This is a genomic window from Lacimicrobium sp. SS2-24, from assembly GCF_002201535.1.
GTDB lineage: Bacteria > Pseudomonadota > Gammaproteobacteria > Enterobacterales > Alteromonadaceae > Lacimicrobium.
Window position 1 is genome coordinate 460,603 of record NZ_NIWW01000001.1, and the last position, 57,671, is coordinate 518,273.

General features: G+C 50.6%; 51 protein-coding genes and 1 pseudogene (2 of these 52 only partly in view). 31 read left to right on the plus strand and 21 right to left on the minus strand.

Annotation, left to right across the window (positions count from 1 at the left end; all coding sequences use genetic code 11):
• The 12 genes from CCY32_RS02060 to CCY32_RS02115 form a co-directional block, all read left to right on the plus strand.
• A protein-coding gene (locus tag CCY32_RS02060; RefSeq protein ID WP_088328864.1) for a glycosyltransferase crosses the window boundary here: on the plus strand, positions 1 to 248 show its end. It extends 850 nt beyond the left edge of the window; 248 of the gene's 1,098 nt are visible here — the last part of the coding sequence; its start codon lies beyond the left edge, outside the window; its stop codon occupies positions 246 to 248.
• On the plus strand, positions 229 to 1,590 hold the full coding sequence (wzy, locus tag CCY32_RS02065; protein WP_246840499.1) for an O-antigen polysaccharide polymerase Wzy: 1,362 nt from the start codon (positions 229 to 231) through the stop codon (positions 1,588 to 1,590). The genes CCY32_RS02060 and wzy overlap by 20 nt, the downstream gene beginning before the upstream one ends.
• On the plus strand, positions 1,587 to 2,759 hold the full coding sequence (locus CCY32_RS02070; protein ID WP_088328866.1) for a glycosyltransferase: 1,173 nt from the start codon (positions 1,587 to 1,589) through the stop codon (positions 2,757 to 2,759). Before wzy ends, CCY32_RS02070 begins: the two co-directional genes overlap by 4 nt.
• On the plus strand, positions 2,756 to 3,913 hold the full coding sequence (locus tag CCY32_RS02075) for a glycosyltransferase family 4 protein (RefSeq protein ID WP_088328868.1): 1,158 nt from the start codon (positions 2,756 to 2,758) through the stop codon (positions 3,911 to 3,913). Before CCY32_RS02070 ends, CCY32_RS02075 begins: the two co-directional genes overlap by 4 nt.
• Positions 3,910 to 4,518, plus strand: coding sequence for a sugar transferase (locus tag CCY32_RS02080; protein ID WP_088328870.1), 609 nt, complete (start codon positions 3,910 to 3,912; stop codon positions 4,516 to 4,518). Before CCY32_RS02075 ends, CCY32_RS02080 begins: the two co-directional genes overlap by 4 nt.
• The gene (locus tag CCY32_RS02085; protein ID WP_088328872.1) at positions 4,509 to 5,138 is read left to right on the plus strand and encodes an acetyltransferase; all 630 of its coding nucleotides are present in this window, start codon (positions 4,509 to 4,511) and stop codon (positions 5,136 to 5,138) included. Before CCY32_RS02080 ends, CCY32_RS02085 begins: the two co-directional genes overlap by 10 nt.
• A gap of 79 nt (positions 5,139 to 5,217) precedes the next feature.
• Complete coding sequence (locus CCY32_RS02090; protein ID WP_088328874.1) at positions 5,218 to 6,393, plus strand: DegT/DnrJ/EryC1/StrS aminotransferase family protein; 1,176 nt, start codon at positions 5,218 to 5,220, stop codon at positions 6,391 to 6,393.
• Entirely contained in the window at positions 6,390 to 8,333 is a 1,944-nt protein-coding gene (locus CCY32_RS02095; protein WP_246840500.1) for a nucleoside-diphosphate sugar epimerase/dehydratase, read from the plus strand. The genes CCY32_RS02090 and CCY32_RS02095 overlap by 4 nt, the downstream gene beginning before the upstream one ends.
• Positions 8,334 to 8,351: 18 nt before the next feature.
• Complete coding sequence (locus CCY32_RS02100) at positions 8,352 to 9,527, plus strand: hypothetical protein (protein ID WP_088328876.1); 1,176 nt, start codon at positions 8,352 to 8,354, stop codon at positions 9,525 to 9,527.
• On the plus strand, positions 9,509 to 10,030 hold the full coding sequence (locus CCY32_RS02105; RefSeq protein ID WP_088328878.1) for a polysaccharide biosynthesis/export family protein: 522 nt from the start codon (positions 9,509 to 9,511) through the stop codon (positions 10,028 to 10,030). Before CCY32_RS02100 ends, CCY32_RS02105 begins: the two co-directional genes overlap by 19 nt.
• Positions 10,030 to 12,075, plus strand: coding sequence for a tyrosine-protein kinase domain-containing protein (locus CCY32_RS02110; RefSeq protein WP_088328880.1), 2,046 nt, complete (start codon positions 10,030 to 10,032; stop codon positions 12,073 to 12,075). Before CCY32_RS02105 ends, CCY32_RS02110 begins: the two co-directional genes overlap by 1 nt.
• Positions 12,076 to 12,215: 140 nt before the next feature.
• On the plus strand, positions 12,216 to 13,760 hold the full coding sequence (locus CCY32_RS02115; RefSeq protein ID WP_088328882.1) for a glutamate synthase-related protein: 1,545 nt from the start codon (positions 12,216 to 12,218) through the stop codon (positions 13,758 to 13,760).
• A gap of 26 nt (positions 13,761 to 13,786) precedes the next feature.
• Here CCY32_RS02115 and CCY32_RS02120 read toward each other — a convergent pair whose 3' ends face one another.
• Positions 13,787 to 14,644: a carboxylate/amino acid/amine transporter gene (locus CCY32_RS02120; RefSeq protein WP_088328884.1), complete on the minus strand. Its 858-nt coding sequence runs from the start codon at positions 14,642 to 14,644 to the stop codon at positions 13,787 to 13,789.
• A gap of 113 nt (positions 14,645 to 14,757) precedes the next feature.
• On the opposite strand from CCY32_RS02120, the gene CCY32_RS02125 reads away from it, so the two are divergent.
• On the plus strand, positions 14,758 to 16,101 hold the full coding sequence (locus CCY32_RS02125) for a DEAD/DEAH box helicase (RefSeq protein WP_088329231.1): 1,344 nt from the start codon (positions 14,758 to 14,760) through the stop codon (positions 16,099 to 16,101).
• A 27-nt stretch (positions 16,102 to 16,128) separates the two neighbouring features.
• On the opposite strand, the gene CCY32_RS02130 is transcribed toward CCY32_RS02125, so the two are convergent.
• Positions 16,129 to 16,728 (minus strand): VTT domain-containing protein, encoded by a 600-nt coding sequence (locus CCY32_RS02130; RefSeq protein ID WP_246840501.1) that lies wholly within the window; start codon positions 16,726 to 16,728, stop codon positions 16,129 to 16,131.
• A 21-nt stretch (positions 16,729 to 16,749) separates the two neighbouring features.
• Positions 16,750 to 17,769, minus strand: coding sequence for a 2-dehydropantoate 2-reductase (locus CCY32_RS02135; protein ID WP_088328888.1), 1,020 nt, complete (start codon positions 17,767 to 17,769; stop codon positions 16,750 to 16,752).
• 245 nt (positions 17,770 to 18,014) lie between these two features.
• Here CCY32_RS02135 and ushA point away from each other — a divergent pair, with 245 nt between their 5' ends.
• The gene (gene ushA / locus CCY32_RS02140; protein ID WP_088328890.1) at positions 18,015 to 19,643 is read left to right on the plus strand and encodes a bifunctional UDP-sugar hydrolase/5'-nucleotidase UshA; all 1,629 of its coding nucleotides are present in this window, start codon (positions 18,015 to 18,017) and stop codon (positions 19,641 to 19,643) included.
• Positions 19,644 to 19,710: 67 nt separating this feature from the next.
• Positions 19,711 to 20,739 carry a patatin-like phospholipase family protein gene (locus tag CCY32_RS02145; RefSeq protein WP_088328892.1) on the plus strand — a complete coding sequence of 343 codons (1,029 nt, stop codon included), beginning with the start codon at positions 19,711 to 19,713 and terminating at the stop codon, positions 20,737 to 20,739.
• 18 nt (positions 20,740 to 20,757) lie between these two features.
• Here CCY32_RS02145 and CCY32_RS02150 read toward each other — a convergent pair whose 3' ends face one another.
• Entirely contained in the window at positions 20,758 to 21,321 is a 564-nt protein-coding gene (locus CCY32_RS02150) for an alkylphosphonate utilization protein (RefSeq protein WP_088328894.1), read from the minus strand.
• A 163-nt stretch (positions 21,322 to 21,484) separates the two neighbouring features.
• On the opposite strand from CCY32_RS02150, the gene CCY32_RS02155 reads away from it, so the two are divergent.
• Complete coding sequence (locus CCY32_RS02155) at positions 21,485 to 22,069, plus strand: nucleoside deaminase (protein WP_088328896.1); 585 nt, start codon at positions 21,485 to 21,487, stop codon at positions 22,067 to 22,069.
• A gap of 67 nt (positions 22,070 to 22,136) precedes the next feature.
• Here CCY32_RS02155 and CCY32_RS02160 read toward each other — a convergent pair whose 3' ends face one another.
• The 5 genes from CCY32_RS02160 to CCY32_RS02180 all read right to left on the minus strand — a co-directional run bounded on the left by CCY32_RS02160 (position 22,137) and on the right by CCY32_RS02180 (position 27,123).
• The gene (locus tag CCY32_RS02160; RefSeq protein ID WP_088328898.1) at positions 22,137 to 22,904 is read right to left on the minus strand and encodes a PEP-CTERM sorting domain-containing protein; all 768 of its coding nucleotides are present in this window, start codon (positions 22,902 to 22,904) and stop codon (positions 22,137 to 22,139) included.
• 287 nt (positions 22,905 to 23,191) lie between these two features.
• The gene (gene ahpF, locus CCY32_RS02165) at positions 23,192 to 24,769 is read right to left on the minus strand and encodes an alkyl hydroperoxide reductase subunit F (RefSeq protein ID WP_088328900.1); all 1,578 of its coding nucleotides are present in this window, start codon (positions 24,767 to 24,769) and stop codon (positions 23,192 to 23,194) included.
• Positions 24,770 to 24,916: 147 nt separating this feature from the next.
• Positions 24,917 to 25,486, minus strand: coding sequence for an alkyl hydroperoxide reductase subunit C (gene ahpC, locus CCY32_RS02170; RefSeq protein WP_088328902.1), 570 nt, complete (start codon positions 25,484 to 25,486; stop codon positions 24,917 to 24,919).
• Between the two features lie 585 nt (positions 25,487 to 26,071).
• The gene (locus tag CCY32_RS02175; protein WP_088328904.1) at positions 26,072 to 26,680 is read right to left on the minus strand and encodes a glutathione S-transferase; all 609 of its coding nucleotides are present in this window, start codon (positions 26,678 to 26,680) and stop codon (positions 26,072 to 26,074) included.
• A complete protein-coding gene (locus CCY32_RS02180; RefSeq protein WP_088328906.1) occupies positions 26,677 to 27,123 on the minus strand; it encodes a hypothetical protein in 447 nt (148 codons plus the stop codon). The genes CCY32_RS02175 and CCY32_RS02180 overlap by 4 nt, the downstream gene beginning before the upstream one ends.
• Before the next feature lie 251 nt (positions 27,124 to 27,374).
• Here CCY32_RS02180 and CCY32_RS02185 point away from each other — a divergent pair, with 251 nt between their 5' ends.
• From CCY32_RS02185 to CCY32_RS02195, 3 genes are all read left to right on the plus strand, one after another.
• Complete coding sequence (locus CCY32_RS02185) at positions 27,375 to 28,301, plus strand: LysR family transcriptional regulator (RefSeq protein WP_088328908.1); 927 nt, start codon at positions 27,375 to 27,377, stop codon at positions 28,299 to 28,301.
• Positions 28,292 to 28,705, plus strand: a complete 414-nt coding sequence (locus CCY32_RS02190; RefSeq protein ID WP_088328910.1) for a hypothetical protein — start codon at positions 28,292 to 28,294, stop codon at positions 28,703 to 28,705. Before CCY32_RS02185 ends, CCY32_RS02190 begins: the two co-directional genes overlap by 10 nt.
• Before the next feature lie 203 nt (positions 28,706 to 28,908).
• The gene (locus CCY32_RS02195; RefSeq protein ID WP_141096159.1) at positions 28,909 to 29,751 is read left to right on the plus strand and encodes a hypothetical protein; all 843 of its coding nucleotides are present in this window, start codon (positions 28,909 to 28,911) and stop codon (positions 29,749 to 29,751) included.
• 133 nt (positions 29,752 to 29,884) lie between these two features.
• Here CCY32_RS02195 and CCY32_RS02200 read toward each other — a convergent pair whose 3' ends face one another.
• From CCY32_RS02200 to CCY32_RS02220, 5 genes are all read right to left on the minus strand, one after another.
• Positions 29,885 to 30,370 (minus strand): DUF2919 family protein, encoded by a 486-nt coding sequence (locus tag CCY32_RS02200; protein ID WP_088328914.1) that lies wholly within the window; start codon positions 30,368 to 30,370, stop codon positions 29,885 to 29,887.
• 15 nt (positions 30,371 to 30,385) lie between these two features.
• A complete protein-coding gene (locus tag CCY32_RS02205; protein WP_088328916.1) occupies positions 30,386 to 30,709 on the minus strand; it encodes a DUF3392 domain-containing protein in 324 nt (107 codons plus the stop codon).
• Positions 30,710 to 30,816: 107 nt separating this feature from the next.
• The gene (gene ligA, locus CCY32_RS02210; protein ID WP_088328918.1) at positions 30,817 to 32,838 is read right to left on the minus strand and encodes an NAD-dependent DNA ligase LigA; all 2,022 of its coding nucleotides are present in this window, start codon (positions 32,836 to 32,838) and stop codon (positions 30,817 to 30,819) included.
• A gap of 127 nt (positions 32,839 to 32,965) precedes the next feature.
• The gene (zipA, locus tag CCY32_RS02215) at positions 32,966 to 34,297 is read right to left on the minus strand and encodes a cell division protein ZipA (RefSeq protein WP_088328920.1); all 1,332 of its coding nucleotides are present in this window, start codon (positions 34,295 to 34,297) and stop codon (positions 32,966 to 32,968) included.
• A 19-nt stretch (positions 34,298 to 34,316) separates the two neighbouring features.
• Positions 34,317 to 37,784 (minus strand): chromosome segregation protein SMC, encoded by a 3,468-nt coding sequence (locus CCY32_RS02220; protein ID WP_088328922.1) that lies wholly within the window; start codon positions 37,782 to 37,784, stop codon positions 34,317 to 34,319.
• 287 nt (positions 37,785 to 38,071) lie between these two features.
• On the opposite strand from CCY32_RS02220, the gene cysZ reads away from it, so the two are divergent.
• Together cysZ and CCY32_RS02230 are read left to right on the plus strand one after the other, a co-directional pair.
• Positions 38,072 to 38,824 (plus strand): sulfate transporter CysZ, encoded by a 753-nt coding sequence (gene cysZ / locus CCY32_RS02225; RefSeq protein WP_088328924.1) that lies wholly within the window; start codon positions 38,072 to 38,074, stop codon positions 38,822 to 38,824.
• Between the two features lie 328 nt (positions 38,825 to 39,152).
• Positions 39,153 to 39,686, plus strand: a complete 534-nt coding sequence (locus CCY32_RS02230; RefSeq protein WP_088328925.1) for a PRC-barrel domain-containing protein — start codon at positions 39,153 to 39,155, stop codon at positions 39,684 to 39,686.
• A gap of 155 nt (positions 39,687 to 39,841) precedes the next feature.
• On the opposite strand, the gene CCY32_RS02235 is transcribed toward CCY32_RS02230, so the two are convergent.
• Positions 39,842 to 40,681, minus strand: coding sequence for a matrixin family metalloprotease (locus CCY32_RS02235; protein ID WP_088328926.1), 840 nt, complete (start codon positions 40,679 to 40,681; stop codon positions 39,842 to 39,844).
• A 382-nt stretch (positions 40,682 to 41,063) separates the two neighbouring features.
• A complete protein-coding gene (locus CCY32_RS02240; protein WP_088328927.1) occupies positions 41,064 to 42,386 on the minus strand; it encodes a cation:proton antiporter in 1,323 nt (440 codons plus the stop codon).
• Between the two features lie 347 nt (positions 42,387 to 42,733).
• Between CCY32_RS02240 and CCY32_RS02245 the strand changes: the two genes are divergently transcribed.
• The 5 genes from CCY32_RS02245 to CCY32_RS02265 all read left to right on the plus strand — a co-directional run bounded on the left by CCY32_RS02245 (position 42,734) and on the right by CCY32_RS02265 (position 45,941).
• Complete coding sequence (locus tag CCY32_RS02245) at positions 42,734 to 43,573, plus strand: transglutaminase family protein (RefSeq protein ID WP_088328928.1); 840 nt, start codon at positions 42,734 to 42,736, stop codon at positions 43,571 to 43,573.
• A gap of 119 nt (positions 43,574 to 43,692) precedes the next feature.
• Positions 43,693 to 43,875 carry a general stress protein CsbD gene (locus CCY32_RS02250; protein ID WP_088328929.1) on the plus strand — a complete coding sequence of 61 codons (183 nt, stop codon included), beginning with the start codon at positions 43,693 to 43,695 and terminating at the stop codon, positions 43,873 to 43,875.
• 16 nt (positions 43,876 to 43,891) lie between these two features.
• Complete coding sequence (locus CCY32_RS02255) at positions 43,892 to 44,284, plus strand: PRC-barrel domain-containing protein (RefSeq protein WP_088328930.1); 393 nt, start codon at positions 43,892 to 43,894, stop codon at positions 44,282 to 44,284.
• 177 nt (positions 44,285 to 44,461) lie between these two features.
• Positions 44,462 to 44,665 carry a DUF3185 family protein gene (locus CCY32_RS02260; protein ID WP_088328931.1) on the plus strand — a complete coding sequence of 68 codons (204 nt, stop codon included), beginning with the start codon at positions 44,462 to 44,464 and terminating at the stop codon, positions 44,663 to 44,665.
• An 88-nt stretch (positions 44,666 to 44,753) separates the two neighbouring features.
• Positions 44,754 to 45,941 (plus strand): AI-2E family transporter, encoded by a 1,188-nt coding sequence (locus CCY32_RS02265; RefSeq protein ID WP_088329232.1) that lies wholly within the window; start codon positions 44,754 to 44,756, stop codon positions 45,939 to 45,941.
• 78 nt (positions 45,942 to 46,019) lie between these two features.
• Here the strand turns inward: CCY32_RS02265 and CCY32_RS02270 are convergent, their stop codons facing one another.
• Both CCY32_RS02270 and CCY32_RS02275 read right to left on the minus strand, forming a co-directional pair.
• Positions 46,020 to 48,581, minus strand: coding sequence for a chemotaxis protein CheB (locus CCY32_RS02270; protein ID WP_246840502.1), 2,562 nt, complete (start codon positions 48,579 to 48,581; stop codon positions 46,020 to 46,022).
• Positions 48,582 to 48,644: 63 nt separating this feature from the next.
• Positions 48,645 to 49,247, minus strand: coding sequence for a PAS domain-containing protein (locus CCY32_RS02275; RefSeq protein ID WP_088328932.1), 603 nt, complete (start codon positions 49,245 to 49,247; stop codon positions 48,645 to 48,647).
• 169 nt (positions 49,248 to 49,416) lie between these two features.
• Here CCY32_RS02275 and CCY32_RS17070 point away from each other — a divergent pair.
• Both CCY32_RS17070 and CCY32_RS17420 read left to right on the plus strand, forming a co-directional pair.
• Positions 49,417 to 49,545, plus strand: a pseudogene (locus CCY32_RS17070) (sulfate transporter CysZ); the annotation flags it as partial.
• A 239-nt stretch (positions 49,546 to 49,784) separates the two neighbouring features.
• The gene (locus tag CCY32_RS17420) at positions 49,785 to 51,545 is read left to right on the plus strand and encodes a PAS domain S-box protein (protein WP_088328934.1); all 1,761 of its coding nucleotides are present in this window, start codon (positions 49,785 to 49,787) and stop codon (positions 51,543 to 51,545) included.
• A 205-nt stretch (positions 51,546 to 51,750) separates the two neighbouring features.
• On the opposite strand, the gene CCY32_RS02290 is transcribed toward CCY32_RS17420, so the two are convergent.
• Together CCY32_RS02290 and CCY32_RS17155 are read right to left on the minus strand one after the other, a co-directional pair.
• Entirely contained in the window at positions 51,751 to 52,515 is a 765-nt protein-coding gene (locus CCY32_RS02290) for a hypothetical protein (RefSeq protein WP_141096160.1), read from the minus strand.
• 10 nt (positions 52,516 to 52,525) lie between these two features.
• Positions 52,526 to 52,675, minus strand: coding sequence for a hypothetical protein (locus CCY32_RS17155; protein WP_168171409.1), 150 nt, complete (start codon positions 52,673 to 52,675; stop codon positions 52,526 to 52,528).
• Between the two features lie 246 nt (positions 52,676 to 52,921).
• Between CCY32_RS17155 and CCY32_RS02295 the strand changes: the two genes are divergently transcribed.
• The 3 genes from CCY32_RS02295 to CCY32_RS02305 all read left to right on the plus strand — a co-directional run bounded on the left by CCY32_RS02295 (position 52,922) and on the right by CCY32_RS02305 (position 56,903).
• Complete coding sequence (locus CCY32_RS02295; protein WP_088328936.1) at positions 52,922 to 54,193, plus strand: aminotransferase class I/II-fold pyridoxal phosphate-dependent enzyme; 1,272 nt, start codon at positions 52,922 to 52,924, stop codon at positions 54,191 to 54,193.
• A 141-nt stretch (positions 54,194 to 54,334) separates the two neighbouring features.
• Positions 54,335 to 55,414, plus strand: a complete 1,080-nt coding sequence (locus CCY32_RS02300; RefSeq protein ID WP_088328937.1) for a helix-turn-helix transcriptional regulator — start codon at positions 54,335 to 54,337, stop codon at positions 55,412 to 55,414.
• A gap of 55 nt (positions 55,415 to 55,469) precedes the next feature.
• Positions 55,470 to 56,903 (plus strand): amidohydrolase family protein, encoded by a 1,434-nt coding sequence (locus CCY32_RS02305; protein ID WP_088328938.1) that lies wholly within the window; start codon positions 55,470 to 55,472, stop codon positions 56,901 to 56,903.
• Between the two features lie 75 nt (positions 56,904 to 56,978).
• On the opposite strand, the gene CCY32_RS02310 is transcribed toward CCY32_RS02305, so the two are convergent.
• Positions 56,979 to 57,671, minus strand: partial view of an EAL domain-containing protein gene (locus CCY32_RS02310; protein ID WP_088328939.1) — the final stretch only. 1,362 nt of this gene lie beyond the right edge of the window; the window shows 693 of its 2,055 coding nt (coding positions 1,363–2,055); its start codon lies beyond the right edge, outside the window — the gene reads right to left on this strand; its stop codon occupies positions 56,979 to 56,981.

Sequence of the window (57,671 nt, forward strand, 5' to 3'; positions counted from 1 at the left end):
TGCTCGAATCTGCCAGCGTCGGCACTCCTGTTCTAGCATCAGCTATCCCCGGTTGCCAGGAAATTGCAAAGCAGCTTAAGGCGGTAGAGACCGCTGAGCTCAAGCAAAGCCCGCATGAATGGGCAGAACACCTGGCTATGCTGCTGAAAAAAGGTAATGGCCGGGCATCGCTTATAGAAGACTTTAAGCACAGTGACTTTTTACTCGATAAAAATATACGGGCGCTGAATGCAGTTTACGCAAACTAATCCACTCATGGGCAAAACGCTGGCCATCTGGTTTTTACTGATGGCTATCACCCTTTACTTAGGTGTCTCTGCCAAGGCGCTTGAGCTGAGCCGCCTGCAGCTTGAATGGGTTGCCAGTGCCAGCTGGTTAATACTGTTGCTGATACTGGCCAATACTCTGCCCCGTGGAATCTGGTCTATCAGCTTCATCTTTTTTGCCTCCCTGGGTGTTTTCCATGTCGGCCTCATTCTCACCAGCAGCCTGGGCGCGATCACCGATGAAGATATTCTTTATCATATTGCCTACTGGTTTTATCGCGATGAGACGACGCTAGCCATTGAAATGGTCAACCTGGCATTGCTCAGTTTTGCGTTAGGGGCCTTACTGACCTCTAAAGCCTATCTTCCGACCTATAAAGCCCGGGGCGGCAGTTTTAATCAGCGCGTATACCATTTTGGTGGGGTATTGCTGATTACCAGCATGCTAGGCTTTTTCGCCTTATCCACCTTTACCGGCGTATTAAGCTCTTATGGCGCGTATCTGAACCTGCTGTCTCAGGTTCCGTTGCTGGGTGTCGTTTATGCTTATCTTTACTTTTTTATCGGACTGGGTCTGGTGATGGTCAGTGCAACCTATCGCCGCGGTTTTACCCTGTTTTATTTTGCGCTGTTTGGTTTATGGGCGCTGGTGGCATTCAGGCTCGGATTACGGGGCGAGGTAATGTTTCCTCTGATGGTATCCGGAGCCATGTTTGGGCGCCGCAACCTGACCCTTGGCCTGCCTCTTATTCTGCTTTTACTGGTCTTGTTTCTCACCGTCACGACCATCGTTAAAAATGCCCGGGTCAGTGGTGACTACACCGACATCCCAACCGTCAATCCATTAAATGGTGTCGCTGAAATGGGCGCCAGTTTGCGTCCGGTGCAGGAAGTCATCAAATGGCGGGCGCAAGGGGACTCGATGTTATATGGCGGCAGTTACTGGGCGCCATTCGAACGGCAAATAGCCTTGTTAGTTCCGGGCATGCAACGGGTACCAGCCGCCAGTGACCCAAGAATGTTAAATGTCGTGGTGGCAGACCGGGCCGGACCCATCGGGTTTTCCCCTGTTGCGGAGGCTTATGCCAATTTTGGTAAAGGCGGGGTGGTGCTGATCATGATGCTGCTCGGCGCTGTTATGGGGAAACTGGACAACGTGCCCCCTTCAACCCGCAAAGACATTGTTATCGGAGCCGCACTGCTCCCGGTTTTTATCATGATCCGTAACAGCTTCACCCATGTTCCGGTGCAGGTTATTCTGGGTATCACCATCAGCCTGCTTGTCATTTTCCTCGCATCCACAAAGGGCAACGCTGAATCATGAGAGTGATCGTTTGTTGTGAGTACCGGTTTATGCAAACTCCAGACGGCCAGGTCTGGACAAGCAGTGCCTTTTCCCGCGCCTTCTGGCAGCGTTACCTGCAGGTATTCAGTGAAGTGACGATCCTGGCCAGGGTCACACCGGTTGACGTAAGTGAATCTAACTGGCACCCGGTGACCGGTTCTGGTGTGAATCTGAGTCCACTGCCCTACTACCTGGGACTGGCAGGACTTATCAGAAAACTTCCGGCGCTGATAAAAACACTTTACCGTGCTTTAGACAATCACGACGCCGTGATTTTCAGAGTGCCGTCCCAAACCGCGATGCTAGCCCGACTCCTGCACCCCCGCCGCCCTTTTGCTCTGGAGGTGGTTGGCGATCCTGCCGATGTATTTGCCGCGGGAATCACGAGGCCTTTGCTGGATAAACTATTGGGACGGTTCAGTGCCTGGCAGTTGAGACGCATGACAAAAAAAGCCGTGGCGGTCAGTTATGTTACCCGCGGGTATCTGCAACAGCGTTACCCGCCTCACCCAGACCGTCCCGCGATAGCCTGTTCCAGTATTGCATTAAGCGATGAGTGGTTTGTATCAGCGCCACGTCATTACGAAAAACGCGCTTCCAGCTTGCTTTTCGTGGGCTCATTTGCCCAGCTTTACAAGGGCCAGGACGTGTTATTACAGGCACTGCACCTGCTCAAACGACAAGGCCATCACTATCAGTTAACCATGGTTGGTGATGGCAAACATCTTAAGGATATGCAAACCCTGGCTAACGAGCTTGAATTGTCCGACTCCGTGGTATTTACCGGCGAACAACCTCATCAGAAAATACTCAGTTGCATGCAGCGCAATGACGTATTTGTCCTACCCTCAAGAACCGAAGGACTACCCCGGGTTATGATTGAAGCCATGGCAACGGGGATGCCTGCAATAGGCAGTGATGCAGGCGGCATTCCAGAGTTGCTGCCTGAGGAGTGCCTGGCAAAAGCCGGAAGCACTGCGCTACTAGCACAGCGTATCCATCAGTTGTGTTCCCATGAAGACATGCTGAACCAATGCTCTGCCCGTAATCTGAAGGTCGCTGGCGACTACCACCAGGACAAGCTGAATGCGCTTCGCCAATCCTTTTATCAGTCCGTGTATCAACAGTTTCGTAAGGAAACCTCATGACCGTATTACATTTGCTCAAGACAGCCATCGGCGCGAAATGGGCACTGAACCAGATCAAGGAACTGATAAAACGTGGCGTTGATGTCCATGTCGCCATGCCTGATGGTCCGATGAACGCCGGTTACGAGGCCCTTGGAGTAACCGTACATAAGATGCAGCCCGAGTTCAGTTTTTCTCATCCGCTTAAGACAATGACTCGCGCCAGAGCGCTTCATCAACTGGTGGATGAACTCAAACCCGATCTGATACACAGTCATTTTGTCAGTACCACCTTATTGATGCGTCTGGCGCTAAGAAAAACCCGGATTCCCCGAATATTCCAGGTGCCGGGGCCATTGCATCTCGAACATGCCCTGCTGCGTGGACTGGAAATTGCCAGCAGTAATAAAGAAGACTACTGGCTGGCCTCCTGCAAATGGACGCAGCAACGCTATATAAAAAGTGGCGTGGCGGCCAAACGCACCGGTCTTGCTTACTATGGTGTTCCCCCGGGTGTATTCACTGCCCCTGAGCCGGGTAGTTTTCGGCTAAAGCAACAGTTAAAGATGCAGGAGGAGGATCTGCTGATTGGCATGGTGGCGTATTTTTATGCGCCCAAGCGCTTTTTGGGACAAACACGCGGTCTTAAAGGCCATGAAGACCTTATTGATGCACTCGCGCTGGTCCTAAAACAGTATCCCACGGCGCGCTGTGTTTTTGTTGGGGGCCCCTGGGACAACGCGTTGTCTTACTACGACCAGGTACAAGCCTACGCCAGTGAAAAAGTAGGCGATGCCGCTGTTTTCCTGGGTACCCGTACCGATGTGCCACAGCTATATCCGCAGTTTGATTTAGCGGTTCACCCGTCACACTCGGAAAATGTGGGCGGCGCGGTTGAATCATTATTTGCCGGCGTGAGTACCATTACCAGTGATGTGGGAGGCTTTCCGGATTTGATTATCGAAGGAGAAACAGGGTATCTCTGCCCGCCAAAAGATCCCCAGGCGCTGGCCGCCGCCATTTGCCGGGCGTGGCAAAACCCTGCTGAGCGCCAGAAACGGATAGTTGCCGGTCTCAAACAGGTAACCGAGCTTATGGACATTGAGCATAATGCCAGGCAGGTCATGACATTCTACGAGCATGTCCTCAACACCTATAGCGGGAGTCTGAAATGATGAAACGTCTGCTTGATATCCTGGCTTCTTTGCTGGGGTTGATTATTCTGAGCCCTTTATTGCTGGTACTCGCAATATTAGTCAGAATGCGTCTTGGCGCACCGGTCTTGTTCAGGCAACAGCGTCCGGGACGTAATGGTAAACCCTTCAATATGATTAAGTTTCGCAGCATGACGGATAAGAAAGACGCTCAGGGACAGCTATTGCCCGATAACCAGCGTCTGACTCGCTTTGGCCGATTATTGCGCGCGAGCAGCCTGGATGAATTGCCAGAGCTGTGGAATGTCCTTAAAGGTGATATGAGCCTGGTAGGCCCGCGTCCGTTGTTGATGGAATATCTGCCCCGTTATTCGGCCTTTCAGTATCGGCGCCACGAGGTACGTCCGGGCATTACCGGGTGGGCACAGGTAAACGGTCGCAACACCCTCAGTTGGGAAGAAAAGTTTAAGCTGGACGTCTGGTATGTAGATCATCACAATTTGCTACTTGATCTGAGAATTATATTCATGACCCTGTATAAAGTGTTACAGCGAAAAGACATCAACCAGCAACAGCGTGCCACCATGGAAAAATTTACCGGTAACAAGGAAAAGTCATGCGACTAGTGATTCTTGGCGCCGGCGGTCATGGAAAAGTGGTCGCAGAGTGCGCCAGTTTAAGTCAGGCCTATACCGAAATCCTGTTTCTCGACGATGCCTGTAACCACATGGAAGACTATCCCTGGCCTGTGGTTAACAAGCTCAGCAGCTTTGGACAATATCAAACTCAGCAGACCCAATTTTTTGTGGCAATGGGCAACAACCAGCTCCGTGCTGACTGGCAAAAGTCACTCATTGAAAATGGGGGCAGACTGACCACTCTGGTTCACCCCAGTGCCATCATTAGTGTACACAGCACGCTGGGTGCGGGCACACTCATCAGTGCCGGCGCCATTGTTAATCCATTTACCTCGATCGGAAATGGTTGTATTGTTAACACTGGTGCGATAATTGAACATGATTGTACGGTGAACGACTTTGTTCACGTCGCACCCGGTAGTGTTGTTGCAGGAAATGTCAGACTGGGAGAAGGAAGTTTCCTGGGTGCCGGAACCAAAATTATTCCGGGTATCAGCCTGGGTGCATGGAGTCAGACCGGGGCCGGTGCCACTGTCACCCGAGATATTGCTGCAAACAACCTTGCTGTGGGAGTTCCGGCGGTAGTGATCAAATCCACAGGGGCGTGAGCAGAACACAACGTAGCGGTTTTTTCACAAGCATAATCATCAGCTGATAAAAACAACAATAATAACGAAGGATGCCACTATGCTTAACGGGCCTTTCTCGCCCTGGCCTTGCTATACCCAAGAGGAAAAGCAGGCCGTACTTGCGGTAATGGATTCAAACCAGGTCAATTACTGGACAGGCACCCAAGCGCGGGAATTTGAAAAAGAATTTGCACGCTTTTGTGAAACAGACCACGCCATTGCCCTGGCAAATGGTACGGTGGCTCTGGATCTGTGTTTCAGGGTGCTGGAGCTGCCAGCAGGCAGCGAGGTAATTGTTACATCCCGTACCTTTATTGCATCGGTATCCTCCATTGTACTGGCTGGTCTGGTGCCCGTTTTTGCCGATGTGGATGCCGACTCACAAAATATCACTGCTCACACCATTGCCCCGCTGATTAATGAAAAAACCGCAGCCATTGTTTGTGTGCACCTTGCTGGCTGGCCCTGTGACATGGACCCAATAAATGAACTGGCAAAAGAGCACGATTTAGCGGTGATTGAAGACTGCGCCCAGGCTCATGGTGCTCAATACAAAGGCAAGCCGGTTGGCGGACTGGGTGATATGGCTGCCTGGTCATTTTGCCAGGACAAAATCATGACCACTGCTGGTGAGGGCGGTATGTTGACCACCTCAAATACCCGCTTATGGGAAAAAGCCTGGGCCTTTAAGGATCATGGAAAATCCTATTCAGCTGTATATGAAAAATCTCATCCTCCGGGCTTTCGCTGGCTGCATGAGTCTTTTGGCACCAATTGGCGTATGACTGAAATTCAGGCTGCTGTCGGACGTATCCAACTGAGTCGTATGACACAATGGCAGCAACAACGCCAACAGAACAGTCAGCGTTTATTAAAAACCGCATCCACTTTGCCTGCTCTGAGGGTACCTGACATACCGGAGTTTATTCGCCATGCCTGGTACAAATGCTATGTTTTTATTGAGCCTGCTCAGCTTGCCGAGGGCTGGAATCGCGATCGCATTATGGCCTGCCTGAACGAAGCAGGTGTACCCTGTTTCAGTGGCAGCTGCTCTGAAGTGTATAAAGAAAAAGCCTTCGATGGCACCCACTGGCGACCGGAACATGCCCTTAACACCGCCAAAGAGCTGGGGGAGACCAGTCTCATGTTTCTTGTACACCCGGGTATCACTGTTTCAGAAATGGATAAAGCCTGCGAAAGTTTGCGTCTGGTGATGCAAGAGGCAAGCGCATGAAGTATCTGCTGTTTCTCAACCGTATGTTTGCTCTGCACAACCGCACCAAAATGGTTATTACCATGAGTTGGGACAGCTTATGCCTGCTTTTTGCATTTCTGGGAAGTTACTGGATACGCCTTGGCATTGGAACCGATGTACTGGGATTCAAAGAGATCTCTTTAGGCGCAACGGTGCTGATATTTCACCTTTCAATGCTGATTTTTGTGGGAAATTATCGCCACATGGTCAGGCATTTGAGTCAAGAAGCGGTATTAATGTCGCTGTTGGTCAGTATGCTGGCCAGTTGTTATCTGTATTTTGCGCGTTGGCCCCTGGATGCCTTTGTACCCAACAGCATGCCTATCATTTATTTTGTATTAAGCAGTATTGGCATATTAGGCCCCAGAATTCTGGTCATGCTGAGTGTACAGAGTCAGAGTTTCAGACTCAGAGAAAAGTGCCTGATTTATGGCGCAGGGGAAACCGGTCGTGCGCTGGCGCTGTCGCTGCGTCAAAGCTCAGATATGGTTCCGGTAGCCTTTATTGATGATAAGCGCAGCTTTCAGGGAAAGACCATTCTCGGACTGGACGTGTATTCACGAGCCTCCATTCCGCAACTGGTTGAGCGTTACAGCATCAGTAAACTGTTATTAGCAGTCAGCGACTCAGGGCCCGAACGCCATCGCGAATTACTTAGCGAACTGGAACCCTATGCCATAGAACTGCTCAGTGTTCCCGACGTTAAAGACGTGCTGTATGGACGCAAAAAAATCAATGAACTGCGGGAAGTCAGTATCGAGGAATTACTGGGTCGGGACCCGGTACCTCCCAAACCCAAACTGATGCGCCCGGATATCCGTGATAAAAATGTGCTGGTCACCGGTGCCGGAGGCTCTATTGGCAGTGAGCTGTGCCGTCAGATTGCTGTTGAGCGACCCGCCATGCTGGTGCTACTGGAACTGTCTGAGTACAACCTCTATCAGATTGAAGCGGAGCTCAGTGCCGCCCACCCTACCCTGAAGATTGAAACCCGCCTTGGGGACGTTAAGGATGAACGTCAGATAAGACATCTGCTGTCATCGCACCAGATCAATACCATTTATCATGCTGCCGCCTACAAACATGTCCCCATTGTCGAGCACAATCTGTTAGCCGGGGTGCAAAACAATGTTCTGGGAACCGCCATATTGGCGCGACTGGCCGCTGAATCCGGGGTTGAAAAGTTTCTACTGATTTCTACCGATAAAGCGGTACGGCCCACCAATATTATGGGTGCTTCCAAACGTATGGCTGAACTCTGTGTGCAGGCTATGCAGGATATGTCCTCAAAAACCCATTTTGCCATTGTCCGCTTTGGCAATGTATTGGGCTCTTCCGGTTCTGTTGTGCCACTGTTTAAAAAGCAGATTGCTGCAGGAGGGCCTATTACGGTCACTCATCCTGACATTATTCGCTATTTCATGACCATTCCCGAAGCCGCTCAGCTGGTTATCCAGGCTGGCGCGATGGGTAAACAGGGCGAGGTCTTTGTGTTGGATATGGGCGAACCGGTGAAAATAGCGGATATGGCCCACAAAATGGCGCACCTGATGGGACGTAGTATTCGCAACGAGGCGAATCCCGATGGCGATATTGAACTGCATTTTACGGGTCTCAGACCAGGCGAGAAGCTCTACGAAGAGTTACTCACCGGAGACACCAGCAGCAAAACCCCGCATCCGCGCATTATGAGTGAAGCAGAGCCTCGTCTCTCTTTACCCGAGGTTCATCAGTTACTCGATAAACTGACGATCGCAATTCATAACAATGACGAGCACACCGCTACCCAGCTTTTACTGAGCGCCCCTTTGGCCTATAAGCCAGCTGAACATGCCACTGACGAAAAAAAAACAGTGGCGAATACCCCAGGTGATGCCGATAACAAGGCTGTCATGTCAAAACTGGCGTTTAACAGATAACAATAACAAGGCAATCTGATGCATAAATCTTTGATAGCAGCTGCTGCATGGCTGCTGCCGTTCACTTGTTCGGCACAGAGCTACACAGAATATGACAAGAACACCGATAAACTGGTGCTGAGCAATGCCCTGCTGGCAACCGATAATATCAACCCGCTGAAAAGCGAGGATAAATCGGCCCTGGGATGGCAGTTAGATGCCCATGGCGCACTGGTGGCGCTGGGCGAAGGGCAGCAATACAAGCTGCTTTACGGCGCCACGCTCAATCAATGGCAACAACAGCCAGCATCCCTGCTGCAGGATAATAGCTTTTTTCAGGGCGAGATTGCCGCCCATGGCAGATGGCACCTGAGTCAGGCATGGCAACTTAATGGTTCAGCAGGTTATCAGCATACCGATCAAATGCCAGGCACCGGCCTTTCCAGGCTAAGAGAAGACATTGTTGCAACGGATAGCCGAAAGTACAGCGACGCGCAATTGGGATTATCTTATGGGCACGATGCCAGCGCCCGACGCCTGTCACTCAACTACCACCACGGGGCGGTACGTTACTCTGGTGATAATGCTTACCTGGACGAGTTCGAACTGGACCAGACCACGCTTACTGGCACCATTGCGTTTCGTTTATCTGCTGCCACGCGTTTTATTCTGGAATTGGAAAATCAACAGGACGACTACCTGGCTGTGACCCGTTTTGACAGCGACAAAAACAAAGTACTTGCAGGGATTGAATGGGATTATTCCGGCCTGACCCGCATAAAAGCACTGGTGGGTGCATACAAGCGGGAAACCGAACAAAGACCGGATACCGACGGCAGTGCCTGGCAATTATCACTGAATTATCGTCCCAGGGAAGATACCGGTATCCGCATAGAATCTTCCCAGGACTCTGTTGCCGGTGATAGTGAACTGGCCAGCGACAGTCGCATGCGTAGCCTGTTGTTGGAATTGACCTATCGTTACAGTCAGCTATGGCAATGGGGATTACTGCTAAACACATCAGAAACGCGCTTTGAGGAGGCCGTACAGGTAAGATTTCTCGATGAGAAACTGGCGCGCGTTTGGGTAGCCCTGGCGCTACAGCAACAACATCAGTTCCGTTTATCCCTGCAATATAAGGACAATCAGTTAAGCGATAACACCGTCGACTATCAGCAGTCGCAGATAATGGCATCATGGCAATACAGATTCTGATTCGCGCCTGTCTGCTTAGCAGCGTTTTCGTCACATGGTTAGCGATTGCCAATGATGACCGTTACCAGATCGGTGCCGGTGACACGCTGGCGATCAGTGTGTTTGATGAGCCTGAATTAGCGGTGCGCACCAAAGTACCACAATCCGGCTACATTCAGTTCCCGCTGATCGGCCAGGTTGCAGTTTTGAATAAAACACCGGGTGCCATTGCCACTGAAGTTGAACATGCCCTACTGGACGGCTACCTGGTTCATCCGGAAGTGACGGTAACCATAGAGGCCTACCGGCCCATTTTTATTAAAGGGGCCGTCAATCGCTCAGGCCGTCACGAGTTTTTATTTGATCTGGATGTGGAACAAGCCATCGCCATTGCTGGCGGCTTAACAGACAGAGCCTCACGTAAAGCGTGGTTTATTGTGCGAGACAGCGAAAAGATCCCGGCCACCGCAAGTACCCCCGTGATGCCCGGTGATGTGATCATTGTGGAAGAGAGTATCTTCTGATGCTAGCCCTTGAAAAGCCACAGGAACAGCAGCTCTACCAATCCAGCAGTTTCAGTGCTGGTCAGCTGCTGTTGTTTATGTGGAACCAGAAGTGGCGCATTATTATCATGACCATCGCTATCACGGTGTTGCTTGGCTACTTTATTCTGCAATTACCCAAGGTCTATCAGGCCTCCAGCACCTTACTTTTGGGTGGCGCCGATAAAGGCATGCCTCTGAGCAACCTTAACCTGTTGCCCAACGCCAAAGACGCCAAAATGGAGACCTACATAGAGTTTATGCACTCCAGGGCCTTCGCACAGATCCTGATTGATGAGCTCACCCTGCGTCAAAAGCCTGAGTATGGCGGTAGCGATGCAGATGTTCTGCGCCGCTTTCAGGCAAACCTGAGTATCAATCAGGTTCGCAATACTGATATGCTCAAAGTCAGTTTTTCTTCCTATTCCCCCAAATTAGCACAGCGGGTCGCAAATAGTATCGGCCCCGCATTTTTTGCCTTTCATGCCAGATTGCAGCAACAGAAAGTGCTCAACAGTTCAGAGCGCTTAAACATACAGCTGGTAGAGATACAGGCACGTCTGTCTGAGACAGAACAGAACTTTCAGCAATACCTGGATAACAACAACATTGTCGATTTACGTGCACAAATGGGCATGCTGCAAGATCAGGTCAGTGAACTGGTCAAAGAGCAGCTAAAACAGCAGCAACAGCTGTCAGAAGCGCGTATTCATCTGAGTCAAATTAAGGCCTCAGGCGATGATTATCGCGCTATTCTGAGCCACCCCTGGGTCATTAAAAGTCCCCAGGTAGAGCAATCCAGACGACATTACATCACCCAAAGTAATCTCATGGCTCAGGTCACACAGCGTTACAAACACAAACACCCGAAATACCAGCGGGCGGCGCGCAATCTGGCCGAAGCCGAACAGGAGTTACACAAACGGGTCGACGAGCAGGTCATTGCATTGAGTCAGTTTATTCAGGCACTGGAATCGCGCAATCAGGAGCTGTCGGCGGCCATCGCACAAAATAAAAAGGAGATACGTGAACTGGGAGAGCATCAATTGACCATGGCCAGATTAGAGCAGGAAATGACTGGCACACAGAAGATCCATGAAGCCTTTATGGCCAAGCTTCAGGAAATGGAGATGCTCAAGGATATGGGAGACAACAAAGAATTCGCCGTGGTTGATAAAGCGCCGCTTCCTGATGTTCCCAGCAAACCCAACACCCGCGGCCTGATATTCTTTGCCGCTTGTTTTGCCTGCGTGTTTAGTACTGGTTTTTGGTTCGTGGTGTCTTTGATTGGCGATCAGCATGCCCGCCTTTTACACGAGGTAAAGCTCCTGGATCTACCGGTACTGGCCATGCTACCAAAGATTGGCAAAGTACACCGCAAGCGTAAAAACAGTCCACTTAGGGCCAGACTGGGCGAAACCGATTATCATTACTCTGAAGGCATAAGGGCGCTGCGTACTGCCATTTTGATTAATCACAACCTGCCCAAGAAAAGCATTATTGCCATCACATCCGTCAAACCTCGCCAGGGTAAAGCCAGCATCGTCAGCAATCTTGCCGACTCATTGAGTAACATCGAACCCGTACTCCTTGCCGATATAGATTTACGCGCCCCATCTATGGCCAAAGCCTACAACCTTGAGCCTCATCAACCCGGCTTAACTGAGCTGTTAGATGGCAAAGCCAGGATCAACCGTTGCTTATACCGTCGTAATAATAACCGTCTGACGCTCCTACCCTCAGGTGCCATCCCTGCGGATCCACTCGCTTTAATTTCCACCAACCGTTTCCGGGATTTTCTGCGACGATTAAACGACACCTTCCCCAGGATATTGATGGAAGCCCCACCTGTACAATCCGTCAGCGATGCCCTGATGCTGTCGCGACTGGCCAACGGCGTTATCGTGGTATGCGACATGGAAAATACCCAGAGCGGAGAGCTCACACAGATGGTGCAGAACCTGCGTGAAACCAACACCCTCTTGCTGGGTGTGGTATTAAACAAAGTGAAAAAGGTCACCTCCTGATACCAATCCTTTTAGTGTGTTCAGCACTTTTCCTGCATGCGAATTACGTTTAATCAGAGCCTAATAGCCTGCTTTTTCAGCGTCACGGCATTCTCTACAATTCCCGCTATGCTTAAGGGGTTGAAATCAGGAGCCAAAACATGACAAAGCCCATCGTAGCGGACAATAAACCTGTTAAGGTCAGCGTAGAGCAAGATAAAGAATATCATTTTTGCGCCTGTGGGCGTTCGTCTAAACAGCCTTTTTGTGACGGCTCCCATACCGGTACGCCCTTTAAACCCAAGTCCTTTGTGGCAGAGAAAAGTGAGGACGTGTATCTGTGTCAGTGTAAACACACCGCCAATCCCCCCTTTTGTGACGGTACCCATAAACAGTTTCAACAGGATGATGTGGGCAAACCCGGACCCGGTGTCAAGGATAATGATGAGAAGGCACCAACTGCCAGGGCCACTGTGGAAGAGCCTACCGTTGAGCTGATTCATCAACTCGCCCGTGAGGGACTGAGCAAGATGGGACATCATGGACCCATGACATCCATGGGTGTGCCCCGTCATACTCTGCCTCACTGGGATGATATTCAGATCATGGTGGCGCAGATGGCCACCAAACCCTTAATGGAACAAGACGATGTGGAAACCGAATTGGTCGTCGGGCCACAAGCCCAAAAGCCCCTCACACTAAAAATTCCCCTGCTGGTGTCAGACATGAGCTTTGGCGCCCTCTCAGAAGAGGCAAAGGTTGCGCTGGCAAGGGGGGCTGAGAAAGCCGGCACCGGTATCTGTTCCGGTGAAGGTGGTATGCTTGCAGAAGAGCAGGCTGAAAACAGCCGCTACTTCTATGAATTGGCCAGCGCACAGTTTGGCTACCAGGAAGCCTTGTTAGAACAGGTTCAGTGTTTCCATTTCAAAGGGGGACAGGGAGCCAAAACCGGTACCGGTGGCCACCTGCCCGGCAACAAAAATACGGCGAAGATCGCCAGTGTCAGGGGGATTCCCGAAGGCCAGCCTGCCATTTCTCCCCCCACCTTTAAGGACCTGTATAGCGCTAAGGACTTTAAACGCTTTGCCGATCGCGTCAGAGAGATCACCGGCGGCATTCCTGTCGGGTTCAAGCTCAGTGCCAATCATATTGAACGGGATATTCAGTTTGCCCTCGATGCCAGTGCCGATTACATCATTCTGGATGGTCGCGGCGGTGGCACCGGTGCTGCCCCCAGCCTGTTTCGGGACCACATCAGCGTACCCACACTACCAGCCCTGGCCAGAGCCCGTCATTATCTGGATCAGCAAGGTGCCAGTGGCAGAGTGACGCTTATCATCACAGGAGGCCTGCGGGTACCGGCTGATTTTATCAAAGCCCTGGCACTGGGTGCAGACGGCATCGCGATATCCAATAGCGCCATGCAAGCCATAGGATGTGTGGCTGCCAGAATGTGTAATACCAACAATTGCCCCGCCGGCATTGCGACTCAAAAAGCAGACCTGCGCCAACGCATCAATATCGACAAATCGGCTGAGCAGTTGTACAACTTTTTTTGTGCCTCTACAGAATTGATGAAAGTCATGGCTCGGGCCTGCGGCCATGATGCGCTGAGTAAATTTAATCAGCACGATCTGGCTACCTGGAATCGCGATATCGCCCTTTTGACCGGCGTCAGTTATGCTGGATTACTGCCACCCCATTAATCCTCAAAAAGCGAGGGGGGAGTTCGTCACGCTTCAGCGCTATGCTTCGGGGGGCCGTTAAGCAATAGCGCCAGAATGATAATGCCGCCCCCCAGGGCCAGTCGGAACAAATCCGCATCACGATTCCAGATCAGCACATTGACCAGGATCCCGGCTGGGATAAGAAGGTTATTCATCACTGCCAGAGTACCCACATTGACCATTGTGGCCCCTTTGTTCCATGCAAAATACCCCAGCCCGGACGCGATAAGCCCCAGATACACCAATATCCCCCATTGCATCGAGGTTTGGGGCAAAGCGGCACGGTCACCAAAGAGCCCATAACAGATCACCGCGACCAACAGCGCCCCGATAAAAAACCAGCCAAACACCTGATGCTGCGACTGTATCTGGTTATCTTTAATCAACCTTTTATAAAAGACCTGTCCACTGGCAAAGCAAAGGTTCGCCCCCTGCACAATGACAAAGCCCTGAATAAAACCGGCATCGATGCCATCATAACGGATGGCTGCCGCGCCGATGATGGCCAGCAGGGCTGCGGCCAGAAAACGGGGGTGAAAACGGTGACTCAATCCATCGTTCAACAGCGTAATGTACAATGGCGTCATCACCGTGAATAACAGCACCTCCGGTACGCTAAGGTACAAAAAGCTGTGATAATAAAAGCTGTACATCAAGCCCAGCTGCACAGCGCCGATGGCCATAAGTTGTCCTGCCAGCCTCAATGGCATTCCCCGCAGGCGCAAAAACGGCAGAAACAGGCACGTGGCCAGCGCAATCCGGGTCAGCACTGAGAACCATGCATCTACCTGGCCGGCCAGATACACGCCAATCAAGCTAAAGGAAAATGCCCACAGCAACGTGGTGGCAAGCAAGTAGATCATACTGAAATGTTAGTCAGGTGATGTAAAAAATACGCTGAGGTTACCGTTGTGAAGAACACTTTGCCAGTGGCTTTAGTGTATACTTGCCACAAATCATTATGCCGGGTTATATCTTGCTATTTACCGATCTTCCCATTGATCAGCGATTGCTGCACAAACTTGAACAAAAAGGCTTTACTCAGACTACGGATATCCAGGCCCAGGCCCTACCCCATGGTCTGTTAGGTAAAGATCTCATTGCCTCCTCCAAAACCGGCTCCGGGAAAACCCTAGCCTACCTTGTCCCGGCCATTAACCGGGTATTACGTACAAAAGCACTGAGCAAAAAAGACCCTCGCGTGCTGATCCTAGCCCCCACCCGGGAACTGGCAAAACAGGTATTCCTGCAGCTTAAAGCGTTGTTGGAGGGCACCCCCAATAAATCGGTGCTGATTCTTGGCGGTGAGAACTTCAATGATCAGGTCAAAGCACTCAGACGTTACCCACAGTTTGTAGTGGGTACGGCCGGGCGTATTGCAGACCACCTGATGGATAAATCGCTGTTTCTGGATGGACTGGAAATGCTGATCCTGGACGAAGCCGATCGCATGCTTGATCTGGGTTTTGCCGCACAACTCAAGCAAATTGATGCCGCTGCCAGCCACCGTAAGCGCCAGAGTATGATGTTTTCCGCCACGCTGGATAATGCAGAGTTGCATTATCTTACCGCCACACTGCTAAAAGATCCCAAGCGCATCAGTATCGGCAGTGCCGGTGAAGAGCATGTGGACATTAGTCAGCGTTTTATTCTAGCGGATCACATTGAGCATAAAGAAGCACTCCTTAAACACCTCCTTGCCCAGCAGGATTATCAGCAGGTCATTCTGTTTACCGCCACCCGTGATGATACTGATCGTCTTGCCCGTCTGATGACTGACTGGGGGCTGAGCAGTGTTGCCCTCTCAGGAGAACTGAGCCAGTCGCAACGAAGCAATATCATGAATGCATTTGGCCGAGGCCAGCATCAGATTCTGGTGACAACCGACGTCGCTTCCAGAGGGCTCGATTTACTCAAGGTGTCGCTGGTCATCAACTTTGACCTGCCCAAGCAGGCAGAGGAATATGTGCATCGAATTGGCAGAACGGGACGAGCCGGTAATCAGGGACATGCCATTTCGCTGGTAGGACCGAAAGACTGGAACAGTTTTGTCGCCATTAAAGCGCTGCTCGAACAAGAAATCGAATTTACAAGCCTGGCCGGCCTGGAAGGTAAATTTAAAGGTTTTCGCAAGCAAACGGGTAAGCCACATCAATCCCGACACCAGCAAGATGATGCCAAAGCAACGGACAAACCCCTGAAGCCACGCAAAAAACGGGTCAACACCATGGCCGGTGAAGAGGTGGGCGATAAGGTGCTGGTGCGTAAAAAGCCCAGACCAAAGGCTTCTGAAGCGTCCCCTGACGTTGAAGAAGAATAAAAAGGGGCTCTTCACCACCTTGGTGTGTTAAAGGAAGTACATCGCAAAGCCGATCACAAATACCATCAGCAGTGAAACCCCCACTGCTCTGGCGTGCTTTTTCCACAGTTCGGCAGCGGTGTCGCCGAATAACAAAACCAATAGCGCCAGGCCGTAGTAGCGGATCCCGCGGGACAGTGCCGATGCCAGTAAAAACAGCATCAAGGGGTAACCTGTGGCGCCTGCCCCAAGCATGGCAAACTGGAAAGGAACGGGCGTGATCCCCACCATAAAGATAGCAACAAACCCTTCTTCCTCAAGACTGGCAACGTACCGTTCGAATGACTCAGCACCACCGAGCGTGTTAATCAACCACTGCCCCAGGCTATCAAAGAGACTAACACCAACCCAATAGCCAAACAGCGCCCCCACCAGACACCCCAGCAATGCGACTGAACTGACTAACCAGATACGTTGGCGCTCAATCATCATGTAAGGGATCAACACCAGTTCAAGCGGAATGGGGATCAGAGTCGCTTCCAGTGACGATAGAAAAAACAATAATACCAGCGCATAGGGACTCTGACGCAAGCGCTCCAGCCAATAATCAGCAGCGCCCTTTCCGGCCATTTTGGATACAGCTTTCAATCTCAATACTCTCTGTTGGTATTATTGCGGGCCGTTGCAGACCAGACGTAACAGCTCATCACCTGTGATCCCAGGCTGGCGAATCCCCTGCTCCACTTCTTTAATCAATTGATGAATGACCTGGTTTGCAGTGCAGACCAGTCCAAGGCTCAAGGCCTCTTCAACAACAGCGCCGTTTAGAAAAGCGACTTCGGTTTTTCGGTTTTGATGTAAATCCCACCACATAGAAGTGCGAACCTGCGGATCAATCTCCAGCATTTTATTGGCTATGCGCACGAAAAGCCAATCAGGTAATTTCAGAACCCTGGGGACCCAGTGACCTGGCAAAGCCGTTAACCGGGGCAAATGCAGGCCTTTGGCCTTGACCACCGCCAGGAGCTCTTCCATCAGCGTCGCCAACACTTTGCGGTAACACCTTTGACGCAGCATGGACTGCACCGGAATATCGGCCAGGGCATTCACCGCATTGCCCAGGTTGAGTTGCAGCTTGGACCACTGTAGCTCTGTCATGGCATCGCTGAATTCCACACTGAGTAGCTTACAATTGAGTTGCGCGCCCCACTGCGCCATCGAAGCACAGCGCGCATCTTTTTCCAGTACTAGGCTACCCTGAGAGCCACAATGCAGCGTCCCCTGAGAGGTCTGTGTGACATTAAATCCGACCACGCCCCTTAGCACTCTGTTGTTGGGAAACGCTTCACGCACCAAGGCGTCAGCTCCCAAACCATTCTGACAACACAGGATACAGGTAGCAGGCCTTATAAGCGGTGCCATATCCCGAATTGCCTGCTCTATACTGGTGCACTTCACGGTCAGCCACAGTACATCTGTCGGAGGAATTGCCTGTGCGTTCTGTGAGTCGAACCACTTGAGTGTAACTGGCCCCAGCGTGCCTCCCTGATAATGGCTCAGACGAATTTCCTGCTCAGTCTTTACTGATGCCTTTGCACGCCCCACCAAACAGACATTCAGTCCCTGAGATGCCATCACGGCACCCACATAGCGACCGATAAGGCCAGCGCCAAAAATAATATGCTGCATCTTATCACTCCTTTAATATGTGGCCCGTTCTGACAGCGATTAAGGCCGGGGCAGCCAATAAAAAGGCTCCTCTGTGAGGCACACATCGCTGATATGTTGTGACTGACATGCACACAGCAGACAGGGGTGCATATGTATTTGTAAGCTTACCTTGCCTGAGGCGGAACAGGCTATTAAAAAGCAGGATTTATATTCAGTCTCTGAGGTAGAATAGCCTGCTAATAATGACAACGGGAAACGTCTTTATGCATGTATTTTGTCACCGTACTTTGGTGCTTAGCAGTCTGCTGCTCATACTCATCACAGGATGTGCTGCTAACACGTCGCCGTCTACACAACCCGTCTCTATCACTATTTTGCATACCAATGATCATCACGGGCGGTTCTGGCGAAATGATGCCGGTGAGTACGGGCTGGCAGCCCGAAAAACCCTGATAGACGGGATTCGGGAGGAAGTAGAAGGCAAAGGTGGCGTTGTACTGTTGCTCTCTGGCGGTGATATCAATACCGGTGTGCCGGAATCAGATTTACAGCAGGCAGAGCCAGATTTTAAAGGCATGCGCTTGCTCGGCTACGATGCCATGGCACTGGGTAATCACGAATTCGACAACCCGCTCAGTGTATTAGACAGACAACACACCTGGGCGGGCTTTCCCCTGCTCTCTGCCAACATCTATGATCGCAATACCCAGCATCGGCGATATCAGCCCTACGCTGTGCTTAAACGCCAGGGATTAACGATTGTCGTGATTGGCCTGACAACCGAAGATACGGAAAAAGTCGGCAATCCCGAGTACATCAAAGAGCTGGAGTTTCGCGATGCAGCGGCTGAGGCCAAAGCACTGATTGCTGATGTCCGCCGTCGTTATGCCGTTGACATGGTGATCGCGGTAACTCACATGGGCCACTATGATAATGGCGAGTCCGGTATCAATGCGCCTGGCGATGTAACACTGGCCAGAGCCCAGGTCCCAGGCAGTCTGGATATGATTATCGGTGGCCATTCTCAGGAGCCGGTATGCATGCTCAGCGCCCATATCAATCAACAGGCATATTCACCGGGCCAGCCTTGCCAGCCTGACTACCAAAACGGTACCTGGATTATGCAGGCCCATGAGTGGGGAAAATATGTTGGCCGGGCAGATTTCATCCTGCGTAACGGCGAGCTTGAACTGCAAGAGTATCAGCTGATACCGGTCAATCTGAGGAATCAGCCGGCTGCCATGCCCCCTCTCAACGAAGATGCGCAAATGCTTGCGTTGCTGCAACCCTTTCAGCAAATGGGGGCGCAAAAGCTGAATGTCAAAATTGCTGAACTGAACGGCAGGCTGGAGGGCGATCGCAGTGAAGTCAGGTTCAGACAAACCAATCTCGGCAGGTTGATTGCCGCCGCACAAATGCACAAAACCCATTCCGATTTCGGCCTTATCAGTGGTGGTGGTGTCCGTGATTCTATTAATCCGGGTGATGTCACCTACAAAGACGTACTCCGCGTGCAACCCTTTGGTAATACCGTCGGCTATGTACAAATGTCCGGACAGGAAGTGCTGGACTACCTTTCTCAGGTGGCCACCAAGCCAACAGACTCGGGCGCGTATGCCCAGTTTTATAATTTGTCTTTCAGACTGGTAAAGGGTCGGCTTGAGGATGTGAAAATTGGCGGTTCTCCCCTTCAACCACAGAGTCAGTATCGCTTTTCTCTGGCAGCTTTTTATGCCTCAGGTGGTGACGGGTATCCCAGGTTGACCGACCACCCTGGATACGTAGACACCGGCTTTGTGGATGCAGAGGTGCTGCGGCTGTATATGCAGCAGAACAGCCCTATCGATGCCAGCGATTACGCCCCCTCCGGAGAGATCATCAACGCCGGATAAAAAATAAGGTAATTCTGATAAATCTGGACTAGCTTTAGCACAGGCCAAACTCAGCAAGGAGCTCGCTATGCCTGTCCAGTTTCGTAATCTCGTGTTTGAAGGCGGTGGTGTTAAAGGTATTGCCTATATCGGTGCCATGCAGACTCTGGAGCAACGTCAGCAACTAAAGAGCATTCGCCGGGTCGGAGGTACCAGTGCTGGCGCCATCAATGCGCTGATTTTTGCCCTGGGTTTTGATATCCCCCGCCAGTTACAGATCCTGCGCTCAACCGACTTTGCCGCCTTTATGGATGATTCTTTTGGTGTGATCCGTGATATTCGGCGTCTGGCTAAAGATTTTGGCTGGCACAAAGGCGATTATTTTTCCACCTGGCTGGCCTCACTGGTAAAAGAAAAACTTGGCAATGAAAAAGCCACATTTCGCGATCTCAAAAATTCCGGTCTCAGAGATCTGTACGTCACCGGTACCAATCTTTCCACCGGTTATGGAGAGGTGTTTTCCTTTGAACGCCACGCTGATATGCCGCTGGTGCAGGCGATTCGTATCAGCATGTCAATACCCCTGTTCTTTGCCGCGATGCGTCTGGGCCGTTTTGACGATGTTTATGTGGATGGTGGGGTTATGCGTAACTATCCGATAAAACTGTTTGACCGCGATAAGTACATCGATATTCAGGAACAACAGGCCATACGACAAACCGAGTATTACAACCAGGAGAATGCCCGCTTCCTGCTCAACCAGCCTGGCCGTAGCCCCTATGTCTATAATCGCCAGACCCTGGGTTTAAGGCTGGATACCGCCGAAGAAATTGCGCTGTATCGATACAATCAGGCGCCAAAGAGTAAACCCATAAAAAACTTTACCGACTATGCCAAAGCGCTGCTATCGGCCATGTTACTGGTGCAGGAAAATCAGCATTTGCATGGCGATGACTGGCAGCGCACCGTGTATATCAACACCCTTGATGTCAACACGACCGATTTCGATCTTTCTGAGGAAAAGAAAAATGCCCTGCTTGAGCAAGGCATTAAGGGCGCGGAGGCCTATTTTCAGTGGTTTGAAGACCCGGCAAATCAGCCGGTCAATCGGTTGTAGTTAAAGGACAACCCGTATTCAGGACTTTTTCAGATAGTCCGCCACTAATACTATACGAACCCCGTTAACCTTGCCTTCCACGTGTTTGGGGTTATCAGTGAGACTGATGCCGCGCACAGCTGTACCACGTTTGGCGGTAAAACCTGCGCCTTTTACATCCAGGTCTTTAATTAACGTCACATTGTCGCCCGTAGCCAGAGCCGCACCATTACTGTCCAGCGTTGGCTCACGATCAGAGTCATCACCCGCCTGCGCCCACACCAGCACATCAGGCTCAAGATACAGCATATCCAATAAATCCTGCGCCCATATTTCTGCTGACAGGCGCTTCAACATGCGCCAGGCTGCCACCTGCACAGCAGGAACCTGTGACCACATGGTGTCATTCAGACAACGCCAATGATTGGGCTCAAGCTCTACCTCGTTGGAAAACTGCTGACGGCATTCTGAGCACATCAGTACATGGTTATCCAGACCAGGCTGTTCAGCTGGCGGTACGGCTACCGGAGCCAGTCCGTCAGGGCTGTTACACAGCTCGCATTTATCCCCTGCTCGCTCACTCAGGGCCGGTTGTAAAGACATGCACTATTCCATGGGTCAGTAAAAGGTCGATTATAGCCTGAAACCAAAAGGAAAAACGGATGAAAAAGCAGCATTTGACCGGCTCAGATCACCCTATTCATTGCCACTTGGGTTACTATTGTTGGCGTAACCACAACAACCCCACTGAAGTTAAGGATTGAGTATGTGTGCATCATCGCAGAGCCCACAACTGCAGGTAGCGATCCGATTGCCGGATTGGATTCATGAGATTGCAGACTGGCAAGGTGTCTACCACAGTGATGAAGAAAAAATGGCGTTGGCGATTACATTGGCGGACGAAAACGTGAAACGCCAGACCGGTGGCCCGTTTGGCTCGGCCATTTTCGATATGGACAGTGGAAAGCTACTTGGGGTGGGCGTCAATCAGGTCGTAGCGCAAAATAACTCAACCCTGCACGGTGAAGTGACTGCCATTATGCTGAGCCAGAAGCGAATTGAGAATTTCACCCTCGGTGCACAAGGCGCCAGGCGAGAGCTGTTTACCTCCTGCGAGCCCTGTGCCATGTGCATGGGAGCAACTCTATGGAGTGGTGTGAAACGCCTGGTGTGCGCCGCTACCGGTGAAGATGCACGGGCCATTGGCTTTGACGAAGGGCCGGTATTTGAACAATCCTATGCGTATCTTAAAAAAGCGGGGCTGGACGTGGTGCGGGAGCTGATGCGCGAACAAGGCAGACAAGTGTTGCAGGATTACCGACTAAATGGCGGAGAGATCTATAACGGCTAGCTAACAGCATCCCCCGCCAGGACAAAAAAAGCTCACCGAAGTGAGCTTTTTCAGGTTTATTGACAGGTTAGCTTCTGCGGCGCTGCGCAAACAATCCAGCCAGTCCCAGACCAAAGGTCATCCACATCGCTGGCTCAGGAATATCTGCCGCGGTAAAGGTTACATTTGGCGTAACATTACTGTAGACACCATAGGTGTCACTGTATTGCTGAAGTCCCAGCTGATAAGACGCCATGTCCAGACGCTGAACTTCCAGCGTATTGATATCCGCACCAAATTCTGACACCCAGTCACCAAAGATAAAATCGAATTCGTTATTGCTGCCGATCTGGGCTTGTGCCAGAGATTCATCTTCGCTTTGTTCAGAGTTGGTTAACTGCCCGGCCATATTCCAATTAGTACCGCCGTTATTGTTAAGCACGGAAATGGTGTAGATAAAACGCTCAGAAACGTCCACTGAAGGCAGCATGATATCCACAAAAGTTCTTACCGGACCACCCTCGCCGCCAGCCAGGAAATGTGTCGATGTCTGGCTGAAGATCAAATCACCTAATGCCGGAAACCCTTGTGAGAGATCCACATTGTAAAACTCAACCTGAATATCGGCATCGTAATCACTGCCATAGTTAGAGGTATCCCAGGTCATGCCTGTCAGGGTTGCGGCACCACCCGCCAGTGAAATATCATCGCCCATGGTAGTGGATGTACCCGCACAGGTTGGGCAATATCCACCCACGACATTTTCCGGCGCCTGATAAACCACGGTAGCACTGGCCATGCCCGCCGCAGTCAATGCGGATACAGCAACCGCAGTCTTGATCACATTCTTAAGCATTGTTATCCCTCTTGTTTAAAAAGATATATCAGCGTGACGTCATGCTGTTAGAGTCCGCACTGTTGCCACAATAATGTATGTAAGCACTTTCAATGCCAAAATATATTATCTATATTTATCAATATGTTAACCGTCATATCGGGAAATGCGATGTAAATTTTTAGAACAATAGGTTTTTACGATATGTTAAGCAGAAAGTCGAACCCCAAGAAAAAAGCCCGGACTAGTGCCGGGCAAACAGGGTTAGACAAAAGAAAGCAGGCGTGATGGTTAAAATTAGCCTTCCTTTAGGCTGCTTCACTGCCCTGTTCAGGTGCCGATGACCGCATCAGGTAGTCAAACGCTCCTAATGCCGCTGTTGCACCGCTCCCCATGGCGATAATGATCTGCTTGAAGGGCACCTCGGTGGCATCACCTGCAGCAAATACCCCTTTAATATTGGTCTCGCCATTGGGTTTGGTGATAATCTCGCCACGGGAGGTCATCGCCACGCCACTGTCTTTGAGCCATTCGGTATTGGGTACCAGACCAATCTGTACAAAGATCCCGGCCAGTTCCACCTGTTTGGATTCACCACTTTTACGGTCTGTGTAAGTGAGACCAGTAACCTTTTTGCCATCGCCATTAACTTCAGTGGTCTGGGCATCGGTAATAATCTCGATATTAGGCATTGAACGGGCCTTGCGTTGCAGTACGTCATCTGCTCGCAGTTTGCTGTCAAATTCCAACACAGTAACCTGTTCGACAATATTAGCCAGATCAATAGCCGCTTCGATACCCGAATTGCCGCCACCTATTACCGCCACCTTTTTTCCTTTGTACAAAGGCCCGTCACAGTGCGGGCAATAGGCCACACCGGCACCGCGGTATTCACGTTCACCGGGCACATTCATTTCGCGCCAGCGGGCACCGGTGGCCAGCACGATACTTTTTGATTTCAGTACCGCACCGTTTTCCAGCGTAATCTCAAGCATATTGCCTTCGCGCAGGCTGGTAACCCGCTGGTTATTCATAATATCCACGTCGTAATCACGCACATGCTCTTCGAGACTGGCCACCAGTTTTGGACCTTCTGTGGCTTTTACCGAGATAAAGTTTTCAATCCCAACAGTGTCAGCTACCTGGCCGCCGAAACGGTCAGTTACCAGGCCGGTGCGGATACCTTTTCGGGCCGAGTATATGGCCGAGGACGCCCCTGCCGGACCGGCGCCTATCACCAGCATATCGAAAGCCGCTTTACTGGAAAGTGCAGCAGCCTGTTTTTCAGCCGCGCCGTCATCCACTTTATTCAGGATCTTCTCCAGGGTGATGGCACCTTGTGAGAACGGTTGGCCATTGAGGAAAACCGAAGGAACAGCCATAACATCCCGCTCATTCACTTCATCCTGAAATAACGAGCCATCGATCATCACGTTGGTGATATTGGGATTCACTGCCGCCATCACATTCAGCGCCTGCACCACGCCCGGGCAGGTCTGGCAACTGAGTGACACATAGGTTTCAAAACGGTATTCACCGGGCAGATTTTTGATCTGCTCAAGGATTTCGGCTTCCTGCTTAATCGGATGACCGCCAGTGTGCAACAGCGCCAGTACCAGTGAGGTAAATTCGTGGCCCATGGGCAAGCCGGAGAAAATAATATTACTGCCCGTGTCGGGGCTGCTTACCTTCATACTGGGAATACGCAGCTCACTATCATTGCTTTGCTTAACACTGACCAGTTCAGAGAGCTCACTGATATCAGTCGCCAGGCTCAGTAGTTCCTGAGACTTTTTACTCTGGTCTGCGGCAACCGTCAGTTCAACGGGCCGTTTCAGATTGGCCAGATAAGTTTTTAAATCGCTTTTTACTTTGTTGTCTAACATGGTGACCTCAGACGAAATGTATTTTTTACAGGCAACACAAAACCAGGGCCGGGCGTACCGGCCTTGATTTTACCTGCGCTTATTGTGGATCTGCTGACAAGCGTCTGACCAAAGTCTGGTCGCAGATCCAATCAGAGTCTTGCGGGTTTAGATCTTGCCGACCAGGTCCAGTGATGGAGACAGGGTTTCTTCACCTGGCTGCCATTTAGCAGGACAGACTTCCCCGTCGTGGCTGGCAACATACTGAGCAGCCTGTACTTTGCGGAATAGCTCGGCAGCGCTGCGACCAATACCCAAATCGTGGATTTCCGCCACTTTGATTTCCCCTTCCGGGTTGATCACAAAGGTGCCACGCAAGGCCAGACCGTCTTCTTCGATCATGACACCAAAATTACGTGAAATACGACCTGTGGGGTCACCGATCATCGGGAATTTGATTTTGCCAATGGTTTCAGACGTATCGTGCCACGCCTTGTGTGTGAAATGCGTGTCAGTGGACACAGAATACACTTCCACACCCATGTCTTTGAGTCTGTCGTAGTAATCGGCCAGATCGCCCAGCTCAGTTGGACAAACGAAGGTAAAGTCAGCTGGGTAAAACATCACTACAGCCCATTTGCCTAACACGTCCTTTTCAGACAGCTCAACAAATTCACCATTGTGGTAAGCCGTCGCATTGAAGGGTTGGATCTTGGTGTTGATTAACGATTGTGTCATGAAGTGTTTCTCCTTGATTAAAAGTGGTTTGCCTTTAAGACGAGGAGAAGTTTAGACAATTGAGGTAAATCTTTATAATTGATTGGTCTGATTGTTGTGATTTGAAAATACGATTAGATGTCGGCTAACTCTGATAAAAAAGCAAGAATAACCACAGAGGCACGAAGGACACAGAGAATCACTATTTAAGTAGTCATTTGTCAGCTATCAGGTGTCAGGTGTCAGTTTCCGCAGGCTGAAAGCTACTAGCTTAGATTTTCTTTTGCCCCTGCGATCTCAGCACAGCTTCGAGATGTCAGGCTTTCATTCGTTTATTCTTGATGAGGCACAAAGACAATGGAATGACAGACCGTCATGCCCGAATGCCGTTATCGCGCATCCAGCGACCTTTGTGAAAGGCGAAAATAACCACAGAGGCACACAGAACACAGAGAATCACCATTTACGTAGTCGGTTGTCAGCTATCAGGTGTCAGGTTCTGAAGGCTGAAAACGGCTAACTGAAAACTTTTCTGGCTCAGCGTCCTCTGCGACTGCGCGGTGAAATATTTCTTTTCGCGCTTTTCATGAGGTTGGTGGTAAAGCATCAGGCCGAGGCGCTGGGCCTGGCGCTGACCGCCTGATGCCAGCGCTTTAGATGGGTTTGTTCTTCGTCAATACGAATTTTCACGACCCGGGCAAAATCAATGGCACACAGGGCGGTAATATCGGCAATAGAAAAACGCTCTCCGGCAATAAACTCACTATCTGCCAGACGCTTATCCAGTATTTTCAAAAAAGCCAAAGCATTCTTGCCGGCCTCTTCGCCAAATTCCGGCACTGGTTTCATTCGGTCTTTAAAATAGCCGCTGGTATGCTGGAAACATAACCCCACCTGCATGAACAGACCAAATTCTACCTGGCGTTGCCACATCTCGGTACGGGCCTGCTCCAGTGTTGAGGTCCCCATTAATGGTGGCTCAGGTTGGAGCAACTCAAAATAGCGGCAAATGGCCACAGATTCACTGATACATTCACCATCATCCAGTTCCAGAATCGGCACTTTTGCCATAGGGTTTCTCGCCCGCATTTGAGGTGACAGGTTTTCCCCTGCCCCGAGATCCACCTGCACATAGTCCATCGGGATCTGCTTTTCCGCCAAAAAGATCCTGACCCGACGCGGTCCGGGTGCGCTTTTCGTATCATAGATTTTCATGAGGAGGCCTTATCCTGTTCGGGTTGAGTGCGTTGCAATACTTCTGCAAGAGTATGAGGCTGATCCGTTCCCAACCGAATCCTGGTACCATCCACAAGATGCAGCTCGACTGCAGACAAGCCCGAAACATTGTATAACCAGCCTGAGGGCGTAAGACGAATGCCCCAACCATACCACCAACGGTTAGTCACAGCTGATGCGCTGTGCAACTGGCTCAATGATAACGATTTTTTCCAGAATCCCGGACCAAAGAACCAACGTAGTTGCATGTCATCCACCTCGATGGTCATAGACCAGAATAACCAGGCCACCAACAAAAGAGGAGTCACCACCATCACCACGACCGCCAAACCGAACTCCCGAAATACCACTGCCAGGATCAGAGTCAGTGGCAAAACAATACTCAGAATAGTTTTAGCTGGTTGTCGGTGTTGATATTGCATAAGCCCGTCTCATCGTGATTGTCTTATCCACTATAAGCATTTCTGCCTAAAAACCAATCACCAACGACGTATTTTGTGGCCTACAAAAGCGTAAAACAAAATATATGCATAACAAGGCAATAGCATCAGATAGGCAAACATAGGTAAGTTTTTTGTGCACTAATAGCGAAAATATGCTGAGGGCCTAAAGCATTGCAATTGCTCAGGGTTGGGCCTAGCATGGGGAAACTATCGATAAATTAGAAACATCCATGTATCGGCCAAAAACAACCCTTGAGCAATGGCGCATACTGCAGGCAGTAGTGGATTATGGCGGTTATGCTCATGCAGCCAGCCAGCTGAACAAGAGCCAATCGTCCTTAAACCATGCAGTGGCCAAACTACAGAACCAGTTGGGCGTTCAGCTGCTCGAGGTGAGAGGCCGCAAAGCCTACCTTACCGAAGCCGGTGAGGTGATGCTGCGACGCTCCAGGCACCTGACCCAAAATGTGCAGGATCTGGAAGTTTTGGCAGAGAGCATTAATCAGGACTGGGAGCCAGAAATTACCCTTGCCGTTGATTTAGCCTATCCCAAAGAACAATTATATCCGGTACTCAAAGAGTTCTACCCAGACAGTCGCGGAAGTCGTCTGAAAATACTGGATACGGTGCTCACCGGTACCGAAGAAGCCATTACGCAGGGGTGGGCCGATATTGTGCTGACGGGCCAGGTACCTAAAGGCTATCTGGGTGAACCCATTGCAGAAACCCAGTTTATCGTCGTGTGTCACCCACAACACCCATTGGCAGCAATGCCCTCTCCCATCGATCCCAATGAGTTAATGCATCATCTGCAACTGGTGATAAAAGACACCTCACAGTCACCCGATGAGAAACAGGGTTGGCTGAAATCAGAGCTACGGTGGACCGTCAGTCAGTTCGCTACTGCCATTGATTTGATGGGCCAGGGCCTCGGTTTCTGTTGGTTACCCGAACATGTGGTGTGCCAGGAACTAGGCAAGGGATCACTGGTAAAACTTGACGTTAAAGGCAGCAGTTTCAGAAAGCTGGTAATGTGGATGGTTCATCCCCGCCCCGATACGCTTGGGCCTGGAAGCCAGCTGCTGAGTGACTGTATACTCACCCATCGGCAGATACAACATACTCATCAAACGACAGAGGAACCACCATGCACATGACACGGGAAGAACTTGAAAACCTGATGGCCGATAGCGCCCATAATGCCATTGTGGCGACCCGGGAAGAGTTTGGTATTGAACTGGACAACAGTGTTGAGAGTATCGCCATGGTGGATGAGGTCATCCTTAAGTGGCTGCAGAGGTACAAGGATCAAAGTCTGGAAAACAATGCCGTATTTACCCTGTGCAACCTTTACGGCGCCTATGTCGGTGAGATTTTCAGAAAACGGGTGGGCGGCCACTGGCACTATGACCAGAGTAATCCGGATACACCCTATGTAGTGCTTGAATACGCGGGCCACACCTATGCATTTGCGGGTATTTGCTACCAGCGCCTGGTGAATGACAGCCAGATCAGCGTTAAAAATTACTTTGAGCAGGCGTTAGAGAACAATGCCCAATAGATGTGAATAAACGCCTCATAAGCTTGCCCTGGCAGCTGCTAACGACGGGTTACTACTCGCGGTGAAGGTTTTCGGACTACACTCAACAGACAGGGCAATCATGACATGCAGCAATGAGTGGTTTTGTCACAACCTTTTGTCGTTTCAGCGGGCTGCGCAGGCGCATAGCCTGTGCTGGCCTATGCGTTCTGAGCACACTCTGTTTGGCGGCAGACAACGTCCGCTACGTCGATGTCAATCACATCCTGGGTACCCGCAATAACAGTTACTTTCCTGAACTTTTGAACCTGGCCCTGAGCAAAACGCAGCAGGAATATGGGTCTTATAAACTTGAAGCGGTCACGGCTCCCATTACCCAGAACAGACAGTTCAAAGAAATCGACAAAGGCACGGTAGATGTATTCTGGACCATGACCACCACGGCCAGAGAACAACAAGCCATAGCCGTACCGGTGCCACTGATGAAAGGCCTCTATGGTATGCGCCTGCTGGCCATAAATCGACATGACCAGAGCGTGTTTGACACCATCAAGGACCTCCCGGATTTTAACGGGTATATCGCATTACAAGGTGCAGACTGGCCTGATGTCACTATATTGCAGGCTGCGGGCCTGAAAGTCAGTACCGAGGTTGAGGAGAGATACCGCTACACTTTTTTACATCTCAACCAGGGGTTCTATTATCCTCGCGGATTGACAGAAATCTTCGCGGAGATGGAGCGCCATCCCCATGCAGACTTAAGCGTCGAGCGCAAACATTTGTTTGTGTATCCGGCGGCCATATATTTTTTCGTCAGTCATGCACGACCCAATTTGGCAGAGCGCCTCACCACTGGTTTGAACAAGGCCATTGCCGATGGCAGTTTTGACCGTGTTTTCTTTGATTTTGAGGGCCACCAAAGTTGGATTTCACAGGCCAGATTGTCACAACGCACGGTGCACTGGATGGATAACCCGCTGATCAGCGACATCCCGCAAAAAACGCGGATTCGTGCGCTGCAACAACAACTGCTCGATAGTGCTAACAGAGTGGATAACAGACCCTGAGCGACGGTTACTGCAATTGATCGATTATGCCGGGGAAATCAAAGCCTTTGTTTATTCTTTCGCAGACGAAAAAGGTTATTCAAGACTCGGAAACAGGAATCGCAGATTCCGATTAGCCAGAAATCACCTCAAACTAAATAACGGGAGGACGATACCAGTCGCGTAGCATTAACCTGAGCGTTTGACTGCGATACCAGTACAGCACAAACAGCAGGTCTAATAACAAGGTCAGCGCAATCAGCCAGGAAAACTGCCAGTGGCCATGGTGCGCCATTAAGACATGAAAGGCAGCATCAACAACCAGACTGAGTATCACCAGCACACGAACGGCACTGAAGAGTCTTCGTGCCCGCGTATCAAACAGCTTATGACGCCAGAACACCATGCCTATGATGATCAGTGCCGGCAGGCCCAGCAACAAACTAAAATAGAAATAGCCTTTATCAGGGTAAAACAATGACAAAATGAGGCTGGGATCCTGGCGATAAGACAGTGACGCAATGAACACCAGATAGCCGCGCATCAGAAACAGCAAGCTCAGATACAACAGCCGATTGGGTTGGATCCTGCCCTGAGCGTCGTAATATTTAAGTGGCAGTATGGCCCGGTGTTTAGACATCGGCGCTGACAACCTTCATATGTAGCGCCGCCGCTCTGCCATATACCCTAACAGCAAAAAAACACTGACAATGCTAATACCCTGATAGACCGAGGGAATCATCAGAATCAGTTGCCTGAAAAACGGTGTCACAAACAAAATAAACGCCCCGTAACCGAAGGCACACACCAGCACGAATACCAGGGTGCGTACCACAAAAGGATACGGCACCAGCATACGCTTGATATGCTTATTCACCACATCGCCATACACCACCAATAACGTAGCCACAAAGGTCATCGCTACCTCGCTGTAGTATGGCTGTAACCACTGCGTCAGCTTATACAGGACATCATGCATGTTACCCGTGCATCCTCTTACGTAGAATCAATATCGATTGGGCGACTTTCGCACCTGACACCCTGCTCGCCCGCATCGCACCTGACACCCTGCTCGCCCGCATCGCATCAGACGCCATGCTGAGCGAACAGGGACAACATTTGTTCTTCGCTCATTACCTCAACTCCCAGCTCTGTGGCCTTGGTGAGTTTTGAGCCGGCTTTTTCGCCTGCGACCAGGTAGTCGGTACTTACAGAAACACTGCCTGTCACTTTTGCGCCAAGTTGTTGAAGTTTTGCTTTTGCTTCACTGCGGCCCATGGCCGAGAGTGTGCCGGTCAGCACAAAGGTTTTCTCTTTTAAAGGCTGCTCCGCTTCATCGGGCACCTCAATGGCAGGCCAGTACACCCCTTCTGCCAGCAGTTCTTCGACCACTTGGGCGTTATGAGCTTCGGCAAAGAAATTGACGATATGCCGGGCCACCACTTCACCCACATCATTGACTTGCTGCAACTGCTCCAGATCCGCCTGTTGTATCGACTCAAGGGTACCAAAATGCAGCGCCAGATTGCTCGCAGTGGCCTCGCCCACTTCGCGAATACCGAGCGCATACAGAAACCTCGGCAAGGTGGTCTGCTTGGCCTTTTCCAGCGCCTTAAGCAAATTGGCCGCTGACTTTTCTCCCATGCGTTCCATGCCAATCAGCTGGGCCATGTCCAGACGAAACAACTGTGCAGGTGTATGCACTTTATCCTGCTCTACCAGTTGCTCGATCAGTTTGTCTCCCAAGCCATCAATATCGAATGCCTTGCGTGAGGCAAAATGTTTCAGCGCTTCTTTTCGCTGGGCTGCACAGACCAGCCCCCCGGTACAACGGGCGACCGCTTCAGCCTCCAGCTTTTCGATTCTGGAATCACAGATAGGACAACGCTCTGGAAAAACGATATCGCGCACGTTCTCGGGACGCTTGGCCGCAATCACCGAGACCACCTGAGGGATCACATCCCCCGCCCGGCGGATGATGACCTTATCACCGATTTTTATACCCAGACGCTGAATTTCGTCCTGGTTATGTAAGGTTGCATTGGACACCACCACGCCCCCCACCGTGACAGGCTTTAAGCGCGCAACGGGGGTAATAGCGCCGGTACGTCCCACCTGAAATTCCACATCCAGCAGTTCGGTCATTTGCTCCTGCGCCGGGAACTTCCAGGCAATGGCCCAGCGCGGTGCGCGAGCCACAAAGCCGAGGCGTTGCTGCAAGTCAATGCTGTCAATTTTTAGTACCAGACCGTCGATTTCATAGTCCAGGCTATCGCGCCGGGCCAGAATTTTGTCATAAAAGGCTTCGCAGCCGGCACGATCCTCAGCAAGGCCGGTTTCAGGGCATAATGGCAGTCCCCAGTCCCTGAGTTGTTGCAGACGTTGATAGTGACTGTTGGCGAGTGGGCCTTGTTCTCCTTCTACCAGCCCCATCGCGTAAACATAAATCCTCAGAGGCCGTTTAGCGGTAATGCGCGAGTCCAGCTGGCGCAGGCTGCCCGCCGCGGCATTTCTGGGGTTGGCAAACACCTTGGCCCCTCTTTTTCGCTGGTTGTCATTGAGCGCTTCAAAGCCGGCTTTGGTCATAAACACCTCGCCTCGCACTTCCAGACGTTGCGGAAAGTCTTTACCTCGCAGGCTAAGTGGCAAATTAGCAATGGTTTTCACATTGGCGGTAATGTTTTCACCGGTACGGCCATCGCCCCGGGTTGCCCCCCTGACCAGCTTGCCATCTTCATACAATAAACTGACTGCCAGGCCATCCAGCTTAGGCTCACAACACCAGGTCAGCTGGCTCTGGTCTTTGAGCCTATCATTCACGCGCTTTTCAAACGCCGCAAAAGACGCTGCATCGAACGCATTATCCAGCGACAACATGGGTAATTCATGTTCCACTTCACCAAAGGCACTGACCGGGGCGGCGCCAACCTTCTGTGTCGGCGAATCGGCGCTGATCAGCTGCGGGTGTTCAGTCTCCAGCGCTTTTAAACGCTCCATCAGCCGATCATACTCGGCATCCGGTACCGTGGGATTATCCAGTACGTAGTACTGGTAGTTGTATTCGTTTAACTGCGCCCTTAACTGGGCCAACTCTTGTTCAATCTGCATCGTGGTCAGGCTTTGGTCACTTAAAATCGATGTTGTTTGGTCATGCTAGCCCCGCTGATCAGTAGGATGAGCATGCTTGGCATAAAAGATAGGGCTTAGCAGTCGAAGGGCCAGGCATAACGCGGGCCTAATTGGCCCGCTTTATCATACGCTGTCGTTCAAATTCGCGGATCTTCTCCACATACTGTTGCAGGCTCTGTTTGGTCAGTGCGCTGCGCCGTCCGTCCAGTACCTGTGCGCCGAATTCATCGGCCAGCTTACGTGCGGCATTGTGCATCATGTTGAAGACCTGATGCGGATCCCCCTCAATGGGCAAAATCATAAACAATGACACGCCCTGAGTAGTAAAAGTTTCCATGTTGTCGATGTCAAACACACCGGGCTTGAACATATTGGCCAGACTGAATAACACCGGTCCTTTGCCATTGCTGTTCACATGCCGGTGGAAGATATCCTGATCGCCGAACTTGAACCCCAAAGTTAATAATGACGGCAACAGCGCTGAACCCGGAATCGGCTTGCCATCGGGTGCTTTTACGTTGAGTACCAGCACTTCCTGCGAAGGTGGTTTGCTTGGGGCCGCTTGCTCACTGCGCGGTGCCGTCTGCTGCTGCGACTCTGGCTGAGGTTCTGGCTCATCAAAGTCGATGCGCATCTGATCTTCTGCCAGTCGGGCACCGCTAAGACGCGGCTCCTTGCGTTTAGGCTCGGCTTTGGTGATATCTGGCTTTTTACGTTTCACCAGTTTTCGTGCCTGTTCTGCAAAAATGCCGCCAGCACCGGACACCTGCGGTTCGCTTTTTGTTGAGGCGTCAGAGGCTGGCTCTTGGGTTTCTATGTGCGGCTTTTCTGACGCTGCCTCAGTCGGATTTTTAACGGCATCACGGGCGCTGGCAGTGAATGCCTCGCTGGTATCAGCCTCACGGGGCGTGTCAGATATCGCGGTGTCAGTGCTGCCAATCACCGGCTCTTTGCGCCCGGCAGGTGAACCGGCAGAGGTCTGATAGTGTTCTGTTCTGAGTAAGAATGATGGTGGTTCAGGCACATCGGCGCTATCGCTATCACTGCGCTCGTCATTGACTGAGGAGGCCTTAAAGCTACTTGTCGTCGCCCGTGACGGATTAAATTCTTCAGGCTCTGATGCCTGAGCACTGAATTCTGCGCTTGCGGTGGAGGCATCCATAGCGGCAACCGTATCGGCGCTGTCATCGGTCTGTTCAGATCTGCTGCTGACCACCCTGACGGGCCCGACTCCGAGATCGTCAAAATCTTCATCAGGCGCTTTGTCACCCAGTTCAAAGTCCGCATCGTGGCGTGAATCACGATAATGCAAATGGGCCGTTTGCGGTTTTTCGCGTTCGCTGCTGCGCTTTTTGCGCACCGTCCACAGACCATGGGCAAGGATTGCGACGATGGCCACGGCTCCGAATATAAGAAAGGTCAGGCGTAATTCTTCCATTTTATAATTTTAATTCAGCTTATAGTTCAGCAAGGGCAATTGCCTCATCCACATCGACCGCTACCATCCGAGACACTCCGGGCTCGGCCATGGTAACGCCGGTAAGATGCTTAGCCATTTCCATTGCGATTTTGTTATGGGTGATATAAATAAATTGTACCGTATTGGACATCTCGGAAACCAGATTACAAAAGCGTCCTACATTGGCATCGTCCAACGGTGCGTCCACCTCATCCAGCAAACAAAAGGGTGCCGGGTTGAGCCTGAAAATCGCGAACACCAATGATAAAGCGGTCAGGGCTTTTTCTCCACCACTTAACAGGTGAATGGTGCTGTTTTTCTTGCCTGGCGGCCTCGCCATAATGGTCACACCGGTTTCCAGCAAGTCATCGTCGGTCAGCTCCAGATAGGCAGAGCCGCCACCAAAGACTTTCGGAAATAATGTTTTAAGATCGTCATTGACCCGCTCAAAGGTATCACGAAAACGGCTTCGGGTTTCTCTGTCTATCTTGCGAATGGCATTATCTAACGTCTCCAGCGCTTCTGTCAGATCCTGATATTGATCATCCAGGTGCTGTTTACGTTCGGCCTGCACTTCATATTCTTCCACCGCCGCAAGATTCACCGCACCAAGGCGTGATACCGCTGCGCTGATTTTATCCAGCTCCTGTTGCCAATGATTTTCCTCAGCGTTTTCGTCAATATTCTCGAGTATGACTTTAACACTTTGCCGCATCTCATCGAGTTGTTCGATAAAGCTGCTGGCACGTACCCGACACCCCTCGCATTCCAGCTGCAGACTCTGCTGTGCTTCGCGTAACTGATTGATTTGCTCCTGCAACTGATGCTGACCCGATTGTGCCTTATGCAGGTAGTCTTCCACTTCACCGAGTTGCTCAGACAGCTCGGCTTGCTGATTTTCCAGAACCAGGCGCTGCTCCAGCAGGATCTGCAATTGCTCAGACTGCGCTTCGGCGGGCTGTTGCCAGGCTTCTTTTTCTTCTGTCAGGCGCGCCCTGTCCTGTTGTTTATCGTGCAGACGTTGGCGGTGTCGCTCCATAGCCTGCTGTGCATTGTCTTTTTGATTATTCAACCCCTGTACCCTCAGCGCCATATCATGCTGCTGTGTCCGCAACTGCTCTGCCTGCGCCCGCAACTCACTGAGTTGTCGCTGTTGTTCATCCGCACTGGCCTGCACCTGTTGATGGTCACTTTGCAGGTTTTCCAGTTGCATCTCTAACTCTTGCTGCTCAGCCACCATCAATTCCAGATCCATGGCATCCTGCTCAAGCTGCTCCTGTTGCCCATGAACCTGTTCACGCAAGCGCTGATATTGCTGTTCCCGAACCTTGCTATCCCGTTCAATTGCGTCCCGCTGCTGTTCAAGCTGCATCAGTTCGCGTTCTGCCTGCCTGAGCTGTTGTTGCTGCGCTTCGCTGTCAGCTGCGCTTTGTTGCAATACATCTCTGGCCTGGGCTAACTGACTTTCCAATTCCTGTTGTTGCTGGCGCTGTTCATGCAGCTTTTGTTGCAAAGCCGTAATGTCGGCGGCCCGGTCCAGCATGCCGGCGCGGTTATGAGCACCGCCCTGAATCTGCCAGTCACGGCCGAACCACAAGCCTTCACGATTGATGACACTGTGACCCGGCGCCAGTGTCGCGCGCTGCTCAGCCATTTCTGCAGGCTCTTCCACCACTTTAATACAACACAAAAACGACGGAACCTGATCAGATACCACTTTTTGCGCCAGGGTTCCTGGTGGTTTCTCACTCGTCATATACTCTTTCAGCAGCCATTGGCTGCCCGGTAATGTTGGGGGGGCAATCCCCTCTAAAACCGGTGTGCTTAACCAGCTTTGCAGCGCCGACTCGAGCGCCGTTTCCCAACCAGGCTGAGCTTTGAGGCTCTGCCATGCCGCTAAGGGTGGCTGTGATTGCGAGGCAAGCCAGTCCTTTAGCGTATTGTCATGATCCTGAGAGGACTGTTGCAAGGTTTCTAAGGAGGCCAGTTTGCCCTGCCCTTGCTGAAGTTCGCCATTGAGTTGCAGTAGCGCATCCTGTTTTTGCTGCACCTGCTGCTGATGGTCCTGATGCTGGCGACGTGTCTCTTCACAGCGCGACCTTAAGTCCTCAACCCGATGTTGTTGCTGGCTTAAGCGCTGGCTGAGCTGCTCGGTTTCATCCTCTATGTCGGGATGATCACATTGCTGCAATTCATCCTGCAGTTCACGTACACGTTGCTCGGCACGGGCAATCATCGCCTGCTGCCCTTCAATACGGGTTTGCTGGCTTTGGCATTGCTGGCGCACCTGATAATACTGTTGTTCCTGTTCGCGCCACACAGATTGCTGCCCGGCAAAACGCTGTTCTGTCTCAGACAGCTGTGCCATTGCCTGCTCACTCTGCTCTGCCAGTAGCGCCAGTTCCGGCTCTTCAGTGCTTAGTTGCGCATCCAGATCGTCTAAGGCCTGCTGTTCCTGCGCCAGCTGGCTGTCACTTTCGCTGATATCCTGTTGCAAGCGCGCCAGCTGTTCGTCAATTTGCTGCTTGCGCTGTCGGGCATGAATTTGGGTTTGCTCAAGCCGGGTAATGTCATTACCCACCTGAAATACCTGATTCTGTACATCACCAAGACGTTGTTTAAGATCCTGCTGGCGCTCCTGATACTCAAGCATCCCTTTCTCATCACCACGCTGGCGGGCAATCAGACTCTCAATTTTACTTTCCTGTTCACGAATCTGTTGCTCGAGCTGACTAATGTGCTGGCTCTGCTTTAACCAGCGCAGTGCGGCCAGTTCGGCTTTTAAGCGGCGTTCACTGGCTTTGAGTTCTTTATAGCGGCGCGCGGCTGCCGCCTGGCGTTGCAATTTATCCAGTTGCTTAGCCAGTTCATCGCGCACATCTTCGAGACGCTCCAGATTGTCGCGGCTGTGACGGATACGGTTCTCTGTTTCCCGGCGGCGTTCTTTATATTTTGATATGCCTGCCGCTTCTTCGATAAAAACCCGCAGTTCCTGAGGTTTAGACTCGATCAGGCGGGATATCATGCCCTGTTCGATAATGGCATAGCTACGCGGGCCCAATCCTGTGCCCAAAAAGAGATCGGTGACATCGCGGCGGCGGCACTTGCTGCCATTGAGAAAATAATGGGACTGGGCTTCTCGGGTGACCAGTCGTTTGACCGACAGCTCATTGTAATTGGCATATTCGCCCTGAATACGCCCACTGGCGTTATCAAACACCAGTTCTACGCTACATTGAGAGACAGGCTTACGTGCCGATGAACCATTAAATATGACATCGGTCATGGCATCGCCACGCAGGTTCTTGGCCGAACTCTCTCCTAACACCCAGCGCACGGCATCAATGACATTAGACTTGCCACAGCCATTTGGGCCGACGATTGCCGTCATGTCATCGGGAAAAGGAATACTGGTGGGGTCGACAAAAGACTTAAACCCTGCCAGTTTGATCTTTTTAAGCCGCATGTGTCCTTATTATTGTTATCAGGAAGCCGGGTCCAGCGACTGAATGTATCAAAAGTCATCAGGTGTAACAATTGAGTTATGAACCTGCCATCAATTTACATTAAGCTACCCAAGATTAACGTGAATTATTTTCAGCCGGATGATCCTGTAAACTGTTTTTGCCCCTTGCAACTGGCATTTTCAGCCCAAACACCTTAGAACAAGGTGTCTGACTTTTAACAAGGGCGCATGTTGTTTTAAATGTCACTAAACAGTGTCCAGCTATTTTAATCTTATTAAGGAGCCTTATGTCAGCAACACAACCCAAAAGTGGCGTCGGATATTTTATGCAGGGTTTTGATCTGATCCGGGTCAAAGGTCTCAGACGCTTTGTTTTTGTTCCCCTGCTGGTCAATCTGATCCTGTTTTCAGTGGCGTTTTATTTTTTGCTTCAGCAAATCGACGTGGCCATCGTATGGCTGATGGACAGCATTCCAAACTGGCTCAGTTGGCTCAAAGACTGGCTGGCTGTCATCATATGGCCGCTGGCCGTCATCATTGTTCTGGTGACGTTTTCCTTTTTATTTAACAGCGTGGCCAACTGGATAGCGGCACCCTTTAACGGTCTACTGGCTGAAAAAGTGGAACAGCATCTTACCGGACAAAGCCTTGGCGACAGCGGGGTCATGGCGCTGCTTAAAGATATTCCGCGCACACTGGGCCGGGAGTGGACCAAACTGGTGTATTACATTCCCCGCGCACTGGGCTTTCTGATTATCTTTTTCCTGCTGCCGGTATTCGGTCAGGTGATCTGGTTTTGTTTCACTGCATGGATGATGGCGATTCAGTATGCCGACTACCCCTTTGATAACCATAAAGTCAGCTTTATACATATGCGTGACGTGCTCGGCAGCCAGAAGGCCGCCAGTTTTGGTTTTGGCGTAACCGTCACCCTGTTTGCCATGATCCCGGTCATCAACTTTTTAGTGATGCCGGTGGCCATCTGCGGCGCTACCGCCATGTGGGTGGACCGCTTTAAACAACCGGCACTGCAGAGATAACCTATCGACAGGGGCCCGTGAGGGCCTCTTTTTTTATTTGTTGCTATCACTTACCAGTAAAGAGAATCCTTCCTTTGCCCTTCACCATCGAATGCTTCACATCCTGTCCTGCAAGTGCGCTTTATTAGCGTGACGCTTTGTGTAGTTGAGTGGGCCAGCGAACAGACAGGAGTGTTCCATCGGCGTACTTTATCACTTCATCCTGAATTCCATCTTTCATGGCGATTCAGACCCTTCCGGGTAATTAAGCCCGGGAAGAAAAGCTGTGATGAAGCGGTAATAACGGACATGTCGTCCGATTATCATATTCGATTTGAAGGAGATTCAAATGAACAAGTTAAATACTATTGCTTTATGTGCGTTGATCACACCTGTTCTGACCTTAAGTGCAGGTTCTGTGCAGGCGCATCAATCAAATGCTCAGGACAAAGATCGTGAACAGAAAAGTGCTCAGCATGAATACACTAAAAAGCATGAAAACCAATCAGACACCAGGACTATGGCACAGCATAAAAATATGCAGAATACGTCTCTGATGCAGCACCGTGGTTTTATGAGTTCAGCTCCGGTTAATGGTCTGCAAGCGAGTAATCTGCTCGGTGCCGAGGTTAAAACCACTAATAATGAAGAAGTGGGTACGGTAAATGAGCTGATTATTAACGAAAGCGGTCAGATTGTCGCCGTTGTGGTTGGTGTTGGCGGATTCCTTGGCATGGGTGAAAAAGACGTAGCGATTGGCTGGAACGACGTAACCAGAACTGGCACTAATGACGATAAGGAACTTAAAATTGCTATGACGCGTGATCAGTTAAGTTCCGCACCAAAGTTTGAAATTAAAGACAGCAAAGAAACCAAGTACTGATCTTAAGTACTTCACACTTTCGGTGAGATAACTGGCAGGGGCATCCGCCTCTGCCATTTTTATATTCAGCTTAAAGACGCCATTCCCAGGCCTAATTGCCCTGACAGCTCCTTTATTAATTCTGCCCTGTCTATATCAGTAAATGATGCCTAAAACTATGGCTTCGACTCCGCCATGCCGTTGAATGCTGCCATATCTGATTCAGCCACACCCAGCTTCGACTGACTGCCCCGAGTGTCAACCTTATTCACCCTGTTTGGCCCTTGTGCTGTATGAATATCCACGATGCCAGCCTGATTATTATCAGCGGCATTGCCATAGAGCAATTGCACCCCACGCAGATCTCCTGATTGAAGGCCTGTAAAAGCTTCCGTATAGCGAAATGCCATAACCTGTCCCGAAGGGCCGGGATGGTCGAGGCCGATGGCGTGTCCGATTTCGTGAATCAGGGTATAACGGATATCGTAAACATCCTCATCACCGTCGAATCCGATCTTCCACTTGTGCTCAGGGTTCAGACATACAAGCGACTGCTCGATGGCACGTATGCCCTCTTCGGCTTGGTTACCATATGCCACATTGGCAAAGGCGATTCCGCTGGGTTTCCCCTGGGCACCAAGAATAATATCCGCATTACGAGGGTCGTTAATCTCATAAAATGTTAATCCGGCAGCACGCTCCCATACACGAAAGGCCTCAGCGGTCTCATAGCTCAGCCTTTCCTTTGACAGTTCTTGTCCCGTAAGTGATTCAATTGATGCCAGTTCGCCACAGTTACGCGCATCTTCAAAGTGGAGCGCGCTGTCGGTAAAGGCATAACTGACGGTAGCCCCCACTCCCAAACGCCGATCTCCCCACTTGACTTTGTAGCCCTCAAGTTCGAGCAGCCGATAGCCGCCCTCATCTGCATCAGCAAGTAGCGGGGTTAGCAATGAAACAATGCCGGCAAGGAATAATGCCGGAATAAGAAGGGTTGTACGAATAGATGAGCGCATCGCAGTCTCCTACAAAGGTACCTGGCAGCACAGGAGTCAACCAGCGAGACATCCTTGAATACACATGGGGATCCGGTACAGGAAACGAGCAGAGGTGCGCTAGCGCACAGACAATGCGTTCGTTTATGCTCAGTCATAGCTAAGTTTCGGACGTTACTGACAATCAAGTGGGATGTCAATCAATCAGCGGGATACAGGGAAAGCATTCGGTACCCATCAGGACACAGGGATACCTATCACTTGTTTATTTGAGTTTGAATCGGTGGACAGTCGCTTTTTCCTGCCGGCGAGGCTTTGCGCTGTAGCGCACAGAGCCTATACGGATCCGCCTGATCTCAGGCTGGACATACCATTAAACACATCTCGCACAAAGGTACATATTTTATGGCAGGTCTTTTGAGCCCCCACCATTTCGGCGATGGGTAAAATGACTCATCAGGGGTTTGACACTGACCCCATGGACAAGGATAGAGAGCGTCACAACGATCAGTGTCAGAGAAATCAGTTCCAGAGCGAATTTTTCAGGCAAACCATGCTGGATGGCATACATCAGATAGTACAATGAGCCAATACCACGAACACCAAACCACGCCACCATGCTGCGCAATGGCAAAGATGTTTGTGTTCCCAGCATGCCTATAAAGACACTAACAGGACGTACAAACAGGAACAGAAACAGCGCCAGCCACACAGCTCTGAGACTCCAGGAATCAAGAAATAGCGTGCCACCGATAAGCAGCACTAGCATCATTTCTGACAAGCGCTCGAGCTGTTCTTTGAAGAGCAGTGCGCCACCGCTGACTGACGTAGGAGATTGTTCATCCGCCCTTAACCACGGCACTTTCGGTTCCGTTGAGCCCAGATGTGACCGATACGGATTTTGCACGGGGCCGGCAAGTTTGAGCTCAGTCTGACGCAGACTGACCGCAGCAAAAAATACCGCCAGAAACCCCCAGGCATCGACAAGCAGGCTCAGTCCATACGTGACCCCGATAAGGCCCAGTCCTATAAAATTGTCCATCAGGTTGTGATGTGGCAATGCGCCGCGCACTCTGCGTGCCGCGAGAGCCAGTACAGTGCCGGCCGTCAGGCCTATTGCCACTCCGGAGACCGTTGCCCACAGCACATCGTATAGCCACCAGTTGACACCGAATTCGCCAAGATCATGTAAGCCCAACATGCCCAGACCTAACAACACAAAAGGGAATGCACTGCCATCATTCATGCCGGCTTCGCAGGTCAGGGTAAATCGCAGCGGTTCACGATCACCTGCATGGCGGGTCTGAACATCAGTGGCCAGCACCGGGTCAGTCGGTGCAAGAATCGCCCCCAGCAGCACGCCAACCCCTAGGGGAAGGCCAAGCATATAGTAGGCAAATGCAGCGACCATTCCGACACTCAGCGCCAAAGACAGCGACGCCAGCAATATCGGCGCCCGCCAACGACGAAATTCTATGGGCGCTGGCATCTTAACGCCTGCAGAGAATAACGAGATCAACACAACTATTTCAGTAAGCACCTCAAGTAATGCGGATTCCTCAAGGGGGTTGAAATGAAACTGATTTAGCACAGTGGGCCCTAGCAGAATCCCGATAGCCAGGTAAAACATGGCCGGCGTAATAGGTGAACGCTCGAGTACATTGACCGTCAGCCCACGGGCTAGCATCAGGCCGCCTGCCAGCAAAAACCATAACCAGTCAGACATGTCTTATTCTCAGCATTGAAGGTTCATCCCGACGGCCATGTTTATTATTACTATTAGACAGCAGTATGGTTTGTACATGCTGCCCCTCTGTTGTGAAAAACCTGAGCGCATGCACAAAACGCGTCATATAAGCCTATACCATCGCAGAAAACCAGATTGACCTCCGTTCGCTGAGCCTCATACAAGAAAATCCCGACTTGTGGATTAGCCTTTGTGCTGTAGCGCACAGAGCAGCATTCAGACCGACGTCATACTTACCATCATGGTGGCTGGTAAAAAGAGACGACGCTCGTCTCTATTCAACCAACCTCAGCCAGAACACAACCTATCAGTACAGGAAGCACTTCATGAAGATTCGCATTGGTTATGAACTGGTATTCCACTGCCCCCGACCGACCCAGATGCTCCTGGTGCTGAATATTCACCCCTCAAGGGTTGCTGATCTCATTATTGCCGAACAGATATTTTCAGAACCGAGAATCCCCGTTCGCTCCTATTTTGACAGTTACGGTAATCATTGCACTCGCATCATTGCCCCGAAAGGATTGTTGCAACTGTCAACGGATACCGTCATTGAAGAAAATGGGGTGTCCGATACAGTAAATCCCAAGGTAAGACACATCCCGGTTGAACATCTCCCAGACGAGACATTGATTTTCCTGCTTGGCAGCCGATACTGCGAGACGGACAGGTTGGTCGATATTGCCTGGCAACTGTTCGGCAATGAGGTGACCGATTGCTACAGAGTGCAGGCCATCTGCAACTATGTTCATAACCATATTGCGTTTAGCTGCCAGGACGCTCGAAAAACGAAAACCGCGTGGGAGGTCTTTAAGGAGAAAAAGGGGGTATATCGTGATTATGCCCACCTTGCTATCACTCTATGCCGCTGTATGAATATCCCTGCCCGTTATTGTACCGGCTACCTGGTTGATACGGGCTTTCCCCAGCCCCATGCAGAAATGGATTTCGCTGCCTGGTTTGAAGTCTATTTGGATGGCCATTGGCACCTGTTTAATCCACGTAATAATGCGCCCCGCAGTGGGCATATACTAATCGCCCGTGGTCGTGATGCTGCCGATGTCGCTATTACCACCGCATTCGGACCCAATACCCTGGAATACTTCAAGGTACACACCGATGAAATTCAGGAGAGCAGCCCAAGCCATCAAAAAGAAATTAGCTGACTACGTTAGCCAACGCACGGAACCCTTTTCACATTTCAATTACCTTGTGAGTTGGGCGTCCCCTTGAGTTTATGTTCTTGGGCGAAACCTAAATCTAACTATCTTATGGAGATCAGCTCATGAATAAGAATCAAACCCCAGACCAGAAGAATGAAAACAAAGGAAATGTAAAGCAGGACGCCAACAAGGCGGGCGTCGATAAAAGCCGCGAAAAACAAGGCACATCTGAGAAGCATGGCGACAGTCGTGAAGCAGTGTTAGAAGAACTCAATGACAGCCAAAAAAAACAACAACGATCATAACTAAGAGGGAATTGAAATGAACTACACAACCAAAGAAGCTCAAAGCAAGTATGACCGCCCGGATAGCACAAAGGCCTCAGCCACGTTGCTGAGTGCGGCCACCATTACCGGTGACGAAGTTTGTAATATGCAGGATGAAAAACTGGGAAAGATTGAGGATATTATGCTCGATCTGACGGCCGGGAAAATTCGTTACGCTGTGTTGTCAGCAGGTGGTTTTCTGGGGTTGGGCGATCATCTTTACGCAGTTCCATGGACTGCGCTGAAGCTGGATAAAAAGAACAAGCGTTTTATGCTCGACGTCGATGTCGAACGCTTAAAAAAAGCCCCTGGGTTCGATAAAGATAACTGGCCGGATATGGCTGATACCACCTGGAATTCGACCATTGAGTCTTACTACGCGCGATGATCTGATTATGCGCAAAGCTGAGCGCGCAAGGTCGGGACAGTATTATCTGTCCCGACCAAACCCGCCAGGGCCTGCCATGGCGAACGAGCGTTGTTGCAGCCAATAGCGGTTTCACCTTCAACGTTACTTCTCTGGGCAAAGAAATATTGCCCCCTGATTCACCAAAAGGAGATCAACATGGCTACTTATAAGATTGTGGCTTTAGTGTTACTTGTTGTAGGTTTTATCCTGCTTTTCTTAGCCTATCAGTCATCACAAAGCATGGGCGATCAGGTGACAGAAGCCATTACCGGCCGATTTACTGACCCTACAATCTGGTATCTGATCCTAGGTGCAGCTTCGGTAGTGGCAGGGTTTGGCATGCTCTTATTCAGTAAATGACAGGTAATGCTTACTAAAATCACAGCAACTGGAAGTGTTAGCTAAATACTCAGCAGATGCCATGGATGGTGCAACACAGGAATTCGCAATGTCCCAGGACGCGCAGGGATCCGAGGTTGGCAAACAGAAAACAGCAACGCTAAGCGCACCAGCATTGCGTTCGGGTAAATCACTGTTCAACGCGGTTGAGCTTCGCTTATTTCGCTACACGGCCGTTCTTTTTTCCCTGGTTATACTGACTACTCTGGCCGGTATTGTCCTGTGGGCATTCGGTTGGATACTGAGTGTATTTTACAACCTGCTGCTGTCACTTTCACTGGCTGGTATTCTGGCACTAGTACTTTACCCGGTGGTGGAGTTTCTCCAGAGACGAGTTCACTTACCTGCTTTGCTGGCCATCATTGTGGTACTGGTGATCTTCTTCGTCGGTATCAGCGGCCTGATTTTTCTGCTGGTTCCCGTTCTGGTCAGCCAAATTATTCAGTTGATGACGGTGCTTCCCGAAACGCTGGCAAACTGGCAGGAGCATTTCTCTATTTACTTTCCACAACTCAGCGCCATTATAACCTCCGGCGTGCAAAGCAGTGATGCAAAGGAATCGATGTCTGTTATGCCAGATCTGGAAGAGTCTGGTGGAACCATCATGTCGTATATCGGACTATTAGGGGCGATCAGTTTTGTACCCTTGTTTTTATTCTTTACCCTGCGCTCCGGGAGTTTGCTGCGGGGCAAGGCCTCCGAACTGCTATCCGTGTTCCACAAGCCCACGCAGCAGAAGGTGTTGTATTTCCTGGACGTGTTTGTGGAGTACGTCACCACATTCTTTCAGGGGCAATTGATCATAGCCGTGTGCATGAGTGTCCTGTATGCCATTGGCTTTACCTTTGTCGGTCTGGGTTTCGGCATGCTTATCGGGCTGGTGTTAGGGCTGCTGAATATCGTCCCATTTCTGGGTACTCTGATCGGTCTGTTGATGGTCTTACCCATGGCCTATCTGCAGCCGGGTGGTGGTGTTGAGTTGCTGGCCCTGGCGACACTGGTGTTCGCGTTGGTCCAACTGATTGAAGGCTGGCTTCTGACACCTAAAATAATGGCTAACCGTTCGGGACTGCATCCCGCTCTTGTGGTTATCTCTCTGTTTTTCTGGGGCACAATCATAGGGGGCATTATCGGCATGGTACTGGCCGTTCCCCTGACGGCTTTTTTCGTCGCTATCTGGGGTGAAGTCAAAGCTGGCCTGAAACATTCGTTAAACACTCAGGATGACAGACAATAAGCTAACACTAGATTGTTAACGGTGACAACGCGGCAGTATTGCGGAGCTAACTGAGCGCATTTCGATATTAACGAAGGATTAGTCTTTTTTAGCTCGCGAGGATGAATCACTGCGCAGAACATGTTCCAGTTCCTTGGTTGCAGTGATATCGACCAGGGTAATCACCACTCCGTCTATAACATTATCCAGTCGCCGGTAGGGCATAATTTTTACCGTAAACCAGCGGCCATCGGTGGTAGAGATTTGCTTTTCACAAAACACCAGGGTGCTCAGAGTTGTCTGGGCATCGTCGTTGAGTTCAGGATATTCCAAGGTTGTAGTGAGATCGCTGAGGGGTCGGCCGATGTCGCCTTCGCGGATACTGATAATTCCTGAGGCCCGGTCAGTAAAACGACGAAGGTTTAAATTCTGATCAAGAAACAGAATGGCAATCTCAATGCTGTTGAGCAGGTTTTTCATATCGCTCTGCGCCAGGGCCAGGTCATCGAGCTTAGTCTGCATTTCCGCATTGATGGTTTGCAGCTCTTCGTTCATTGACTGCATTTCCTCTTTTGAGGTCGTCAGTTCTTCGTTGGTTGATTGCAATTCTTCATTGGTTGACTGCAGTTCCTCATTAGCAGACTGTAACTCCTCCCTGGAGGCGCGGTTTTCCTCACGCAGCATCTGGATTTCATCCTGGTACTGTTGTAACTCCGCGGCATAAGCCTTGTGCGTGGCAGTTTTTGAGTTGCTTTTATCATCCTTTCTGACCATGGCAGCAGCAACATCGCGAAACACAATCATCTTCATCCCGCGCAGAGCCGTGGGCTCACGCAGCGCCTGTACGGTAATATCAACGCTTTGCGTGGCGCCGCCGGGCAGCTCAACCTGTAACCCCTGCAAATGCAGTGGATCACTCGCATCAGCTGCCTGACACAGGGCTAAACCAATGGGCAACCGCAAGCCTTCACGCACCATCCCATGAAAATTCCAGTTAGCCTTACCGGCAGCCGGTTCCAGATACTTTCCGGTGCGTCCGCTGATATAGACGATATCCCCGTCCTGATTCACTACCACAGCAGCAGGCGCGTAAACCTGCAGCAACACCCGGTCGGCCGCGGCCTGCAGGTTATCATGGGTCGCAAGAGTTGTGTTGTGAGCAGACACGGGAAGCTCCTTAGCTATCCGGGACAGGGGTGGAAAAGATTTTACCGTCGACAGGATATCGCCACTTTGGGCGTTATTCTGACGCTGATAAAGACGTAGTTTCGATTGAAGCGACATAAACAGCTTATCATAACGCCCAACTGTCTCCGAGCTTCCGAGTAACAATACCCCATCGTTGCGCAGACTATAGTGAAACAAAGGCATTAATTTACGTTGTAGACTCTGATCGAAGTAAATCAGTAAGTTTCGACAGGAAATCAGATCGAGACGGGTAAAGGGTGGATCAAGCACCACATCCTGCTGAGCAAATAACACCCGATCACGGATTTCCCGCTTAATCATATAGCCATTGTCTTGCGCATTGAAAAAACGGGCCAGTCGCTCTGGCGAGACACTGTTACTGATTTCTGATGGATATCGGCCCCGACGGGCAGTGGCAATGGCATCAGGGCTCAGATCCGACGCGAAAATTTGAAGGGTGAACTTGTGATGCTGTGGTAATTTTTCCAGTACTTCGATGAAGATCATGGCGAGCGTGTAGGCCTCCTCACCGGTTGAACATCCAACTACCCAGGCCCTCAAGTTGGCGTCTCTTTCTGGCCGCGCTAACAACTGTGGTAGCGCCGTATCGGCCAGATACTGCCAGACCGTTGCATCGCGGAAAAAACTGGTTACCCCAATCAGCACTTCCTTGAACAGCAGGTCAATCTCCTGGGCATTGTGCTGCAAAAAGTCGGCATACAGTGTCAGGGTGGCAATTTCATGAATAGCCATACGCCGCTCAATGCGACGGTGCAATGTGCTGGGCTTATAAAGTGAGAAGTCATGACGGGTTCGCTGCTGCAGTAAACGCAAAATGCGCTGCAACGGCGTTGATTCACGCTCTGGTTCGGATTCAGTCTCTGCAGGCACTGGCTCCGCTGGCTCTGTCTCCCCGGTAATACAGGCCAGAATACGCTCCGGCAAATCACCCGGCGGCGCAATGATATCGGCACAGTTTGCGGAGATGGCACTTTGGGGCATAGCATCGAACTGTGCGCTGTCTGGCTGTTGCACAGCGGTCAGGCCACCCACCGCCTTGATAGCCTGCAAACCTAAGGTGCCATCTGCGCCCATACCCGAGAGCACCACGCCGACGGCTTGATCCCCATGAGCACTTGCCAGAGACGAAAACAGCACATTGATGGGCAGACGCATTCCCCGAGGTTCAGCAGGCTTTGTCAGATTAAGTTGACCGTCGACGACGCTGATTTCGCTGTTCGGCGGAATTACATAGACGCAGTCAGGTTCAATCGACATGCCCTGAGTTGCTTCTTTTACCGACATTGAAGTCACGCGCTGGAGTAGTTCACAGAGCATGGCTTTATGGGTCGGATCGAGATGTTGCACCACCACATAGGCCATGTTGCTGTGCGACGGAATCGCAGCCAGAAATTGCTCCAGAGGCGCCAGACCACCGGCGGATGCCCCGATACCCAGAATACGTGGGCTCACTGCTGGTTTTCCGATAACCTGACCGTCGTCCCCTTACCTATTTGACAAAACGGCGAGGCAGAATCAGGTAACATGTTGGCACTCACAGCAGACCAGCAGAATATGCTCACTGTTTGGCTCCAATGTTGCCTGAAATTGCAACAGCCTGCCCCCCTCTGCCCCAGCAGCCCTTTCGGCTATGCAGCAATCTCTGGCGCGGTTTTGTATGACGTGTTGCAACAAGCTGCGTAGCAAAGGCCGGCTTTGCGGGTTCACAAAGTGGTCAATACGCTGTCCCGGCAGATACGCCTGTGCAACGCCAAAAAGCCCCGCGGCTGCGAGGTTAGCCTGGATAACAACGGCGTCGCGATCAACAACACAATATGCCATTGGCGCGCTGTCATAGATTGTCCGGTATAAATCCAGCTCCTCCACGAGTGCCTGTTCATTGGAAGCAATTTCCTCATTCTGTAGGTCGAGTTCCATCTGATGAACCTGCAATTCATGCAACAACGTTAACGCATCTGTGGCGTTTTCAGGATTAGATGAGAGTTTGTGCAGCAAACGCAAGGCATCAACGCCCATCGACCACTGACCTTTTGTCTGAGTTGTACCGGTCTCCAATTGTGCTTCAGCTTTGTCTCTCAGCTTCGTATAGACATTCGACTGTTCAAAGATTGCAGTCATTGCAGACTCCGGTTCCTACAGTGAGGTTATGGTGGCCATAGTAGCCTATAAGGACAGGGATTAGTACGCAGATTTAGGCTGACTTGCAGCTAGACGTCATTTTTAGCGTGAGTGCCTCTGATGACTGAAGAATCCGGTGCATTTCGGCTTAAACCATGTAAAGGCCGCCAGTTTTGGTTTTGGCGTAACCGTCACCCTGTTTACCATGATCCCGGTCATCAACTTTCTGGTGATGCCGGTGGCCATCTGCGGCGCTACCGCCATGTGGGTGGACCGGTTTAAACAGCCCCACTGCAATCTCAGCCGCCGCAGGAGTAATGACGCCCTCTATTCCGCCTCAGCAGGCTTTCAATATTGGCCTGAAAAAGGCTGGCGTGTCTTACGCCAGCCTTTTTTTATTCGCTAGGCCCCAATTGTGATCTGCTTTTGACCTTTAAACGTTTAGTTAATCTATCAGCGCTGCTGTACCTGTGCTCAGCAACCCTCAAACGGATTTGCAACATCAATAAGTTTTCACCTTTTTATAAGGGGCTCATTTTGCTTAAAAATCTGTTTGCACGCTCAGGACATGACTACTATCGGGAAGTACTGGATCAAGCCATTGATGCGGTGGTCACCATCGATGAAAACAACCTGGTCACCTATTACAACACTGCTGCCCAATCCATCTGGGGGTATCAGGCCCACGAGGTCATCGGTAAAAACGTGAAGATGCTGGTTCCTCAGGCCATTCAGAGAAACCACGATGACTATGTCAATGCCAACCGGCGAACAGGTCAGGACAAGATTGTCGGTAAATCCCGTGATGTACTGATAGAACGAAAAGACGGCAGCAAACTCTGGGGAAACCTTTCATTATCCAAGGTTAAAGTGGGTGACAAAACCCACTACACGGCGTTTGTAAAAGACATCACTGAAGAAAAACAGGCTAAAGACCAGATTGATCAGGTGCTGGAGCAATGCATCGATGCGGTTGTGACCATAGATGAGCATAACAACATCATCTTTTTCAACAAAGCCGCTGAAAACTTGTGGGGCACGACAAGAGAAGAAGTACTGGGTAAGAACGTAAAGATGCTGGTACCCAGAATGTTTCAGTCACAGCATGACAATTTCGTAAATGCCAACCGGACTACCGGTGAGGATAAAATTGTTGGCACCTCAAGGGATGTCGAAATTGAAACTCTGGACGGTCGACAGCTCTGGGGTAACCTGTCGCTATCAAAAGTCCATTCGGGCGATAAAATCCTCTACACCGCCTTTGTGAAAGACATCACCGAGGAGAAAAAAACCCGCGACGAGTTTGCTACCTTGTCGCTCGTGGCAAATGAAACCGATAATTCCGTCATCATTACCGACGCAGACGGTTTGATTGAATACGTCAACCCCGGTTTTATCCGCCTTACCGGATACAAGCGAGAAGAAGTAATGGGCAAGAAGCCCGGGCATGTGCTTCAGGGAAAGCACACCAGCGAAGAAACCAAAAAGCGTATTCGTGAAAAGCTGGATGCCAACGAAGCTTTCTACGAAGAAATCCTCAACTATGACAAAAATGGCCAGGCTTACTGGATCAGTCTGGCTATTAATCCCGTCTTCGATAATGCGGGGCGGCTGCACAAATATATCTCTATTCAGACCAACATTGATGACACAAAGCGTCGATCGCTGGAAAATGATATCCGCATGGAAGCCATCAGTGAGAGTAATATCCTGCTGGAATTTGATGCCAGCGGTAAGCTATCAGCGGCGAATACATTGGGGGTACAGATACTTAATGCATCCTCTCAGCAAGAACTGGTTAAACACCTGCCTTCCTTGTCAAACTTCCTGGAGCACTCAGAATGGGAAAAGCTGAAAAAAGGTGCATTTATTAACACTGAAGTTTCTCTGCCTCTGTGTAACCAGAAAAAGCAGGCGAGGCTGTCTGTTGCCATCGCTCCGGTTAATGACGAAGACGGCAACCTCAGCAAAGTACTCATCTATGGTACGGACGTGTCCGAACGTAACGCCGTGATCGCCGAAACCCATGGTGCCATGTCGACGGTTCTCGGTCGAATAAGCAGTATGATCAGCACCATCAATGGCATTTCCGACCAGACCAACTTACTGGCGCTCAACGCAGCCATCGAGTCAGCACGGGCCGGTGAAGCCGGAAGAGGCTTCTCGGTGGTTGCAGACGAGGTACGTAACCTGGCTAAACGAACCACCGAATCGGCCCATGAAATCACATCACTTATTGATGAAACCAAAAGCCATGTGGACAGATTATCCGCCTACATGGATGACACCCAAACCTGATAGCCGCTGCACACAAACCGGACCGGGGCACGCTTTTGTGCCAAACATGCGTTGTGTGCAGCCCACCGGACCCCCTTTATTAACCTGGCAGATATATACCCTAAGAGCGGTTAATAGCAGTGTACAAAACCATCAACGCCAAAGTTCATTATTTAATTGGCGGCGCGACGGGTATTTCAGTTTTTGGGCTTACCTTTGATTGTTTTCACTGTGTTTTGGGCTGAAATGCCTCTTTCCACTTACTCTGTGCCACCGGATAGAAATAGGTCAGTTGCGATGTTGAAGCATGTTCAGAGAAAACCTGTAACAACATGTCTTTATAGGGAGAATTGGCAGAAATCGCATAGTAGGAATCGACACTGGCAAGAGGCAATCTGCTGATATCTTTTGGGCCTGCGTCGGTCAACATCGACAAACGGTGAACAAAAGGACCACGATAGGAGATCAGATGCTTTGTGCGCCCCTTTAAGAACATTTCCACAGCGTCCAGACCATCAGGTAAATCCACAAAACTGAATCCTCTGCGTTCCAGATCCTGGCGATAGCCGTGATAATCGTAGCCCCTGATTGCCGCCACCGAGTCGGGGCCTGTGTCTGCCTGATGGGTGTACAGGTCCACAAACAGGCGAGTAAATGGCTGTCCAGAGAACAGGGTGCCCGGGGGCATGGCCCGGGTAGATTTGACGTTAACGGTGAGATCCACTTCTGCGGTTTCCATCAGACGAAAAATCCGTAGCGCCGAAGCACACACCACCTGAAGACTCAATCCATAATCAACCAGTATCTCCCTGGTGGTGGTTATGGCCTCGCCGGAACAGGTCTGGGTGTGAGCATCTTTGGTAACATAAGGCGGAAACACAACCGCACCAAAGGTTACCTGCTTCAGTGGTGCTGGCTCTGCGTTAACACAGGTAAAGACCAGCATCAGACAGAGTATCCCGTTTCTGTAGCATTGCCTGAATTTGCCCATAATTAATTTGCTAACCGATATTGCCCACTGAACGACTCCGCTGAGCGTAGCTTAAGGGAATGTCAATCACAGGTAAAACCCTCAGGGGGCATTTGCCAGAAACCGTAGCCAAAATACGACCAATGGCATAGCCCATGATACGCGCTTTGTTCAATATCACCGTTGATCACACCTCCTGCTGACCGCTGTCGATCTTAGTAACGCCCTGCCCCGTTTCACTGCTATCCGGAATTCGTGAAAAAGTGTTTTCATAAAGTAACAAAATCCCTTCCCATGCCGCTGCGACTAAAACGTGACTGACACATTATAAGTGAGCAAGTTGTGTTCTAAGGGCTGACTACCAATTATCCGGTGCCTCAGGCACTATTAATTAAAATACAACGCGTTATAACAGGAGAACCCCATCATGAAACTCGAGTCACTGGCGCTGCATCATGGCTATGAATCTGAACCCACCACCAAATCCGCGGCGGTTCCGATTTATCAGACCACGTCCTACACCTTTGATGACACCCAACATGGTGCAGACCTGTTTGATCTTAAAGTGCAGGGAAACATTTACACCCGCATCATGAACCCGACCACGGCGGTACTTGAGCAGCGCCTGGCAGAGATGGAAGGTGGCATCGGCGGATTGGCGGTAGCCTCTGGCATGGCAGCCATCACCTACTCTATTCAGGCAATAGCCGGGGCCGGTGATAATATTCTCAGTACCAGTCAGCTTTATGGTGGCACCTATAACCTCTTTGCCCACACCTTTCCACGTCAGGGAATAGAGGTGCGGATGATTTCTCATGATGACTACGCAGGATTTGAAGGGGCCATTGATAGCAACACCAAAGCCATATTCTGCGAGTCTATCGGTAATCCGGCAGGTAATGTGGTGGATATTCAGAAACTCGCCGAGATTGCACATCGTCACGGCATTCCCGTTATCGTTGATAATACCGTTGCCACACCCTATTTATGCCGTCCCTTTGATTTGGGTGCCGACATTGTGGTGCACTCGCTGACCAAATATATTGGCGGTCACGGAACGACCATCGGCGGCATGATTATCGATTCGGGTAAGTTTGACTGGAAGGCCCACGCGGATCGTTTTCCCGTGCTCAATGAACCCGATCCTTCCTACCATGGCGTGGTTTACACTGACGCCCTGGGACCGGCAGCCTATATTGGCCGGTGCCGGGTAGTACCTTTACGTAACACAGGCTCAGCGCTCTCCCCCCATAGCGCATTTTTACTGCTTCAGGGACTGGAAACCCTAGGATTGAGAATGGAGCGACATTGCGAAAACGCTGAAAAGGTGGCGGCATTTTTACAGCAGCACGACAAAGTAAGCTGGGTCAATTACGCGGCATTACCAGACAGCCCTTATCATACAACGGCACAAAAAATTACCGGTGGCAAAGCCTCCGGCATCATCAGCTTTGGCATTAAAGGCGGTCGCGCCGCTGGCGGACGGTTTATCGATGCGCTGCAAATGATTTTGCGGTTGGTGAATATCGGTGATGCCAAATCATTGGCCTGCCACCCTGCATCCACTACCCACCGACAGCTTAATCCCGACGAGCTGAAAAAAGCCGGTGCCAGTGAGGAAATGGTACGTATCTCGGTGGGAATTGAGCATATCGACGATATTATCGCCGACATTCGCCAGGCTTTAGACAAGGCCTGAAGGTTGGATTTAAAGGCCACAAATCCTCGCCATTTGGCAGGGTTTGTGGATTAATAGTCGCATCATAAAAGAGGACCTGAAAGCCGCACGCTTAGCGCGGGTAGCCGAGGTGTTATAAAGAACCAACAGGATGTATTGGTTATGCAACTGGTTTTGCACAGCGTGTCTTTGGTGCACATCATCTTATTGGCGCAGGTGACATTGGGTATTGCCCTGCTTTATGATCAGCCGCGGGCCCGTGGTCTGGTTTACCTGCTGGCACTGGTGGGAATTCTCACCCTGTTTAACCTGCTCGAAGAAAACCAGATCACCCGGGATATTCATCTGGTCACCCCCGTTTTTTCACTACTCTGTGGTCCTTTATTCTACTGGTTTGTGTATCGGTTTCTGTTTGGAGAGGCTGAACTGACATCACGCCGACTGCTGCACCTGTTACCTGCTTTTCTGGCGCTTCCTGTTACAACCTGGCCTCAGGGTATTCTATTTGTCGGTACCATCAGTCAGTTGCTGTACTTTGCTGCCAGCATCAGTTTGCTCAAGCGTTATCATCACGCCACTGAAGAGCGCACCGCCTGCAGTGACCTGTATCGACTGGACTGGCTAAAACGACTGTTGGTGGCCGTTGCCATCATCGTGATGGTCGATCTGATACGGCTCAATTTACAACCAGTTCTGAACTATACACTCGCCTATTGGTGGTACTTCAGCATGCAGCTGTTGTTCGCCTTTCTCTACGCTACTCTTATCTTCTTCGCCGTACGTCGCCCTGAGTTATTTGAGGAGGTCAGTGAAAACGATGTCGAAGCGCAAAAGCGGACCAAAACAACCTACTCTGAGAAAGAGCACGTGCAGGCTCAGCAGATTTTCACTCAGCTAGACGAACAGATACAACAACATAACTGGTATCAGCAGCCCAGACTCACCTTACGTAAACTTGCAGAGCATACCGGTATGCAGGAAAAAGACCTGTCCTGGGCCATTAATGTTGGCGGGCAAAAAAGTTTCAATGACTACATTAACCACTTACGCCTGCAGGCCTTTTCCCGTCAACTGCAAGCGACGCCCAAACACCAGCAGAACCTGCTGGCGATAGCACTGGATTGCGGGTTTAATTCCAAGTCTTCATTCAATGCCGTTTTCAAACAACAGTTGGGTGTGACCCCCAGCGAATATGCCAGAACACTGTCTCAACAGGTCCAGAATCCGGATTCGGGACGCTAATCTCGCACGTTGCACCCATAGTGGGGGCGATTATTAGCAACGAGGAATCCATCCCATGAATCTGACTTATGCCAAAGGCCTACTGCGCCTTATACTGTTATTGTGCCTGGCTGTGCTATCAGGCATTGCCGCCTCAATCCCTTATGCCTATTTTAAGGGCCCTGCATATGACATACCGGGTAAATCGGCCCAGCAGGTGATTCTCGACAATGTGACTATCTCGGGCAAAGATCCTTCTCAGAAAGGCCCTGTGAGCCTGCTAATCAGTAACGGCAAGATAGATCAAATCAGCACAGCGCCCATTGGGGATAAGAAAAATGCTCTGCGCATTGATGGGCAGGGCTATGTGGTATCACCGGGGCTTATTGACATGCATGTTCATATCTATGACCGGGTTGATTTGCTGATGAACCTTGCTTACGGGGTCACCACCGTGCGCAATATGCACGGTATGCCGCACCTGTTCACCTACCGCAACGAAATCAATAGCGGCAAAAGCCCCGGACCTGAACTGATCATTTCTACCCCCATTGTGAACCAGCGCTCAAAATATGCTCATGGAAGTCATCATTGGTTTATAGAGTCCCCAGAACAGGCCAGACAATGGGTTCGGCGACTCAATCGCCAGGGCTATAATCTGATCAAAGTCTATGATGGATTAAGCACAGAACTGTTTTCCGCCATTGCAGAAGAAGCTCACAATCTGGGCATGCCTATTACCGGCCACCCGCCCTTTTCCGTGCCATTTGAGCGCTTTATTGAGGCAAAACCGCAAAGCATAGAACATGCGGAAATGCTGTTTCAGGCGCCGCTGCAATATTCCTACGCCTATAAGCCCAGAGAGGCGCTGATTAATCAACTGAAGCAAGCTGGCATTGCCGTGACACCCACCTTGTATAATTTTCATGAACTGGCGTTACTCAGTCGTGATAAACACGCGTATCTGGATACGCTGATGGTGGATAAAATTAATCCCACCATGCAAACGCAGTTACGCGGCAGTGTGGACTGGGCACTCTCGCAGTCAGATCCAGCCGTATGGATGAAGAAATCCCGCTACATGGGTGACATTACCCTGGCACTGTACCAGGCAGAAATCCCCTTGTTGCTGGGATCTGACGCCGGGGCGGGGTTTATTGTCAGTGGTGACGGCAGTATCCGCGAACTGAGTCGATTACAGGCCATCGGTATTCCTGCCCATGACGTTGTCACCATAGCCACTCAGCATGGCGCAAAGGCATTAGGCTTTGAGCAGCGTTTAGGCCAGATTAAACCTGGATTCGAAGCCGATCTGCTGCTGACAGAAGATGATCCTATGCAAAACCTTAACAGTTACCGGCAACTCAAAGGAGTGTTTACCGATGGGATCTATTATGACGAGATGGCGATTAAACAAATGAAGCAACAGGCATCCCGGCATATGTCTTTTTATGAAATGTTGGGCTGGTATTTACTGACTCAATTAGAAAAACTATGGCTCACCTTGTAAGGGTTGTAAGGGCGACTAAGGGAAAAGCCTGCCGCGGAACTTTGCTGGCAGCGCGCAGGCATGAGACCGAGAGGATCAGGCGGAAGTCCCCACCCCTTTTTGCTCCAGTAGCAATGCAAATTCCTGTACCGGGAGTGGATGGCTGAAATGATAGCCTTGCATCACATGGCAGCCCTGTTGTTTTAAAAACGTTACTTGCTCGGCATCCTCAACCCCCTGCGCCACCACATCTATACCGAGTGTTTTAGACAGCTGGATAATGGCCTTGATGATAACTTTGTCCCGGGGATGGCTGGCCATGCCTGTGACGAATGAACTATCAATTTTAAGGCTGTCCAGGGGTAAATTCTGTAACTGACGCAAACTCGAATAGCCACTGCCAAAATGATCCAGTGCAATACTGAAACCGGCAGTTTTGACCCAACTCAACCGCTCAAGCAGATACTGACCATTATCCATCAGCGAACTTTCGGTGATTTCTGTTTTGAGCTTATCCGGGCTGACCCCGGAATCCTTAAGCATCTCAGACATTTGCTGAATGTTATGTTGATCACAGAACTGATTTCCGGAAATGTTCACTGAAACCTGAAGATCAGCATCAAAACGTTTCTTCCAATCACCGATATCAGTAATAGCGCGGGCCAGTACCTGCATAAACATTTCCTGAATCAGTCCGGATTTTTCAGCCACGGCAATAAAATCTGCCGGAGAGATGACCCCTTTATCTTTATGTAGCCATCTGGCCAGACATTCCACTCCCACGATCTT

Excerpts from the sequence above, each read along its gene's own strand:
- wzy (WP_246840499.1), top strand. The coding sequence starts at position 229 with ATGCAGTTTACGCAAACTAATCCACTCATGGGCAAAACGCTGGCCATC.
- CCY32_RS02070 (WP_088328866.1), top strand. The coding sequence starts at position 1,587 with ATGAGAGTGATCGTTTGTTGTGAGTACCGGTTTATGCAAACTCCAGAC.
- CCY32_RS02075 (WP_088328868.1), top strand. The coding sequence starts at position 2,756 with ATGACCGTATTACATTTGCTCAAGACAGCCATCGGCGCGAAATGGGCA.
- CCY32_RS02080 (WP_088328870.1), top strand. The coding sequence starts at position 3,910 with ATGATGAAACGTCTGCTTGATATCCTGGCTTCTTTGCTGGGGTTGATT.
- CCY32_RS02085 (WP_088328872.1), top strand. The coding sequence starts at position 4,509 with ATGCGACTAGTGATTCTTGGCGCCGGCGGTCATGGAAAAGTGGTCGCA.
- CCY32_RS02090 (WP_088328874.1), top strand. The coding sequence starts at position 5,218 with ATGCTTAACGGGCCTTTCTCGCCCTGGCCTTGCTATACCCAAGAGGAA.
- CCY32_RS02095 (WP_246840500.1), top strand. The coding sequence starts at position 6,390 with ATGAAGTATCTGCTGTTTCTCAACCGTATGTTTGCTCTGCACAACCGC.
- CCY32_RS02100 (WP_088328876.1), top strand. The coding sequence starts at position 8,352 with ATGCATAAATCTTTGATAGCAGCTGCTGCATGGCTGCTGCCGTTCACT.
- CCY32_RS02105 (WP_088328878.1), top strand. The coding sequence starts at position 9,509 with ATGGCAATACAGATTCTGATTCGCGCCTGTCTGCTTAGCAGCGTTTTC.
- CCY32_RS02110 (WP_088328880.1), top strand. The coding sequence starts at position 10,030 with ATGCTAGCCCTTGAAAAGCCACAGGAACAGCAGCTCTACCAATCCAGC.
- CCY32_RS02115 (WP_088328882.1), top strand. The coding sequence starts at position 12,216 with ATGACAAAGCCCATCGTAGCGGACAATAAACCTGTTAAGGTCAGCGTA.
- CCY32_RS02120 (WP_088328884.1), bottom strand. The coding sequence starts at position 14,644 with ATGATCTACTTGCTTGCCACCACGTTGCTGTGGGCATTTTCCTTTAGC.
- CCY32_RS02135 (WP_088328888.1), bottom strand. The coding sequence starts at position 17,769 with ATGCAGCATATTATTTTTGGCGCTGGCCTTATCGGTCGCTATGTGGGT.
- ushA (WP_088328890.1), top strand. The coding sequence starts at position 18,015 with ATGCATGTATTTTGTCACCGTACTTTGGTGCTTAGCAGTCTGCTGCTC.
- CCY32_RS02145 (WP_088328892.1), top strand. The coding sequence starts at position 19,711 with ATGCCTGTCCAGTTTCGTAATCTCGTGTTTGAAGGCGGTGGTGTTAAA.
- CCY32_RS02150 (WP_088328894.1), bottom strand. The coding sequence starts at position 21,321 with ATGTCTTTACAACCGGCCCTGAGTGAGCGAGCAGGGGATAAATGCGAG.
- CCY32_RS02155 (WP_088328896.1), top strand. The coding sequence starts at position 21,485 with ATGTGTGCATCATCGCAGAGCCCACAACTGCAGGTAGCGATCCGATTG.
- CCY32_RS02160 (WP_088328898.1), bottom strand. The coding sequence starts at position 22,904 with ATGCTTAAGAATGTGATCAAGACTGCGGTTGCTGTATCCGCATTGACT.
- ahpF (WP_088328900.1), bottom strand. The coding sequence starts at position 24,769 with ATGTTAGACAACAAAGTAAAAAGCGATTTAAAAACTTATCTGGCCAAT.
- ahpC (WP_088328902.1), bottom strand. The coding sequence starts at position 25,486 with ATGACACAATCGTTAATCAACACCAAGATCCAACCCTTCAATGCGACG.
- CCY32_RS02175 (WP_088328904.1), bottom strand. The coding sequence starts at position 26,680 with ATGAAAATCTATGATACGAAAAGCGCACCCGGACCGCGTCGGGTCAGG.
- CCY32_RS02180 (WP_088328906.1), bottom strand. The coding sequence starts at position 27,123 with ATGCAATATCAACACCGACAACCAGCTAAAACTATTCTGAGTATTGTT.
- CCY32_RS02185 (WP_088328908.1), top strand. The coding sequence starts at position 27,375 with ATGTATCGGCCAAAAACAACCCTTGAGCAATGGCGCATACTGCAGGCA.
- CCY32_RS02190 (WP_088328910.1), top strand. The coding sequence starts at position 28,292 with ATGCACATGACACGGGAAGAACTTGAAAACCTGATGGCCGATAGCGCC.
- CCY32_RS02200 (WP_088328914.1), bottom strand. The coding sequence starts at position 30,370 with ATGTCTAAACACCGGGCCATACTGCCACTTAAATATTACGACGCTCAG.
- CCY32_RS02205 (WP_088328916.1), bottom strand. The coding sequence starts at position 30,709 with ATGCATGATGTCCTGTATAAGCTGACGCAGTGGTTACAGCCATACTAC.
- ligA (WP_088328918.1), bottom strand. The coding sequence starts at position 32,838 with ATGCAGATTGAACAAGAGTTGGCCCAGTTAAGGGCGCAGTTAAACGAA.
- zipA (WP_088328920.1), bottom strand. The coding sequence starts at position 34,297 with ATGGAAGAATTACGCCTGACCTTTCTTATATTCGGAGCCGTGGCCATC.
- CCY32_RS02220 (WP_088328922.1), bottom strand. The coding sequence starts at position 37,784 with ATGCGGCTTAAAAAGATCAAACTGGCAGGGTTTAAGTCTTTTGTCGAC.
- cysZ (WP_088328924.1), top strand. The coding sequence starts at position 38,072 with ATGTCAGCAACACAACCCAAAAGTGGCGTCGGATATTTTATGCAGGGT.
- CCY32_RS02230 (WP_088328925.1), top strand. The coding sequence starts at position 39,153 with ATGAACAAGTTAAATACTATTGCTTTATGTGCGTTGATCACACCTGTT.
- CCY32_RS02235 (WP_088328926.1), bottom strand. The coding sequence starts at position 40,681 with ATGCGCTCATCTATTCGTACAACCCTTCTTATTCCGGCATTATTCCTT.
- CCY32_RS02240 (WP_088328927.1), bottom strand. The coding sequence starts at position 42,386 with ATGTCTGACTGGTTATGGTTTTTGCTGGCAGGCGGCCTGATGCTAGCC.
- CCY32_RS02245 (WP_088328928.1), top strand. The coding sequence starts at position 42,734 with ATGAAGATTCGCATTGGTTATGAACTGGTATTCCACTGCCCCCGACCG.
- CCY32_RS02250 (WP_088328929.1), top strand. The coding sequence starts at position 43,693 with ATGAATAAGAATCAAACCCCAGACCAGAAGAATGAAAACAAAGGAAAT.
- CCY32_RS02255 (WP_088328930.1), top strand. The coding sequence starts at position 43,892 with ATGAACTACACAACCAAAGAAGCTCAAAGCAAGTATGACCGCCCGGAT.
- CCY32_RS02260 (WP_088328931.1), top strand. The coding sequence starts at position 44,462 with ATGGCTACTTATAAGATTGTGGCTTTAGTGTTACTTGTTGTAGGTTTT.
- CCY32_RS02265 (WP_088329232.1), top strand. The coding sequence starts at position 44,754 with ATGTCCCAGGACGCGCAGGGATCCGAGGTTGGCAAACAGAAAACAGCA.
- CCY32_RS02275 (WP_088328932.1), bottom strand. The coding sequence starts at position 49,247 with ATGACTGCAATCTTTGAACAGTCGAATGTCTATACGAAGCTGAGAGAC.
- CCY32_RS02290 (WP_141096160.1), bottom strand. The coding sequence starts at position 52,515 with ATGGGCAAATTCAGGCAATGCTACAGAAACGGGATACTCTGTCTGATG.
- CCY32_RS02295 (WP_088328936.1), top strand. The coding sequence starts at position 52,922 with ATGAAACTCGAGTCACTGGCGCTGCATCATGGCTATGAATCTGAACCC.
- CCY32_RS02300 (WP_088328937.1), top strand. The coding sequence starts at position 54,335 with ATGCAACTGGTTTTGCACAGCGTGTCTTTGGTGCACATCATCTTATTG.
- CCY32_RS02305 (WP_088328938.1), top strand. The coding sequence starts at position 55,470 with ATGAATCTGACTTATGCCAAAGGCCTACTGCGCCTTATACTGTTATTG.